Annotated in this window: 51 protein-coding genes, 1 tRNA gene and 5 pseudogenes (2 of these 57 cut by a window edge); 36 read left to right on the top strand and 21 right to left on the bottom strand. The window is 34.4% G+C overall.

What is annotated here, in order from left to right:
• A protein-coding gene (gene typA / locus WP_RS00825) for a translational GTPase TypA (RefSeq protein ID WP_007302691.1) crosses the window boundary here: on the top strand, positions 1-539 show its final stretch. The gene continues 1,291 nt to the left of window position 1, outside the view; only the last 539 of its 1,830 coding nucleotides appear in the window; its start codon lies off the left edge, out of view; it ends in the stop codon at positions 537-539.
• 333 nt (positions 540-872) lie between these two features.
• A complete protein-coding gene (locus WP_RS00820; RefSeq protein WP_007302692.1) occupies positions 873-2,099 on the top strand; it encodes a CCA tRNA nucleotidyltransferase in 1,227 nt (408 codons plus the stop codon).
• On the opposite strand, the gene WP_RS00815 is transcribed toward WP_RS00820, so the two are convergent.
• The 5 genes from WP_RS00815 to WP_RS00800 form a co-directional block, all read right to left on the bottom strand.
• Positions 2,092-4,239, bottom strand: a complete 2,148-nt coding sequence (locus tag WP_RS00815; RefSeq protein WP_231834417.1) for a coiled-coil domain-containing protein — start codon at positions 4,237-4,239, stop codon at positions 2,092-2,094. The genes WP_RS00820 and WP_RS00815 overlap by 8 nt on opposite strands.
• A 207-nt stretch (positions 4,240-4,446) precedes the next feature.
• Complete coding sequence (locus WP_RS00810) at positions 4,447-4,980, bottom strand: HK97 family phage prohead protease (RefSeq protein ID WP_007302694.1); 534 nt, start codon at positions 4,978-4,980, stop codon at positions 4,447-4,449.
• Between the two features lie 175 nt (positions 4,981-5,155).
• Entirely contained in the window at positions 5,156-5,365 is a 210-nt protein-coding gene (locus WP_RS00805) for a hypothetical protein (RefSeq protein WP_012481750.1), read from the bottom strand.
• On the bottom strand, positions 5,340-5,468 hold the full coding sequence (locus tag WP_RS07785) for a hypothetical protein (RefSeq protein WP_019078577.1): 129 nt from the start codon (positions 5,466-5,468) through the stop codon (positions 5,340-5,342). The genes WP_RS00805 and WP_RS07785 overlap by 26 nt, the downstream gene beginning before the upstream one ends.
• Before the next feature lie 264 nt (positions 5,469-5,732).
• A complete protein-coding gene (locus WP_RS00800) occupies positions 5,733-6,593 on the bottom strand; it encodes a hypothetical protein (RefSeq protein WP_007302696.1) in 861 nt (286 codons plus the stop codon).
• Positions 6,594-6,964: 371 nt separating this feature from the next.
• Between WP_RS00800 and WP_RS07035 the strand changes: the two genes are divergently transcribed.
• Positions 6,965-7,824 (top strand): IS630-like element ISWpi11 family transposase gene (locus WP_RS07035; RefSeq protein WP_076611713.1). Its coding sequence is split into 2 segments (ribosomal slippage): positions 6,965-7,289 and positions 7,289-7,824, totalling 861 coding nucleotides; the frame shifts between segments, so codons are not numbered across the junction.
• Between the two features lie 25 nt (positions 7,825-7,849).
• Here the strand turns inward: WP_RS07035 and WP_RS00785 are convergent.
• Positions 7,850-8,113 (bottom strand): hypothetical protein, encoded by a 264-nt coding sequence (locus WP_RS00785; RefSeq protein ID WP_038227462.1) that lies wholly within the window; start codon positions 8,111-8,113, stop codon positions 7,850-7,852.
• A gap of 151 nt (positions 8,114-8,264) precedes the next feature.
• Between WP_RS00785 and gap the strand changes: the two genes are divergently transcribed.
• The 4 genes and pseudogenes from gap to WP_RS07875 form a co-directional block, all read left to right on the top strand.
• Entirely contained in the window at positions 8,265-9,236 is a 972-nt protein-coding gene (gene gap / locus WP_RS00780; RefSeq protein WP_007302698.1) for a type I glyceraldehyde-3-phosphate dehydrogenase, read from the top strand.
• A 3-nt stretch (positions 9,237-9,239) separates the two neighbouring features.
• Positions 9,240-9,998 (top strand): twin-arginine translocase subunit TatC, encoded by a 759-nt coding sequence (gene tatC / locus WP_RS00775; RefSeq protein ID WP_007302699.1) that lies wholly within the window; start codon positions 9,240-9,242, stop codon positions 9,996-9,998.
• Between the two features lie 155 nt (positions 9,999-10,153).
• On the top strand, positions 10,154-11,314 hold the full coding sequence (locus WP_RS00770) for a WD_0033/WD_0034 family tandem repeat-containing protein (protein ID WP_007302700.1): 1,161 nt from the start codon (positions 10,154-10,156) through the stop codon (positions 11,312-11,314).
• Between the two features lie 189 nt (positions 11,315-11,503).
• Positions 11,504-11,656: pseudogene (locus WP_RS07875) on the top strand (IS630-like element ISWpi11 family transposase); the annotation flags it as partial.
• 186 nt (positions 11,657-11,842) lie between these two features.
• Here the strand turns inward: WP_RS07875 and WP_RS07590 are convergent.
• Positions 11,843-11,995 (bottom strand): hypothetical protein, encoded by a 153-nt coding sequence (locus tag WP_RS07590; protein ID WP_019078579.1) that lies wholly within the window; start codon positions 11,993-11,995, stop codon positions 11,843-11,845.
• A 223-nt stretch (positions 11,996-12,218) separates the two neighbouring features.
• On the opposite strand from WP_RS07590, the gene WP_RS00765 reads away from it, so the two are divergent.
• The 4 genes from WP_RS00765 to WP_RS00750 all read left to right on the top strand — a co-directional run bounded on the left by WP_RS00765 (position 12,219) and on the right by WP_RS00750 (position 16,691).
• Positions 12,219-13,403, top strand: a complete 1,185-nt coding sequence (locus tag WP_RS00765) for a hypothetical protein (RefSeq protein ID WP_007302701.1) — start codon at positions 12,219-12,221, stop codon at positions 13,401-13,403.
• Between the two features lie 157 nt (positions 13,404-13,560).
• Complete coding sequence (locus WP_RS00760; protein ID WP_007302702.1) at positions 13,561-14,160, top strand: peroxiredoxin; 600 nt, start codon at positions 13,561-13,563, stop codon at positions 14,158-14,160.
• Positions 14,147-15,094, top strand: coding sequence for a thioredoxin-disulfide reductase (gene trxB, locus WP_RS00755; RefSeq protein WP_012481748.1), 948 nt, complete (start codon positions 14,147-14,149; stop codon positions 15,092-15,094). The genes WP_RS00760 and trxB overlap by 14 nt, the downstream gene beginning before the upstream one ends.
• 91 nt (positions 15,095-15,185) lie before the next feature.
• Complete coding sequence (locus tag WP_RS00750; protein WP_007302704.1) at positions 15,186-16,691, top strand: ankyrin repeat domain-containing protein; 1,506 nt, start codon at positions 15,186-15,188, stop codon at positions 16,689-16,691.
• A gap of 19 nt (positions 16,692-16,710) precedes the next feature.
• On the opposite strand, the pseudogene WP_RS00745 reads toward WP_RS00750, so the two are convergent.
• Positions 16,711-17,941, bottom strand: a pseudogene (locus WP_RS00745) (IS256-like element ISWpi15 family transposase).
• 68 nt (positions 17,942-18,009) lie between these two features.
• On the opposite strand from WP_RS00745, the pseudogene WP_RS07870 reads away from it, so the two are divergent.
• Positions 18,010-18,213: pseudogene (locus WP_RS07870) on the top strand (TomO hydrophobic C-terminal domain-containing protein); the annotation flags it as partial.
• Positions 18,214-18,357: 144 nt separating this feature from the next.
• Here WP_RS07870 and ubiB read toward each other — a convergent pair.
• Both ubiB and WP_RS00730 read right to left on the bottom strand, forming a co-directional pair.
• On the bottom strand, positions 18,358-19,779 hold the full coding sequence (gene ubiB / locus WP_RS00735) for a 2-polyprenylphenol 6-hydroxylase (protein WP_012481747.1): 1,422 nt from the start codon (positions 19,777-19,779) through the stop codon (positions 18,358-18,360).
• Entirely contained in the window at positions 19,776-20,507 is a 732-nt protein-coding gene (locus tag WP_RS00730) for a metal ABC transporter ATP-binding protein (protein ID WP_007302706.1), read from the bottom strand. Before WP_RS00730 ends, ubiB begins: the two co-directional genes overlap by 4 nt.
• Between WP_RS00730 and WP_RS00725 the strand changes: the two genes are divergently transcribed.
• The gene (locus tag WP_RS00725) at positions 20,499-21,374 is read left to right on the top strand and encodes a zinc ABC transporter substrate-binding protein (RefSeq protein ID WP_007302707.1); all 876 of its coding nucleotides are present in this window, start codon (positions 20,499-20,501) and stop codon (positions 21,372-21,374) included. The two genes, WP_RS00730 and WP_RS00725, sit on opposite strands and share 9 nt — an antisense overlap.
• A gap of 359 nt (positions 21,375-21,733) precedes the next feature.
• Here WP_RS00725 and WP_RS00720 read toward each other — a convergent pair whose 3' ends face one another.
• Positions 21,734-22,030 carry a hypothetical protein gene (locus tag WP_RS00720; protein ID WP_007302708.1) on the bottom strand — a complete coding sequence of 99 codons (297 nt, stop codon included), beginning with the start codon at positions 22,028-22,030 and terminating at the stop codon, positions 21,734-21,736.
• A 709-nt stretch (positions 22,031-22,739) separates the two neighbouring features.
• Complete coding sequence (gene rpmG / locus WP_RS00715; RefSeq protein ID WP_012481745.1) at positions 22,740-22,940, bottom strand: 50S ribosomal protein L33; 201 nt, start codon at positions 22,938-22,940, stop codon at positions 22,740-22,742.
• Positions 22,941-23,089: 149 nt separating this feature from the next.
• Here rpmG and WP_RS00710 point away from each other — a divergent pair, with 149 nt between their 5' ends.
• The 5 genes from WP_RS00710 (at position 23,090) to WP_RS00690 (ending at position 29,953) form a co-directional block, all read left to right on the top strand.
• The gene (locus WP_RS00710; RefSeq protein WP_007302710.1) at positions 23,090-24,838 is read left to right on the top strand and encodes an Rne/Rng family ribonuclease; all 1,749 of its coding nucleotides are present in this window, start codon (positions 23,090-23,092) and stop codon (positions 24,836-24,838) included.
• Positions 24,839-24,911: 73 nt separating this feature from the next.
• A complete protein-coding gene (gene dnaK, locus WP_RS00705) occupies positions 24,912-26,825 on the top strand; it encodes a molecular chaperone DnaK (RefSeq protein ID WP_012481744.1) in 1,914 nt (637 codons plus the stop codon).
• Between the two features lie 72 nt (positions 26,826-26,897).
• Positions 26,898-27,182, top strand: a complete 285-nt coding sequence (locus tag WP_RS00700; RefSeq protein ID WP_012481743.1) for a BolA family protein — start codon at positions 26,898-26,900, stop codon at positions 27,180-27,182.
• Between the two features lie 7 nt (positions 27,183-27,189).
• Positions 27,190-28,422, top strand: coding sequence for a cystathionine beta-lyase (gene metC, locus WP_RS00695; RefSeq protein ID WP_012481742.1), 1,233 nt, complete (start codon positions 27,190-27,192; stop codon positions 28,420-28,422).
• Positions 28,391-29,953 (top strand): Mur ligase family protein, encoded by a 1,563-nt coding sequence (locus WP_RS00690; protein WP_007302714.1) that lies wholly within the window; start codon positions 28,391-28,393, stop codon positions 29,951-29,953. The genes metC and WP_RS00690 overlap by 32 nt, the downstream gene beginning before the upstream one ends.
• A gap of 123 nt (positions 29,954-30,076) precedes the next feature.
• Here the strand turns inward: WP_RS00690 and WP_RS00685 are convergent, their stop codons facing one another.
• Together WP_RS00685 and miaA are read right to left on the bottom strand one after the other, a co-directional pair.
• On the bottom strand, positions 30,077-30,949 hold the full coding sequence (locus WP_RS00685) for an IS982-like element ISWpi16 family transposase (protein WP_007301954.1): 873 nt from the start codon (positions 30,947-30,949) through the stop codon (positions 30,077-30,079).
• A gap of 348 nt (positions 30,950-31,297) precedes the next feature.
• Positions 31,298-32,191 (bottom strand): tRNA (adenosine(37)-N6)-dimethylallyltransferase MiaA, encoded by an 894-nt coding sequence (miaA, locus tag WP_RS00680; protein ID WP_007302715.1) that lies wholly within the window; start codon positions 32,189-32,191, stop codon positions 31,298-31,300.
• Between the two features lie 75 nt (positions 32,192-32,266).
• On the opposite strand from miaA, the gene WP_RS00675 reads away from it, so the two are divergent.
• The 5 genes from WP_RS00675 to WP_RS00655 all read left to right on the top strand — a co-directional run bounded on the left by WP_RS00675 (position 32,267) and on the right by WP_RS00655 (position 35,843).
• Positions 32,267-32,737, top strand: coding sequence for a hypothetical protein (locus tag WP_RS00675; RefSeq protein ID WP_007302716.1), 471 nt, complete (start codon positions 32,267-32,269; stop codon positions 32,735-32,737).
• A gap of 138 nt (positions 32,738-32,875) precedes the next feature.
• Positions 32,876-33,463, top strand: coding sequence for an L-threonylcarbamoyladenylate synthase (locus WP_RS00670; protein ID WP_007302717.1), 588 nt, complete (start codon positions 32,876-32,878; stop codon positions 33,461-33,463).
• Positions 33,464-33,480: 17 nt separating this feature from the next.
• Positions 33,481-34,332, top strand: a complete 852-nt coding sequence (locus WP_RS00665; RefSeq protein ID WP_007302718.1) for a DNA polymerase III subunit delta' — start codon at positions 33,481-33,483, stop codon at positions 34,330-34,332.
• Between the two features lie 36 nt (positions 34,333-34,368).
• A complete protein-coding gene (locus tag WP_RS00660) occupies positions 34,369-35,163 on the top strand; it encodes a hypothetical protein (protein ID WP_019078583.1) in 795 nt (264 codons plus the stop codon).
• Between the two features lie 29 nt (positions 35,164-35,192).
• Positions 35,193-35,843, top strand: a complete 651-nt coding sequence (locus WP_RS00655; RefSeq protein WP_007302720.1) for a VirB8/TrbF family protein — start codon at positions 35,193-35,195, stop codon at positions 35,841-35,843.
• 14 nt (positions 35,844-35,857) lie between these two features.
• On the opposite strand, the gene WP_RS00650 is transcribed toward WP_RS00655, so the two are convergent.
• Positions 35,858-37,345, bottom strand: a complete 1,488-nt coding sequence (locus WP_RS00650; RefSeq protein WP_007302721.1) for a proton-conducting transporter transmembrane domain-containing protein — start codon at positions 37,343-37,345, stop codon at positions 35,858-35,860.
• Between the two features lie 347 nt (positions 37,346-37,692).
• Complete coding sequence (locus tag WP_RS00645) at positions 37,693-39,135, bottom strand: replicative DNA helicase (protein WP_007302722.1); 1,443 nt, start codon at positions 39,133-39,135, stop codon at positions 37,693-37,695.
• Between the two features lie 102 nt (positions 39,136-39,237).
• On the opposite strand from WP_RS00645, the gene WP_RS00640 reads away from it, so the two are divergent.
• From WP_RS00640 to WP_RS00610, 7 genes and pseudogenes are all read left to right on the top strand, one after another.
• A tRNA-Leu gene (locus tag WP_RS00640) sits at positions 39,238-39,320 on the top strand.
• 22 nt (positions 39,321-39,342) lie between these two features.
• Complete coding sequence (locus tag WP_RS00635) at positions 39,343-39,945, top strand: RDD family protein (RefSeq protein ID WP_007302723.1); 603 nt, start codon at positions 39,343-39,345, stop codon at positions 39,943-39,945.
• 91 nt (positions 39,946-40,036) lie between these two features.
• Entirely contained in the window at positions 40,037-42,430 is a 2,394-nt protein-coding gene (locus WP_RS06910) for a lipase family protein (RefSeq protein ID WP_007302724.1), read from the top strand.
• A gap of 23 nt (positions 42,431-42,453) precedes the next feature.
• Positions 42,454-43,691: pseudogene (locus WP_RS00625) on the top strand (IS256-like element ISWpi15 family transposase).
• Positions 43,692-43,728: 37 nt separating this feature from the next.
• Positions 43,729-43,890, top strand: a pseudogene (locus WP_RS07500) (TomO hydrophobic C-terminal domain-containing protein); the annotation flags it as partial.
• Positions 43,891-43,994: 104 nt separating this feature from the next.
• A complete protein-coding gene (locus tag WP_RS00615) occupies positions 43,995-45,314 on the top strand; it encodes a dihydroorotase (protein ID WP_007302727.1) in 1,320 nt (439 codons plus the stop codon).
• Between the two features lie 84 nt (positions 45,315-45,398).
• On the top strand, positions 45,399-46,583 hold the full coding sequence (locus WP_RS00610; RefSeq protein ID WP_012481740.1) for a ribonuclease D: 1,185 nt from the start codon (positions 45,399-45,401) through the stop codon (positions 46,581-46,583).
• Here the strand turns inward: WP_RS00610 and coaE are convergent.
• Positions 46,573-47,151, bottom strand: coding sequence for a dephospho-CoA kinase (gene coaE, locus WP_RS00605; protein ID WP_007302729.1), 579 nt, complete (start codon positions 47,149-47,151; stop codon positions 46,573-46,575). The two genes, WP_RS00610 and coaE, sit on opposite strands and share 11 nt — an antisense overlap.
• Positions 47,152-47,286: 135 nt before the next feature.
• Here coaE and WP_RS00600 point away from each other — a divergent pair, with 135 nt between their 5' ends.
• From WP_RS00600 to metG, 3 genes are all read left to right on the top strand, one after another.
• The gene (locus WP_RS00600) at positions 47,287-48,690 is read left to right on the top strand and encodes an NAD(P)H-dependent flavin oxidoreductase (RefSeq protein ID WP_007302730.1); all 1,404 of its coding nucleotides are present in this window, start codon (positions 47,287-47,289) and stop codon (positions 48,688-48,690) included.
• An 81-nt stretch (positions 48,691-48,771) separates the two neighbouring features.
• Positions 48,772-49,686 carry a DUF1129 domain-containing protein gene (locus tag WP_RS00595; RefSeq protein ID WP_007302731.1) on the top strand — a complete coding sequence of 305 codons (915 nt, stop codon included), beginning with the start codon at positions 48,772-48,774 and terminating at the stop codon, positions 49,684-49,686.
• A 126-nt stretch (positions 49,687-49,812) separates the two neighbouring features.
• A complete protein-coding gene (gene metG, locus WP_RS00590) occupies positions 49,813-51,342 on the top strand; it encodes a methionine--tRNA ligase (RefSeq protein ID WP_012481739.1) in 1,530 nt (509 codons plus the stop codon).
• 54 nt (positions 51,343-51,396) lie between these two features.
• On the opposite strand, the gene WP_RS00585 is transcribed toward metG, so the two are convergent.
• Positions 51,397-51,591: a hypothetical protein gene (locus tag WP_RS00585; protein ID WP_007302733.1), complete on the bottom strand. Its 195-nt coding sequence runs from the start codon at positions 51,589-51,591 to the stop codon at positions 51,397-51,399.
• 124 nt (positions 51,592-51,715) lie between these two features.
• Here WP_RS00585 and WP_RS00580 point away from each other — a divergent pair, with 124 nt between their 5' ends.
• Positions 51,716-52,588: an IS982-like element ISWpi16 family transposase gene (locus WP_RS00580; protein WP_007301954.1), complete on the top strand. Its 873-nt coding sequence runs from the start codon at positions 51,716-51,718 to the stop codon at positions 52,586-52,588.
• Here the strand turns inward: WP_RS00580 and WP_RS07615 are convergent.
• Positions 52,578-54,071, bottom strand: a complete 1,494-nt coding sequence (locus tag WP_RS07615) for a WH2 domain-containing protein (protein WP_007302734.1) — start codon at positions 54,069-54,071, stop codon at positions 52,578-52,580. The two genes, WP_RS00580 and WP_RS07615, sit on opposite strands and share 11 nt — an antisense overlap.
• A gap of 313 nt (positions 54,072-54,384) precedes the next feature.
• Between WP_RS07615 and WP_RS00570 the strand changes: the two genes are divergently transcribed.
• Both WP_RS00570 and dxr read left to right on the top strand, forming a co-directional pair.
• Positions 54,385-54,879, top strand: coding sequence for a hypothetical protein (locus tag WP_RS00570; RefSeq protein WP_007302735.1), 495 nt, complete (start codon positions 54,385-54,387; stop codon positions 54,877-54,879).
• Between the two features lie 27 nt (positions 54,880-54,906).
• Entirely contained in the window at positions 54,907-56,082 is a 1,176-nt protein-coding gene (gene dxr / locus WP_RS00565) for a 1-deoxy-D-xylulose-5-phosphate reductoisomerase (RefSeq protein WP_007302736.1), read from the top strand.
• Between the two features lie 150 nt (positions 56,083-56,232).
• On the opposite strand, the gene WP_RS00560 is transcribed toward dxr, so the two are convergent.
• Together WP_RS00560 and WP_RS00555 are read right to left on the bottom strand one after the other, a co-directional pair.
• On the bottom strand, positions 56,233-56,907 hold the full coding sequence (locus WP_RS00560; RefSeq protein WP_007302737.1) for an ankyrin repeat domain-containing protein: 675 nt from the start codon (positions 56,905-56,907) through the stop codon (positions 56,233-56,235).
• Positions 56,908-56,955: 48 nt separating this feature from the next.
• Positions 56,956-57,671, bottom strand: the 3' portion of a protein-coding gene (locus WP_RS00555) for an IS982-like element ISWpi16 family transposase (RefSeq protein ID WP_007301954.1). Its footprint extends 157 nt past the window's final position; 716 of the gene's 873 nt are visible here — the last part of the coding sequence; its start codon lies off the right edge, out of view — the gene reads right to left on this strand; its stop codon occupies positions 56,956-56,958.

Raw genomic sequence — 57,671 nt, 5'->3', positions numbered from 1 at the left:
ACATGAGACCTTCTGGTAGTGGCAGAACTAGGTTGACATTTTTAGTGCCATCAAGGGGATTAATTGGCTATCAAGGAGAATTTTTAACTGATTCTCGCGGCACTGGTATAATCAACCGTTTATTTCACAGTTATGCTCCACATAAAGGTTCAATTTCCGGAAGGCGTAATGGGGTTTTAATTTCAACAGACAAAGGCGAAGCAGTAGCGTATGCAATTTTCAATCTGCAAGATAGGGGAATTATGTTTGTTAAGCCACAAGATAAGGTATATTGTGGTATGATTGTCGGTCAGCATAGTCGTGACAATGATTTAGAAATAAATGTACTTAAAGGTAAGCAATTAACAAACGTAAGAGCTTCAGGTAGCGATGAAGCTATAAAGCTTACTCCACCAAAAATAATGACACTGGAGGATATGATAGCATATATAGACGATGATGAATTGGTAGAAGTAACTCCAAAATCTATACGTTTGCGTAAGAAGTTCCTCGATCCAAATGAACGTAAACGTGCAGGAAGGGCGAAGAATAAAGAGTAATCAACGTTCCTGATAAAAATCTGGATGAGCTACTCGGATAACACCATCATAAAGGGAACCAGTGTCAGTTACTTGAGCAGGTACTGGGATGACAAGAGAAGGCTACAAAGGTGTCATGCAAGTAGCTCATCCAGCTTTTTTATAATCATCGAAAACATTGTATTTTAACATTACTTTTATACTTATAAGTTTCTAGGCACTGGATTTGTTGTAGACTTACTCTATCACTTTACCCTCTTATTTTACCACTCTCCTGCCTATATATTTTTATATGAGGATTTTTGCAAAAGTTTCGCATTTTTTGTAACATGATTTTCAGTATGTGTAACCTAAATGCAAATTGATCACGAAACTAGTGTAATTATTGAGGCCATAGAGAAATTTGGTGGTGAGGCAAGGCTTGTTGGTGGATGTGTTAGAGATTCAATTTTACAGCGTGACATTCACGACATCGATCTTGCTACTAATCTGCTGCCTAATCAAGCAGTTAAAGCGTTAAAACTCCGTAATATAAAAACTATTCCAACTGGCTTAAAACATGGAACTATTACTGCGATTTTAAATAAAAGATCCTTTGAGATTACAACGCTAAGGCATGATGTAAAGTGTGACGGTAGACATGCGAAGGTAGAATTTACTAATGATTGGCAAGCTGATGCTTCAAGGCGCGACTTTACGTTTAATGCTCTTTATGCAGACAAATATGGCCATATATACGACTACTTTGGTGGCATTCAGGACTTAAAAGCACGAAAGTTAAACTTTATAGGTAACGCTGAAGATAGGATTAAGGAAGACTATCTACGTATTTTAAGAGCGTTTCGTTTTCACGCTAAAATATGCATAGGAGATTTAAGTGATGAAATATTGGATGTGTGCAAAAAGCATTCGCACATGATTCAAAACCTCTCTGGAGAGAGAATAAGAGAAGAAATATTTAAACTCTTGGAATGCAATGATCCTGCTCCAACACTTAAGAGCATGCAAAAATCTGATGTTTTACAAAAAATTATTCCAAAAGAAGTAAAATGCGAAATTTTATCTTCACCACTTCTTATCAACACTAAACCTCCTACAAAACCCTCAGCGTATGGCCATACGCCTTTCCTAGATCCCACAATCGATGCACTAACAAAATTAGCGTTGCTTATTAGGACTGCTGAAGATAGAGTTAGTCTTGGAGAAGAAGTGAGCAAGTTTTTACGTCTTTCAAATAAGCAAAAGAAAAAGCTATTATTTTTATTATCAAACGATATCAAAACAGAGCTTTCAGAAAAAGAGCAAAAGAAATACATATCTTTATTTGGTAAGGAATTATATTGTGACTTAATGAAGATTTGTGGTATTGAGTCTGGAACAAATGTTGATGAGTATATTTCATTTGCTCATATATTCAATATTCCAAAATTTCCTTTATCTGGGGATGATCTAATAATTATAGGTCACCAGCCAGGAAAAAATTTAGGTAGAAACTTGGAATTGCTACGACAACACTGGGAAGACAGCTCCTACACTTTAACAAAGGAGGAGCTGTTGCTTTATGCTAAAAGTTTTATCTAGACCTTGCTTCTTGCTTCACACTTACCGGAGTGCTATTAGTGTGACTCATGGAAGAGTTAGGTGTGTATTCTTTTTTAGCTTTATCTGTTAATTCATATTCATTGTTTTCTTTTGAAGTTTGAACGCACATTTTCTGATCTGGAGATAAAAATTTATCTCGTATGCTTGATGCTAGTTGTAACAACTCGATATTACTTGAAAAAAATTCCATTCTACCTTTTATTAACTCCTCCGAAACAATTTCTTGGAGATTGCTATTATCTTTGCTATGAAAGTTGTTCAAGACAGAATCTGTAATTGCATTAGCAGCTTCCTCATCCCAACTTAAATTTTTCATGCATTTTTTAATAGAAAGTAACAGCTTGCCTTTTAACACACCATCACGTAACTCCTTATCTATATTTCCAATATTACAATATTTTTTGACAACTCCTTTAACTTCAGCTTCTATGATCTCACTTGCTAATTTTTTCAAATTATTTTTTAATAATTCAAGTAACTTATTGCTTTCAAATTTACCATCACTTTGATTTGATAGAGATTTTATAGTTTCACCAAGCACGTTATGGCAAAAGTGTTTTCCTTCAAGTTCAGGAAAACCTTTTTTCAACTCTCTATTTTTATGAGATAAAAATTCCTTGAGCTTCTTATTACTGAAAAGATCATAAGAACCATTTGAAAAGCTTGACTTCATAGAATGAAAAAGTGTTTTTTTTGTAGTAGATGCTATACTAATTGCATCTACCTCTTTAGTTTTTTTATCCATATCTTCTAACTTTGTATCAACATTTCTCTTCTCTTTTTTCAATTCCAGTAACTCTTGATTATTTAACTTTAGTTGTTTCTGTAACTGTTCTTGCGCAACTGACAAATTTTCCTTTAAGCTATCTATTTTAACTAACAGACCTCTTTTTTCTTCCTGTGGTTTTGTAATATCAGCTTTCGCTTGATATTCTGCTTGCTTACGTTCCTCTTGTAACTGCTCAATCTGCTTCTCTTTCTTTGCAGAAGTTTGCTTTAAGCTATCATCTATTCCAGCTGATTCCCATTCTTTACCTTTTTCTAATGTCTGTACTTGTTCTTGTAACTTTTTATTCTCTTCTTGTGAAGATTTTAATTTTCCCTCCAAATCTGCCTTTTGTTTCTTTATTTCAACGTTACTTTCTTCTAATTTCTGTGATTTTTCCTGCAATTTGTCAACTTCACTTTCTAATTCTTTTTTCTCTTTTTCAATGGTATTTAGATTAGTCTTTTCTTTCTCTAATTGTTGTTTAAGATTCTCTACTTCAGCATCTTTTTCCTTAGCTTGTTCTAATTCTGCTTGTTTCTCCTCAAGTTGATTTTTTAATTCCTTTATTTTAGTATCAGACTCGTTGTTTAACTTACTAAATTTACTCTTAAGTTCTGTGTTTTGCGCTCGTAGGCTTTTATTCTCTTTCTTCACAGTTTGATTTATATCTTTATTTTCACGAAATGAATTTATCAAATCGTCTTGCTCTTTTATTTTTTGGTCTTTTGTAAATATAGTTTGCTGTTGTGCATTATTTTTATTCTCCATTTCCTTTTTCTCTTGTTCTAATACTTCATTGAATTTCGTAAAACTAACTATTTTCCCATCTTTTTCTTCTATATCTGCTGAGAGCGTTTCTATTTTATTTGCAAATTCTTTGCTGCACTCAATTAATTCTTTCTGCAAATGTAATATCTCCTCAGACTTTTCCTTGAACTGTGCTAAAAATTCTTCTCCTCTTTTTTGTGCAATTTTTACCAATTCACTATAGTTCTTTTTAAGTCCTGCAAGTTTAGACTTTAACTCTTCATTTTCTAATTCTAAGTCTTCAATCTGCTGTGCTTGTGCTGCAAAAAATTTAGCAAATATTTCTTTTTCCTCTCCTAATGATTTTACTTGTTCTTTAAGTTTAGTAATTTCTTTCTCTTTTTTAGTTAATTCCTGATTTAAATTTGACTGATTTTCCTCCTTCTTACTACCTTCTTTCAACTTTTCTTTTAATCTCTCATTTTCATCCTTCAATTCCTTTTCTCTGTTAGAATTTAAAAGATCATCAGTCTGAACCACATTATCTGCAATATTGTAATGTAGGATACTCTTTGCCCATTGATTCCACTTTTCTGGCAACATTCGTCCAATTGTTTTTAGATATAGCCAAGCAAGCACAGTGGATAAGCTATATTTTTTTTTCCTTTTGTTTAGGTTCGTAATTAACCTTATTGTTAGCATTTAGCATAAAATTACCTAATTTTTAAAGTATTGAAGTTATATATATTAATATAATTATTAAATAAATAATAATATAAATGTTAAATTGTGTGAAAATTTTTATAGATTTTAAGTAGAAATACACATGTTCGTAAGCACAGAATTTGCTTTTTCTATTGCTCTTGCTAACATTTCTTGTTCATTGTGCTGATTTTTCACGTTGATTACCTGAGCTGCCAAATTTGCAGGGAAAGTGACCAAACTAACTTCCCATAGCTCCACTTGTTTTAACACTCGAGCTCCGCTTTCATGATCAACATCATACTCTATTGGTATATAGCCAATCGAAAGCCCGTTAATAGTTCCAGTTTTGAGCATTAAATATGCTTCCTCTGCTTTTTGAATACCAAAAAGCAAATGTGCAGTTATATATAGGCCAATATCATTTTCGCAAATATCCGTAATATTACCTATAGGCTCGCTCGGATTGTGCTGCCAAAGAAGTTTTATCTGACTTTTATTTAAGTTATTCTTAAATGCTCCTGGTAATATCAGATCATTTTGCTTATCAACTATATTAAAAACGCTCGCATAGCCAGAAAATACTCCGTTTTCTTCTATGCTTTTTATTGATAATGGTGAATAGAGAAATTTCTTATTCATAAGTCCTCCTTGTAAATTATGGTATTGGGTTTGCCAGCGCTCTGAGCCAGCTTAAAATGTTGTATAGATTGTTTTCCTATATCTCAGGATGAGTATAAGGCACTACAATATAATTCTATTGTATGCAGTGCTTTGAAAATGTGGAAGTACTTTTTTAGTTATAAAATTTGTCATTTTATATACATAAGGGTAGGGTTTGTTGCACATTGGGTTGTTCAACAGCAGCGTTTTCCAGATTTGTAGAAACAGCTTCGTTTGTAGCTTTTCCTAGAAGGAAGCCAAATCCCAATGAAACAGCGGCTATAAAACCATTCATTAATGACTCTGTCCATGTTTCTCCCTCGTATTCTTGATAGATTTTAGAATATATCATTATTGGCTTCATTCGGGTTTAAATTTCTTCCCAACTCTTCTGATGTTTTCTCCCCAGCATCTTGGGATTTTGTTGATGAACTTTTCTGTAAGTTTTCTAATTCTTGTGCGTCCATCAACACCTCACTATTAAAGCTTAAGTACAAATTATACAGCACTATAATTGTTTAGTCAAGGTAAATACTAGTATATTAAGTAAATATTTACTATATTAATATGATTGCTTAAATTCACAACTAATTGTTTGGGGGAATAAAAAGATTGTGTTTTGTAGGTGATTTTCGTAGCGGAAGGTATTACCCCAGTTTTACAACACCCGGGGTAACGATAAAGAAGGAAGTAGGGAAAGTTATTTATAATAGTTTGAAGCTATTACAAGTTTATATGCTCTGTCCTTGAATATTTGTTTGTTCAATAGTAGTACTTTCCAAATTTGTGGAGATAGTAGCAAACATCCTTCTCGCTAAAGCCGTTGACAATGCAGCACCAATTCCAGCTCCAGTTGCAGCTATAAAACCAGGGCCTAATAATTCCATATTTGTTTCAGTGCTGCTGCTAGTTATATTGTTAATTAACATCATCGCGCCTGCTCCTAAAGCTGCTACTAACCCAATCCTTGACGGTTTACTTGTTGCATCAAGAGAATATTGTACTACTTCTCTAAGCTCTGAATTACTGTTTTTTAACGCTACTGCTATTGATGCTGGTAACATGACCATTATTGGCATGGATAATAGTCCTCCAAGTGTTGCACCAATAATTTCACTCGCTTTTGATTTTCCAAGATTAACTCCTAGATTAACTCCTAAGGCTGTTATACCTAATACTCCAATTGAGGTGATAATCCTTACATTTCTCTCTTCCATTTCTCTCACATGCGCCTCATATTGTATTGTAGCTTCTGCTACCGCTAACCCAATACTATTTGGTTGCTGTGGAATCTGATTTACTCGCCCTAACTCTTGTGAAGTTTTCCCTCCAATACTTTTGACGGCATCTTCTAAGTCTAATAACGATCTGTTATTTAACCTTACGTTATCTTGACTATCACAAAAGACAATGTAGTCTAAAATTGTCATTCTCAGATTATTCATTTCTATATCATCATTAATATGATCTTTTAATATACTTATAATCTCTAATGCTCGCTCCTTCATATCTCTTTCTTCTTCTGCACTAGCTGGTGCAAGTATGAGAAAAATTATTCTAAGCAACTCTAGTTGTAAGTTTTTTAAATCCATAATAATTATCATTAATATTGAGTTAAATAATATAGTACTATAATTACTTAATTAAGATTTATATTAATATATTAAGAAATAAGCACTAAAAAATGATATCCTTAGTCGTAAAATACAAAAAGAGCGGAGCACCCAGTGCCACAACACTGGATAACGATAAAGAAGGAAGTAGAGAAAGTTATATGTAATAGTTTAAAACTATTACAAGTTTATATGCTCTGTCCTTGAATATTTGTTTGTTCAATAGTAGTACTTTCCAAATTTTGTAAAGATTCAAATTCTTCTTGCATATCCAGTATGTCTTCTATTATAGCTCTTTTCATAATAGTCCAAACGAGGTAAAATAAGTTTTTATAGTAGTGAAGGTAAGTATGCCAGCAGCATATAGTTATGATTTAAGAAAAAAAGCAATGGAAGTACTAGAAGAAGGGGAAAGGAGAGAAACAGTGGCAGCAAGATTTAAAATTGGAAAAACTACATTATGGGAGTGGCAGCAAAGAAAAAAAGAAACAGGAGATTTTCAGTCAAAAAAACTTGGAAATGTAGGTTATAATCACAAAATTACCGACAGGAATAAATTTACTGAATTTGCCAAAAAACATGGTGGAAAAACTCTATCGGAAATGGCTAAGCTTTGGGGCAATGTTAGTATCACAACGATCCATCGAGCTCTTAAAAAAATTGGACTCACACGCAAAAAAAGACATATGGATACAAAGAAAGGAACGAAGAAAAACGCGCTGAATTTTTGAAAATTATAGCAACAAAAGAACCTCAAAACTTAGTATATATAGATGAGTCTGGCATTGATAACACTGAGGACTACCCTTATGGATATTGCCAGAAGGGACAGCGCTTTTATGCTCTAAAATCTGGTAAAAAAATTCAACGAATCAGTATGATTGCAGCCTTAAACGGCAGAAAAATAGCTGTTCCGTTAACATTTGAAGGCCACTGTAATATGGATATCTTTAATAAATGGTTTGAGCAGTTCCTGACACCGATTTTGGAACCTGGACAAACTGTTATCCTTGATAATGCTACTTTTCATAAGTCTAATAAGATTACTGAACTTGCTAAAGGAGTTGGTGCAGAAATTTTATATCTACCGCCTTATTCTCCCGATTTTAACAAAATTGAGCATCATTGGTTTGCTATAAAAAACAGAGCTAGGAAAAACATCCCTCTATTCACATCTTTTCGTCATGCTGTTGATTCTGCTTTTCTATAAGCTTTTCGGACTATTATGAAAAGAGCTATACTTGCTGATCTTCATCTCTTTCTTCTAATTGAAATGCTGCTGCTTCTTGAGGTGCTTCTAGCAGTTTTTTTAATATTTCTGTGCGCAGTTTCTCTGTTATTGATTTCCACTGTAGCATTACTAGCATTTCATTTTGCAGCACTGACATTTTCTGTAGTGTTTTCACTTTTTCTGACAGTCCTTTATTTTCTTTTTGCAATGCTTCTATTTTTCTTTGCTGATACTGATTATCTGAATTTGTCATTGGTAATCCATGCATAACCTACTCCAAGTTAAAATTTAGACATTATTAATTAAGTGATACAGTTTCTTTAGTCAATCAATATATTATAACATTAGGATTAACAACTAAAAGAATAGAATGAAATATCAGGCAATATTCCGTATAATTAAACTTTTAAGATGGAAAAATGACAATTCGTGTAGGAATTAATGGTCTTGGTAGAATAGGCAGAAGTGTATTGCGTGCTATTTTTGAAGTAGAAAACTATAGCGAGCAAATAGAAGTTGTGGCGGTAAATGGGTCACTCAGTGCTGAGCAGCATGCACATTTGATTAAATATGACTCTGTTCATGGCAAATTTAACGGCGATATTGATTTTAACGAGTCTGAAAATTGGCTATCTATAAATAGCAGGAAATTTTCTTTATATAGAGAACGTAGCCCTGAAAATATTCCTTGGAATGTTGATGTAGTACTTGAATGCACTGGTGCATTCAACAAGCGTGCGGAAGCAGCAAAGCATAATGCAGAGAGAGTAATTGTCTCTGCTCCAGTTTCAGATGCTGATGTAACTGTAGTTTACGGCGTAAATAACGATATGCTAAAAAAGGAGCATAAAGTGATCTCAGCAGGTTCTTGTACTACAAACTGTCTGGCTCCGATTGTACACATTTTACACTCCAATTTAGGTATAAAAAGCGGTTTTATGACCACTATACATGCCTATACGAATGATCAAAATATTCTTGATGGCAACCATAGAGACTTACGTAGGGCAAGAGCTTGTGGCCTTTCTATGGTGCCAACTACAACTGGAGCAGCAAAAACAATTGGTTCTGTTATTCCTGAGTTAAAGGGTAAGCTAGATGGTACTGCTATTAGAGTTCCGGTTAGCAACGTTTCTATGGTTGATTTTAAATTTTTAGCTGATAAGAGAGCAACAACTAAGGAAATAAACGAAATATTTAAGAATTCAGCAAATCATGTGCTTTCCGTATGTAACGAGCCTTTAGTTTCAATAGACTTTGTCCATAACCCTTATAGTGCAATTGTGGATTTAGCTGGTACATATGTCACAGGTGATATCTGTAGAGTTGCAGCGTGGTACGATAATGAATGGGCTTTTTCACTGAGAATGTTAGATATAGCTTTATTGTAAAGTATGAACGAAAACTCACAAAAATATGCTTCATTTTATGAGCACTTTGCGGAACTTAGAAAAAGGGTTATTTTTTGCTTTCTATTTTTTTGTGTTACCTTCGGGTTTTGTTACTACTTTAAAGAAAATATATACCGCTTTTTACTTGCACCTTTAATAGAAGTTACAAAAGATAGCAATGATTTTTCTCTAATCTATACAGACTTAACAGAAGCGTTTTTTGTATATCTCAGGGTTGCAATAATGAGTGCACTGTTGTTTTCTTTTCCTGTGTTTGCATGGCAATTCTATATGTTTCTAGCACCTGGCTTATATAAAAGAGAAAGGGCAGTGTTATTGCCATACTTAATTGCAACACCGGTTTTGTTTGTAACGGGAGCCGCTGTAGTTTACTACTACATATTTCCCCTAGCCTGGAAATTTTTTATTGCTTTTGAACATAGCGGTAAATCTTTCGGTATACCAATAGAGTTTATGCCATCAGTTAGTGAATATTTAGACCTTGTTCTTCAATTCGCGTTCGCTTTTGGTACTGCATTTCAAATTCCAGTCATACTAACCTTAATGGTGAGAGTAGGGCTAATCACTGCACAAAGTTTGTCAAATAAACGTAGAATTGCGATAGTAGTAATTTTCATTATTGCTGCAATCTTAACTCCACCTGATGTACTAAGCCAAGTAGGGCTTGCAATTCCAATGTTAGTATTATATGAGCTGTCTATTCTGATATGCAGATATATTGAGAAGAAAGCAAAGGATTGAATTAAGAATATTATTTATAAACAAAGAATGAGCACCGGAGCACTTTTTCTTGTTTGAGTGTTTTTGGCACCACAGCATTTTATTAATTTATTGACTTGTTTGCTTAAATATATAATAATTAAAGTATATTATTATTTTTAATAGGAGAGTTTTATATGCCAAAATATGAAGAGTTAAACGGAAGACAACAAAGATTATATGATCAGTTACAGACTGCGATGAAAGAAGGTAAGAATATTATTGATCTTCTTACAGGATTTTCAGAAGAGGATTTGGTGAAAATTCTTACTACTGTGAAATGTATAGAGTTGAAAGATGGTGAAGAACATACTCTAACACCGCTTGCCTACGCTATAAATCTTGAGAACTCGTTAAATAGTCGGGGAGATATTAAAAATATTCCAAGTGTAGTTAAAGAGAAAGATATATTAGAAGAAGTTCTTACTACTGCGAATATAAAGATCAAGTTTTTAGATGGTCAAGAAATTACTTTAACACCACTTGTCTATGCTATGATTCTTAATAATCAGATAGGCATTGACACTATTCTAGATATAGCCAAAAAAGATAAAGAGTTATTAGAAAAAGTTCTTACTGCTGCGAATATAAAGATCGGGAGTTTAGGTGATCAAGAACATACTCTAACACCGCTTAGCTGTGCTATAAATTTTAATAATCAGGAAGTTAGTCAGAAAAGTATTAAAGCTATTATAGATGTAGCTCAAGATAATTATATGTTAGAAGCAGTTTTCGCTAGTATAAAAAAAGATTATCGTGAAAAAACTAAGAATATTTTAGAAATACTAAAAAATCAAGAGCAAGATGAAGAGCAAAAAGCTAAAATTGATGGTTGGCTAGAAATACTTGCAAAGAGTATATCTAGTTGTGAAAGTAATGAACAGTCTTCAATGGCTGAAAGCATCGTTCCTAAAACTGAAGGAAATATAACTGATGAAAGTAGTACATCTGAAATAAGTATTATGTCCGATTGTGAAAGTAATGAACAGTCTTCAATGGCTGAAAGCATCGTTCCTAAAACTGAAGGAAATATAACTAAAGATACAGTAAAAACTACTAATAAACCAATAATCATTGGTAGTGTTTGTGGTGCCATAGCTGCATTGGCAGTTGGGTTAGGATTGTATTTTGGTGCTGCATTACCGATATTGACTATGATTGGCATAGCTATGGCTGCTGCTGTACTCACTGGACTTGTTGCTGGTGGTATTACATATGTAATGTCAAATTCTAGTAAGAATCTAGATGGAGCTAATGTAGAGCAAGGAGTTAGTATAGGGTCAAGTATAACAGCGTAATTAAGTGAAAGGAAGAAGTCTATTCTTCCTTTTCTCAAAGTTTTTTTTGTTGATCATATATTCACAGCATTAAGTTCTATAGGTTGCTGCGTAAAAGATTAGGAAGTAGTTTTGTTAGTGTTGAAAATTATAGCTCTTTTCCTAATAGTGTGAACATGATGGAATAGGTAAAGTAGCGAGGAGATATAAATGCCAGCAGCATATAGTTATGATTTAAGGAAAAAAGCATTGGATGTAGGGGAAAGTAGAGCATTTGTAGCCAAGAGGTTTAAAGTTAACATTCTATGAATGGCAAAAAGGTGCAAGAAAATAGGCGATTTTAAATCAAAATGTAGATCCAATAGAGCGTGATTGATATCTTGCTAGTAATAGTGTAACAGCTTTTATTAAGATATTTTTTTGCCATACGGCAGCAATAACAAAATTAGAAAATTGATGGCTGAATATGTTGGCATTGATAAACAGTATATTATGCTTCAATCAATATTTACTTTAGTAGCTTCTACAACTTTTTTTAGTATATTGGTGCTATGTACCAACAGCAGTATTTGCACTTGCTACGTGTTTCTTTGTTAAAAATGCTGTACATGCTGCATTTTCTGCAAAAGAACTTTCTCCTGAGTTTGCCGAAATTATTACTGAAAAAGTAGTAAATAATGTTGAGCTCAATGCAGAAGACAACTCTCAATCGAGAAGCTACTTGTATGAGACTGTGTTATATAGCGAAACTAGATTTCACTTTTACACACCTAGATAAGGGGTAAAAGCAGATACTAGAATGACGAAATCGTTATTCTGCTACGCATTATCGCCGTATAACTATAGCTATATATGAACTAAAAAAGTAATATTCACTAGATCTTAATATTTTAGATCTATATTTCAATAAAATATTACAATTAGTATGAATGATCCATTTAAAAGTGAGGATTATAAAAAAAATCTCGATTCTCTGATCAAAGCTATAAAGCTAGGGAATTCAGAGAAACAATATGGTAAAACAGTAACAGATTTATCTCATGCTTTAGAGGGTTTTACAGATAAGGCAGAAGATGTAGCTAAACTTGTTATACGTGATGACTTGAATAATTGTGTAAAGAAGGCAAATAAAAAGCCATTAATTCTTAGGATATTCAATAGAATATTAGGAAGAGATGTTTCGATTAGGAATATAAGTAATTTTATAAAAGATAAATTGCCTCCTTCAACTGCTAGAACAGCAATCGAATATACAGATGTTATTCAAAAAATTTCAGATTTAGAGCGAATAGAAAGAAGTCAAGATAAATATAGGTCATATGGAATAAATTTAGAAAATAGACAGCAAAAGAAAAATCTCTTATATGAGCGAGAAGATTCAGGTTATGGAGGTTCATTAAACGAAGATCCTGAGTATGAAGAAATATCAAATTATCAAGAGGAAAAGAGCAAATCTTTAACAAAAGATTTGCGTAATCTACAATCAATTAAAGAGGAGCCGATTTATGCAACAATTCCTAAAGAACATATAGAAGCAAAAAGAGAAAATAGGAAGAAACAACAACTTCAATCTCTTGCACCACCAAAACCACCAAGAGTACCACCAGTACCAGAGAAAATGTTTACTATCAATCAAAAAATTAGACAAGAACCGAAAAAAGATAAACCTGCAGTACCACCAAAGCCTAAAGATTTAGGCGAAAAAGTAAGCACAGAGCAAAAAATAGTAGTGGAAAAATCAGCTGAGAGTAACCCTACACTACCACTAAAATCTGAAAATCAAGATGGTAAAGAATCAGCAAAAAAAGCTGATGGACCAAAAGTACTAGTAGTTGCTATGAAAAAAGAAGTGACTCGCGAGAGTAGTAAAGTAAAGGCATTAAAAGAAAGATTTGAGCGAAATCAAGTAAAGAACGTGTTGCCTGCTGAAAACAAAACTGCTTCAGTAACACAAACGGATATCAGTGTGAAGAGAAAACAATCTCGTTCATTTCCAGTAGGGAATAAAAAATCTTCGATCAACCATCTTGCCAGCAAAAATTTACCTTCCACGAATGTAAGTGTAAAAGAAATGGTTAAAAAATTTGAAGGGAGAAAAGGTGAAAGATAGTAATATTTGGGTATTTCCCTACTCATGAAAATTAGCTCTTATCATAACATTTTCACAGCCATAAGAGGAAGTTTTTATAAGATTGGGGCTAAAGAAAACTTGCATGTAAATGTATCAAGGTATAAAATTATAAATATTAAGAATGAATAGGTTAGTTATGAATCTTGTAACAAAATCCGCTATCGATTTTACTGCTTCGGCTGTTCTTGCTAGTGGAAAAATAGTTGATGATTTCTGTTTAAGTAAACATATAAAGGATAAGTATGCTGTCCTTTTTTTCTATCCACTTGATTTTACTTTTGTCTGTCCAACTGAGTTGATATCATTTAGCAACAAAATAGAAGATTTTTCAAAACGTGATGTTGAAGTGATAGGAATAAGTATAGATTCAAAATTTTCACACTATAAATGGCGAAACACTCCAGTTAATGATGGTGGTATTGGAGAGGTTAGCTACAATTTAGTGTCTGATATCAAAAAGTCTATATCAAGAGACTATGGGGTCTTATATGATGACTCAATTGCACTAAGAGCAACTTTTGTTATTGATGATAAATTTGTTGTACGTCATCAATCGATAAATGATTTTCCTTTAGGGCGTAATATCGATGAATTCATTAGAATCATTGATGCAATAAAACATAATGAAGAGCATGGTGAAGTATGTCCAGCAGGGTGGAAAAAAGGCAAGCCTGCGATGCAGGCAAGCGATGAAGGAGTGGCTGATTATCTAAACTCACACAGTGCAGAATTATAAATTGAGTACAAAAGTTCTTATTATTGGATCTGGAGCAGCGGGTTATGCTGCTGCTATATATGCAGCACGTGCAAATTTAGAGCCAATTGTAGTAACAGGAATGCAACCTGGTGGTCAGCTTACAATTACTACGGATGTTGAAAACTATCCAGGTTTTATTTCTATACAAGGTCCAGAACTCATGGAACAAAAGAGGTTGCATGCAGAGAAGGCGGGAGCAAGAATAATAGACGATGAGATAAAAAGTGTAGAACAACTTGAGGATTCTAATGAGTATAGATTTAGATCTTGTGGTAATGCTAGTGACTACTATTCGAATGCAATTATAATCGCAGCTGGTGCGCAAGCGAAGTGGCTTGGCCTGGAGAGTGAAAAGAAATTTCAAGGTTACGGAGTTTCGGCATGCGCAACTTGTGATGGTGCATTTTTTAGAAATAAAGTTGTAGCTGTGGTTGGTGGTGGAAATACTGCTGTTGAAGAAGCAATATTTTTAACTCGATTTGCTAAGGAAGTTATACTGATACACAGGCGTGATAACTTAAGAGCAGAGAAAGTAATGCAAGACAGGCTCTTTAAAAATGATAAGATAAAGGTAATATGGAATCATACCGTAGAACAGGTTCTTGGAGAAGAAAATCCAAAAAAAGTTACTGGCATTACAATTAAATCGACAGACATCAATAAAACCCAGGAATTGAAAGTAGATGGAGTGTTTATTGCAATTGGGCATGCACCAAATACAGGTATTTTTAAGGGCTTTGTTGAAATGGATCAGCAAGGTTATATAATTACGAAACCTGGAACAACTCTAACCAGTAGGGCAGGGGTGTTTGCTGCTGGTGATGTTCAAGATAAGGTATATCGCCAGGCAGTAGTTGCAGCAGGTACAGGGTGCATGGCTGCACTTGATGCAGAAAAATTTTTGGAATCATAATTAGTTCTAAAATTTTTAACTAAATTACTTGCAATTTTCTTTGTTTTTTTTATAATTATGTCAATAAATTATAGGTTAGGGAGAATTTAGTATGCTTTCGAGAAGTAATGTAGGTTTTAGAAGAAGTGTTGTTAATGATACAGGATTACGAGCTCAAAATCAAACAACTTCAGGACAATCAACAAAAAAATTATTTAAAGCTATTGATGATGAAAATCTAGGAGATTTTGAGCGAGCTCTAGCAGAAGGTGCGAATGTTAATGCGTTTGATAAGGGATATACACCATTAATGACTATTATCATGAATGGTGATGATAGTCCTACACACTTGAAAATGATGACGTTGCTTTTGCAACATCAAAGTTTAAAGATTAATGCTCAAGAAACTAAAGAAAACAATACAGCTCTACATCTAGCCTTGCGCATGGAAAATAGAAATTTTGTACAGATTTTACTTAGAGATACTGGTTTGAATGTGAATATTAAAAATATTCATCGTATAGATTTTCAAGGTAATTTCTCTCATACTCCTGAAGAATATATTAGAAAAATTGGACAAGTACAGGATAAAAATTTTTCGCACCTTACGATAGAAATACAAAAAGCACAAACAGGAAAAGAATTATTAGATGTTCTTTCTAACAGAAATATTGACCGAGCAAAAAGACTATTAAATCAAGAACTCAACCCTAATTGTTGGAAAAGAAATTCAAATGAAGAAATAGAAACACCACTTAGCCTGATTATCAAATCATGTTTACAAGGAATAACAGAAGATAACGAGGAAGTATTGACTAAACTTTTAAAACATAAAGAGCTAGATTTTAGTCAAATAAAACCAATACCAGCTATAGAGCAAAATTCAAGATTGAAGCAAATCATTGAACAAGCTATGAAAGAGCGATTAACTGATGCTATTAATAGAAAAGATTTGGGTGATGTAAAAGAATTAGTAGAAGATCACTGCTTCATAAATCGTGCAATTGTCAACGCTGTGTTGGGGAATGTTAATAATCCAAGTGAATCTATTAAAAATTATCTCAATGAGAAATTTCCTGCAAGTGCAGAGCAACCTGTAGCAAATACACATAATGTTCAATCAGAAATAAACGATGAGTTTATTGCTCAAGAATTGCAGCGACTTGAAAACCTGGAAGGTGAACTTGAAAGAACAAAGGCTCAACTTGCAGAAAAAGAGCAAGAGTTGAATAGGACCGTAGATGAAAGAACAAGAGACACTGACAAAATTTCACAGTTAGAAAAGGAGTTGAGACAAGTAAGGCAGGGTAATCAGGAAAGAATTCACACTCTCACTGATCAAGTAGCTCGACTTACTAGAGAAAAAAGTCAACTTAAAAACCTTAGAGATGAGCTTGAAAGAACAAAAACTCAACTTAGAAAAAAAGAGCAAGAGTTGGATAGGGTTGTAAGTGAAAGAGACACTAACAAAATTTCACAGTTAAAAAGGGATTTTAGTCAACAGAGATCAGAACTTCAAACTCAAAATCAAGACTTAAATAACAAAAACAGAAAACTTTCAGAAGCAAGCATTTATAATAGAAGGCAAAGTAACTATGCCTCTGGGAGTGTTAAATAAACTGTGTCAAACCGCATTTTTAGTTCAACTCAATTTTCAATCTGCCAGGAAAGAAAACATCAAGTTGAGAGATAGTTAATGCCCAATCATGTACAGGCATCGTCGACTTTTCCTCTACCTTCTTTATAGCACAATATACCTGCTTATACAAGGCATTTATGCTGGTAAATGAGCCTTTGGTCTTAGTGAATTTCCTAATTTGCCTATGTAGCCCCTCTATGGGATTGGTGGTGTAGATTATCCTCCTAACTGGACCAGAATACTTAAAATAACCAGACAAGTTTTCCCAATTATTCTGCCAAGATTTTATAACCATAGGGTACTTTGTGCCCCATTTTTCATCCAATTCCAACAGATAATTCTCGGCAATTTCCTTGCTTGAAGCTTGATATACCTTCTTTAAATCGCTCAAAAAACTCTTCGCATCTTTACTGGCCACATACTTCAGTGAGTTGCGTATCTGATGCACTATACACATCTGCACTTCCGCATTAGGAAAGACACTGTTTATAGCTGCAGGAAAGCTTTTCAGCCCATCAACGCAGGCAATAAGGATATCTTCTACTCCTCTTTCTTTGAGGTCATTTAGCACTCCCAACCAGAACTTCACTTTCAGCCAAATAAAAACCTAATACTTCTTTTTTGCCATTTTGATCTATGCCTAATATGTTATACATGCATTTACTTACGCAATGCCCGTCCTCTTTGACTTTAAAAAACATGCCATCCATGAAAACTATCGGATATACAGACTGCAGCGGGCGACTACGCCATTCGTTGATTACTGGTAGCAATTTGTCAGTAATACTTGATATCTCTGCCGCCGATATTTTGTGATCATAAATTTCCTCAACATGTGACACTATATCTCTATAGCCCATACCACTGGCAAATGTGCTCAAAATCTTCGTTTCAAGCTCTGGATGTAAGTTTGTTTGCCTTTTTTTGACTATTTGTGGTTCGAAACTTCCTTCCCTATCTCTTGGCGTCAAAAGCTCAAATGACCCTGCGCTTGTACGTAAAGTCTTTGCATTCCTCCCATTTCTTCGATTATTCTCTTCGCTTTCGGCCGACAAGTGGTTTTCTATTTCACCTTCCAGGCTTACCTCCAGCAACTTTTTTATAAACGGTGTTAATGCTCCATCTCTTCCTGTCAACGGTCTTCCTTCTCGTATAGACGACAGGATATTTGTTTCTAATTCTTTATAATCTACCAAACCGGTAGTTCTGTTTACTACTTTCTGACTCATTGTCAAACCTCCATTTTTTTATATCAATTTATTACTTTTTTTTCGGTTTGACACAGTTTATTTAACACTCCCATGCCTCTGCCTCTTTTGTGTTATCTGGAGCGTTTGCTATTGGTGCATGTTTAACAATATCGAATTTAGAAATATGTATTTCACTTGCTGTAGCTGCATTTGTCTTCCTTACAATTGGATGCTACTGTTCATATAAAGCAAGTACAGTACTGAGTGATGTGATAAGCACTGAATTTGGTAATGTTATCAGTTTAAGATAGAGTTAAGGTTTTTACTTCTTGTCTAAACTCTTCTGAAAATTTTTGTACATCCTGAAAATACCTTGATAATTCGAGTGAATGTAAACCTGAGTGGTTTCAAGACTTAAATAGTTGATTGTAAACTTGCTTCTATTATCTTTTAGTTCAAGAAATTAAAAGTTTAACGATGAGAATTATAATTACAGACCAAAGTAAAAAGTAGGCTTTTCCATTTGATTTATTTTTCACCTGTAATTTTTTGTCAGCTATTAGGTTTAATTTTTCTATAAGGCTAAATATTCCCTGAATTGCTTTTATGGGATAAGAGCTTTTAATTTTTTCCCTATACCCTATTTTACTTTCATGTTGATTGTTTATCCATGTTTCAACTACTTTCCACATATTGATTTCTGGATAGACTTTCCTACATGTTCCTTCTAATAAAATCATAGTTTTCTGCAGCAATAACAATTGTGTTTGAACTTTCATATCAAAATCACCAGTTATTTTTAGTAGCTGAGTAAGTAATCGAGCAAATGAAATCTTCTGTATAGGCTGTCCAACAATGGGCTCACCTATTGCTCTGCAAGCTGTAACAAAATTTCTATGCTGTGATGGAACATAACCGGCTCTAAAGTGCATTTTTGCAACGTGATCATAATCCCTATTTAAAAAGCCTTTGAGTATCTCTATAACGTAATAGCATGTCTCACGATCTATTCTACCCATGATTCCACAATCCAGGGCAATAATATTGTTATTACTATCGATCATTAAATTTCCAGGATGCATATCAGCATGAAAAAAACAATCCCTATATACCTGATTACAAAAAGATTCTATAAGATTGATAGCTATTTGCTTTCGGTTATTCAGCTTTTCAACTTCGTATATTGGTATAGCTTCCATCCATTCTAATGTTAAAACCTTTTTTGAAGTTCTACTCCAATCTATTTCAGGTACGTAGAAACCTCTGTCATGTTTAGTATTTTCCTTCAGTTCCGAAGAGTGGGCAGCCTCAAAGCGTAGATCTAACTCTAATCGGCAAATTTCAGCAAAAGTTTTGACTAATTCAACTGGCTTCAGCCTTTTTGATTGTTCACTAAATTTTTCTGCAATTTCTGCAAGCCAAGAAAGCATTTTTATATCCCTTGAGAATGTTTTCTCAATATTTGGCCTCAAAACCTTTACAGCAACTTCCTTACCCTCAATTGTAACTGCTCTATGCACCTGAGAAATTGATGCTGCTGCAATTGGCTTTTCAGAAAAACTTGAAAAAATATCGCTTAATTTACAATTAAACTCACTTTCTATAGTTTTAACTGCTATTTTATACGAAAATGATGGCAATCTATCACATATCAATAGCAAGTTATTTGTTATGTCCTCATTTAAAATATCAGTGCGTGATGAAATGGATTGCCCAAATTTAATGAACACCGGACCTAATCTTTCAAGAGCACGCTTTAGTTTATGACCTTGTATTTTATTTATTGATTTTTTTGATGGTGGAAGTAAATAAGGTAACACATTGTAGCGTGTTAGCACTGTAGTTATTTGCAGAAGACGTAGAATATTTTGAATCATTTCGCTGCGTAACTGCCAAATATTTCATTTATCTCCATAATTTCATCAGGTTTACCTTGATAATAGATAGTATTATTTATGCAAATTATGTAATCTGAGGATGGTAGAGCAGAGTTAAGGTCATGAGAAGTCATGAGAATCGACACTGATCGTTCTTTTGCGATTTTATTTATAATATCATAAAATTTAGATCGTGCGTTAATATCCATTGCACTGACTGGCTCATCTAAAATGATCAAATCAGATTCTGAAATTAAACAGCGTGCAAGCAGCAGTAATTGTGTTTGTCCTGCAGAGATTTCTAATACTTGATTTTTTAGGATGTTACCGATACCAACCAATTCTATTGCTTCTGTAACAATGGGTTGATTTTTCTTCAATTTCTTCGAGGAGCTATTGAAAAGGAAAGACTCAACTGTTATTGGCATCAAATTACCAATACTAAAATTTTGTGGCATATAGCTAATTTTTATATTGTCAGCGAATACAATACTGCCAATAAAACCTTTATTTATACCAGCAACTGCTTTCACTAAAGAGGTTTTACCTCCGCCATTTGGACCAAGTATTGTAACTATATCTCCTCTTTGTACTGATATGTTGATATTATCAAGAACTTTTTTGTTACCGTATGAAAGAGTAAGGTTTTCTATTTTTAGAATGCAGTTATTGACACTACTTAATTTTTTGGCAAAAATTGACTTCTTCTCAACATTTATATGAGACATTTACTGTTTTTTTTTCTATTACTTTCATTTACATTATACTACAATAGTGCCTTTTCATCCAATTTAAAAATTGTAGCTACAATCAAACCTATACACTCACTTGTAGCTTCTGTTACAGATGGAATTTCAAAGCCAGAACTACTAATGTACGAAGTAGTGTCTGAACATAACTACATGCTCAGGCCTTCAGACGCAAGTAAATTAGAATCTAGCAATATTATATTTTATATCGATGATTCTTTGGAAACATTCATTAAAACTTTCGCTAAAGAAAATAAGAAGTTAATACCGCTATCAAGTGCAATCGATCTACTTCCTGCTCGAACACATTCATTTTCTAGTCACATTCAAGATGAAAAAGATTTGCATATTTGGCTGAGTCCTGAAAATGCAAAAAGTATGATACTTTCTATCAGTGCAACATTATCTAATATAGATAAAGAAAATGCCTATCGATACAATACTAACGCAGAGGAGGCTATAAGAAAGATAGACCAAGAAGTAGAAAAAATTACGAAAGAATTGGATGAGTTAAAAAATCAAAAATACATAGTTACTCACGATGCTTATCAATATTTCGAAAAATATTTTGATTTAAGTTACCCAAGCGCCATTCTTTCTATAGAAGAAGATTCTTACATAGGTATGAAGAGTTTAATGAAATTAAAAAAGGTAATGAAAGAGGAAAACGTTAAATGTATTGTTTCTCATTCACGAGAGGATAGCATAAAGCCTAATGTCTTTTCTAGTGACGTAAAAATGGTGATTCTTGATCCTATTGGATCAGATGTAGAGCCTGGAAAGGATGCATATCTAGATATAATCAGCAGCATTGCACAAAATTTCAAGTCTTGTTTCACTGAGTAATGAGTTCTTTTATCTATTCAGATAGCATTGCAAACTTAGTGCTTTCTATTCCAATCACAACTATACCGACATTATCTACCAGAAGTATATCATCCCAGTCTGGGATTCAGTTAAGTTGGTAAGCATAAAAATATTATGTTAAAGCACAATGTTCTTGATGAGATTAGGGCAAGCCAATGTCAGCTACTTGAATGACACCATTTGCTATGCCCTCAAAAATGAATGCTCGTACAGCTGTGTGCCAGCTACTTGCATCTGCTATTTTTACTCATAATTATCTTGCCTGAACGAACTTAAATTCAAGTAGTTAATCATAGAAACAAAAAAAAGAAGATAACCAATATCTTCTTTTACTCTAATTAAAAAGACATTGAATTGTAATTGTCTATTTCATCTGATATAAGCGATAATTTTATGCTCTCAAAACGGAGATTACTTGCAATATCTGTTAACTGTTCACTAAGTGTTACTTTTTCTGGTGAATGGTGTTCAGGAGCTTTAATATTTCTATTACAGTCAGCCTTACACCAAGATCTATTAATTTTTGTCAATAAATCATTACCCTCGTATTTATTTTCACACTGTCTGTGGCACAAATTAAGTAAATCAACACCATGCAATGTCAATGAAGCAGAATCTTGTGTAAATTTTACCATAATATAATCCTTAATCTTATTATATCTATATTAACATATAAATGTGAATATTATACTAATATAGTTACTTTTTATGGCAAGTGGTTTTTGGTTATTTTCTAAACTTTCTTTATAAAAACCATAGGCGCCTATTGGTTTTTAGCTAAAGTAAAGATCAAGTATCTGGAATTCTGGACATAAAATCCTCCTGTGTAAAAAAGATTAGAAAAAAAGTGCGGCGCACATACGACAGAGATTAAGTATGTGTGTGCACCTACGTACGCTGAAGAAGATACGCCACATTTTTTAATGAATTTAATGAAAAAAGTCTGCAGATAAAGATAAATTTTGAGCTCTTAAAATATCTTTTACTATGATTATAGTCAGATTTAAAATATGCGCAAGCAATTTTTTTCTGTAAAAGTTTAACAAAAGAATTCAAAAGTTTGTGAACAACCTCTAAGTGTATGGTCCCAGAGTGTGATGGTATATAGACTATCTGGATCATTTAAAGTGTCAGATCAAGTCCCATTTAAGCAATAAAAAGACCAGATCAGGACAAAAACGCTACCATTTTCAGCCCTTATTCAGGTGGCTCAATTTCCCGTAACTTATATAAGTTACCGTAATCTTTCAAAACCTCAAACAGACTTTCTCTAATGCAAAACAGTATAACTAGTGAGCAATAAGCTACACTCCTTTTAGCTGTAAGCTTTGCATGATAATATACTTACTTTAATTTTTCTTCTTTAAATAATACGTGTCTTCTGACCACTGGGTCATACTTCCTAAACTCGAGCTTCTTGGGAAGGTTCTTAGGATTACGTTTTTTTACACAAAAATAGCCTGTTAGTTTCTCTTCTCCAGTTTTTGTTGTTTTAGTTGCAGTGCTAACTAGCTTGACAAGCAAAGAAGCATTTTTTTTCGCCATAATTGTTAGTGACATAATAAACTCTATGCAAGTTTATTACGCAAAACACTGAAAGTCAACCCAATAATGCAGATCGCAAAATTCTTGACAATCAATAATATATTAAGTAGTATAAGAACATTTTAGAATGAAAAGTAGACGGTAAATAAGTGGTGAGTGATGGCAAAAGGTTATTGTTGATAGAAAGTACTACCTGTTCTAACGAGGTAAGGGTTGCCCTACTAGTTAATGGTAGGGTTGTAGAGTTTGAACAAGAATTCAAGGAAAAAAAACAATTAAGAGGTAATATATACGTTGCTTATGTAAAGCGTATAGAGCCTGCTTTGCAGGCCGTGTTCATTGAGTATGGAAAAAATAAGCAAGGTTTTTTGTCTTTTTCTGAGATATCTCTAAATTACTTTAATATTCCAGAAAAAGAGAAGGAAATTTTCCCTGATGAAGACTATTCGAGCGGTGTGGACTGTTCAAATGATAATTGCACAGAAGAAGGCCTAGATTCTACAGCTAGTAATGAATCCAGCAGTGGTTTTGTGAGGGGGGTACCTTTACATAGAAAATATAAGTTACAAGATGTGATTTCAGTAAATCAAAAGTTATTAGTTCAATTAACTAAGGAAGAACGAGGAAATAAAGGAGCTTCATTTACAACATACGTAACTTTGGTCGGTAGATACTGTGTTTTCATGCCCAATTCCATAAGTAGGGGTGGAGTATCTCGCAGAATTGAAGATACCAACGTTAGAAAACAGTTAAAGGATATATTAAATTCAATAAATTTACCAAAAGGCTCAGGTTTAATAGTAAGAACTGTTGGTGCAGGAAAAAGTAAGAAAGAAATTGAGCAAGATTACAATAATTTGACCTTATTATGGCAAAATATTCAGCAAAACTTCTCTTCTTTAAATGTTCCATCATTAATTTACAACGAAGCAGATGTAGTTATGAGATCTGTACGTGACTTTTGTAGTAATGATACAGAAATTATAGTATCTGATAGAGAAGTTTGTGAAGCGGTAAGAAAATACACTAAAAATGTGTTACAAGGAAAATTGCGTCCTAGATTATATAGAGGTTCTGTTCCAATCTTTACTTACTATCGAGTCGAAGATCAAATTTCTGAATTATATAGCAATAGAGTAGAATTGCCATCTGGTGGGTCTTTGGTGATAACCTTAACTGAGGCATTTGTTTCAATAGACGTAAATTCAGGGAAAATGACAGGAGAAGATAACATAGAAGAAACAGCTTATAGAACTAATATGGAGGCATTATCTGAAATATCAAGGCAAGCGAATCTCAGGGGCTTATCAGGGTTAATAGTTGTTGATTTTATTGACATGTTGAAACTTGAGTATTGCAAAAATGTTGAATTTGCTATCAAGCAGGCGTTTAAAGATGATAAAGCTAAAGTTCAATTTAGCTTTATCAATGACTTTGGTTTAATGGTCTTTTCAAGACAAAGAATTAAACCAAATATACAGGAAATTAATACTACAGAGTGCTTACACTGTAAAGGTATTGGAAGAGTGAAATCAAACGAAGTGGTTGTTGCATCGATACTAAGGGATTTGCAACATATTGCTAATAAAAATCAAAATAAGTCCTTTGATTTAATAGCACGCAGTGCAGTTATAGCGCACATTTTTAATAATAAGCGTGATATGGTTTCTACAATCGAAAAAGAGTTCAATATTACATTAAATGTTAGTATTGATAATAGTTTAGATGCAGATACATTTATTTTAAAGCAAGGAGACCATATTAATTTTAATGATTATAAGCCATTGCAGAATTCTGGATGTCAAATTGTGAATAGCAGGGATAAAGAAGCTGGTAAACTACCGGGCAACTTTTGGTTAACTAAATGGCTTTCGCGCCTTTTGGGCTCTAACAACTAAACGGGACTTGTAATTAACGAGTTTTATACTTATATATTTTACATCAGATAATATTTAAAAGGGAGTATTCATTATGGGAAGAGCAATAGGTATAGATCTTGGAACAACAAATTCTTGTGTTGCAATAATGCAAGGCAAGGATGCAAAAGTAATCGAGAATAAAGAAGGAGCAAGAACTACTCCATCTATAGTTGCATTTACTTCATCTGGAGAAAGGTTGATTGGCGCTCCAGCAAAAAGGCAAGCAACTACCAATGCAAATAATACTTTTTTTGCAACTAAGAGATTGATAGGTCGCCAATATAGCGATCCTGAAATGAAGAATCTAGGTGTACCGTATAAGGTATTTGCAGCAAAAAATGGTGATGCATGGGTTAAAACAACTGATGGTAAAGAATACTCTCCTAGTCAAATTGGTGCATTTATACTACAAAACCTGAAAGAAGCAGCTGAGGCTTATCTTGGGGAAGAAGTAAAGGATGCTGTGATAACAGTGCCGGCGTACTTCAATGATTCTCAACGTCAAGCAACAAAAGATGCAGGAAAAATTGCTGGATTAAATGTCCTCAGAATAATTAACGAACCAACTGCTGCAGCACTTGCTTATGGTCTTGATAAAAAGCACGGACACACAATAGTAGTGTATGATCTTGGTGGTGGTACATTTGATGTTTCAGTTCTTGAAATAGGTGACGGAGTTTTTGAAGTAAAGGCTACAAATGGTGATACTCACCTTGGAGGGGAAGACTTCGATAATGCAGTAGTAAATTATTTACTGGGTGAATTCAAGAAAAGTAATGGCATTGATTTGAAAAACGATCCAATGGCTATGCAAAGAATCAAAGAAGCTGCAGAAAAAGCAAAGGTAGAATTGTCAAGTGCAATGGAAACAGAAGTAAATCTACCGTTTGTTACAGTTGATGCAAGTGGCCCAAAACACTTAAATATCAAGCTAACAAGAGCAAAGCTTGAAAGTTTAGTGAATGATTTAATTGAAAGGACTATAATTCCTTGCAAAAAAGCTCTTGAAGATGCTGGTTTGTCTGCTAGTCAAATTGGTGAAGTAGTTCTTGTTGGTGGCATGACTCGTATGCCAAAAGTCATAGAGAAAGTTAAAGAATTCTTTGGCAAAGATCCACACAGAGGGGTTAACCCTGATGAAGTTGTAGCAATTGGAGCTGCAATACAGGCGGGAATCATTCAAGGTGATGTAAGAGATGTATTACTACTTGACGTAACTCCACTTTCTCTTGGTATTGAAACTCTAGGGGGAGTGTTCACTCCACTTATTGAACGTAATACTACTATTCCCACAAAAAAATCTCAGGTGTTTTCAACTGCAGAAGATAACCAAACAGCCGTTACAATTAAGGTACATCAAGGTGAAAGAAAATTGGCGATTGATAATAAACTGCTTGGTCAGTTTAGTTTAGAAGGAATACCACCTGCTCCTCGTGGGGTTCCTCAAATTGAGGTGACATTTGATATAGATGCAAATGGAATAGCGCATGTTTCTGCAAAGGATAAAGCTACTGGAAAAGAGCAAAAAATACGTATTCAGTCTTCAGGTGGTTTATCGGAGGATGAAATAAATCGGATGGTGAGAGAAGCTGAGGAAAAAGCACAAGAAGATGAAAAGCGTAAGAAATTTATTGAAGTGAAGAATCAAGCGGATAGTTTAGTTCATTCTACAGAAAAATCTCTGACAGAATATGGTGATAAAATTTCTCCAGAAGATAAATCTGCTATTGAAAATGCAGTTAATGAGTTAAAGGAAGTGAGTAAATCTGACAACATTGATGATGCTGATTCAATACAACAGAAAGTTACTAACCTCTCTCAGTTATCTATGAAACTTGGAGAAGCTATGTATAAGGAATCTCAACAACAACAAGGTGGAGAAAGCTCATCCACAACAAATAATGAGGAAGAAAAAGTAGTAGATTCTGATTATCAAGACATGGATAATAAAGAAGAGAATAAGTAATTCGATTGTCATCCCAGTGCCCAGATACTGTGGGATGACAAGAGGAGCGTATTGTTGCTTAAAGGAACTATTGTGGATATTATTAAGACAATAGAAGAAAAATTACGCGATTCAATAGGTGTAATTGATATTAATATTATCGATGAATCAGCAAAGCATGTAGATCATTATTTTGTTTCTTCTTCGACACTACCTTCACATATCAAATTAGTATTAATATCTAACGACTTTTCTGGAATGAGCTCTTTAAAGAGGCATAAATTGATCTATGAATTATTAAAGAGTGAAATAGAGCGATTACATGCGATTTCTCTTCACTTGTATACGCAAAGCGAATACAATCTAAAAAATAAATAGTAGAAACGTGAGAGAAGAGTCTTTATTAGTTAAAGCAGGAAGAAAATTTAATGATTATAAAGGATCGATGAACCCACCAGTTTATCATTCTTCTACCATATTATTTCCTACTTACAAGGATTACTTAAATGCAGCAAATGGAGAAAGTATATACGATGTAATCAATGATGGTGTTGCAAGGGATTACAGTTACAGTAATGTTGGTACGCCTACTGTTCATTATTTTTCAAATGCACTGGCTGAAATTGAGGGTAGGGGACAAGCACTCATCTACCCTTCTGGATTATTTGCACTTACTTTTGCTATTTTGACTTTCACTAAAGCAGGTTCACATGTCCTGATACAAGATAATAGTTATTATAGGCTAAAGAGATTTGCCGAAAATGAGCTACCAAAAAGAGGAGTAGAAGTAACTTTTTATAATCCGACACAGGATATAACTGATTTAGTTCAGAGTAATACTTCACTCATCATGATTGAGACTCCTGGTTCTATAACGTTTGAGATTTCAAATATAGAGCATATAGTAAAAGTTGCTAAAGCACGTGGAATCGTAACCGTTTGTGACAATTCATGGGCCACTCCTTTGTTGTTTAAGCCGCTTGATTATGGAATTGATGTTGCACTATACGCGGTGACAAAGTATCTAGCCGGTCACTCAGATTTAGTGATGGGAGCTATGGTTGCTGAAGGTAAAATTTTTAAATTGCTTTATGAGAGCTATAAAAATTATGGAGTCACCATTCAATCGCATGACTGTTACCTTGCACACAGGGGACTTAGAACACTGCAAACACGCATGAGGAAGCATCAAAGTACAGCAATGCAAGTAGCAAAGTGGCTGGAAAAACATCCAAAAATCAAAAAAGTCTTATACCCCGCACTTTTTTCCTATTCTCAGCATGATTTATGGAAAAGTTATTTCAAAGGGGCAAGTAGCGTATTTAGTATAGTACTCGATAGAGAATATTCATGTGAGGAACTAAGCTGCATGGTTGATCACATGAAAATTTTTGGCATCGGTGCTTCTTGGGGAGGATGTGACAGTTTGATATTACCAATAGAACATAGATCTATGTCAAGATCTGTAATGAATTCAGATTATGGTGGAAGTTTTGTGCGAATATTTTGCGGACTAGAAGATCCTGAAGATTTGATTTTTGACTTGAATACTGCATTAATAAGACTGCCATGTTCAAGTGTTAAAGATGATTGTGAGACTGAAAGAGCTACTGCATAACATTGTAAATGCTGACTTTGATATTGAAATCAAAGGCGTCACATGTAATCCTAAGAGAGTTAAAGAAGGTTACCTTTTTGTTTGTGTGTCAGAAAGGAGTAAAGAACACGTAACATGTCTTCCTAATGGATGTGTACACAACTGTGTAGACGTTGTAATACAAGGGGCCAAGAAAGATGTCATCCCAGTGCTCAGACACTGGGATCCAGAAAATTTAATTGTAAACAAGCATACTAGACAATTGTATAATGAAAACTGGATTCCAGTGTCCGCTACTCGAATGACAAGTACTCCAAGTTTTGCAGTGCTTTACCACTCGGACCCTCAAGGAATATACAGTGAAATAGTCAGCAGGTTTTATCAATTCAAACAACCTAAATATGTTGCTGCTGTAACTGGTACGAATGGTAAAACTTCAGTGGTGGAATTTTGTCGCCAGATTTGGCAAGATAATGTAGCGTCTATAGGAACACTGGGAACATGTGTCAATAATAATAGAAAAGATAATAGCCTTACAACGCCAAGTGCAGATGATCTTTATTCCACATTGCGTGACATAAATAATAAGAACGTAGAACACTTAGCATTAGAAGCTTCAAGCCATGGAATCGATCAATACAGAATCCATGGACTCAGGCTCAATGCTGCAGCTTTTACTAATTTCTCTCAAGATCATTTGGACTATCACAAAAGTATCGATGAGTATTTTGAGGCCAAGAAAAGGTTGTTTGATGAGGTATTGCCAAAAGAAAAAACAGCGATTTTAAATGCAGATATAGGCGAATATGGAGAGTTGCTCAACATAGCTGAAAAGCGTGGCAACAAAGTTATAACCTATGGAAAAAAAAACTCTGACATTACTTTATTAAAGCAGATACCCACTGCCAATGGTCAATACCTGACAATTCAAATCGGTGATGAAATTTATAACGCATTTTTTCCGATTTTTGGGCAATTTCAAGCATATAATTTGTTGTGTGCAATCGGTATAGTTATTTCATCTGGTATGGACTATCAAAGAATGTGTATAGATAAACTCGCTTCTCCATCTGGAAGAATGGAAAAAGTGAACACTTTTGCATTTGTCGATTACGCTCATACTCCAAGTGCACTCAAACAAGCTCTGTTGTCTTTAAAATGGCACTTCAATAAAAAGATAGTTCTAGTGTTCGGTTGTGGCGGGAATCGTGATCAAACAAAACGTGCAGAGATGGGTAAAATAGCACAAATGCTTGCAGGTAAAGTTATAGTCACAGATGACAATCCGCGCGATGAAGATCCGGGGAAAATTCGTCACGATATTTTGTTACATTGCCCTGATGCACTGGAGATAGGAGATAGAAAAAAAGCTATAGAGAAAGGTATAAATATAGCACATGATGAAAATATGATTCTGCTAGTTGCAGGAAAAGGACATGAAAGATTCCAAATAATAGAAGGCCAATCCCTTGAATTTAGTGATGTTGAAGTTATTAGAGAGGGCCAAAAATTTGCTACTGCTGTTTTGCTCTCTCCTTCATCCAACGCCTGAATGGCTTTTTTCCTTAAGTCATAACTGTACGCTGCTGGCATTTTTACCTTCTTGTTACACTAAATCACTATCTTATCTTGTTCCTACTATTATGAGAAGAGCTATACAAACCTCAGTTATGGATTAGCCGATAAAGAAAGGCATAGAAATAGAAGGCTTTTTGGACTGCATGGAGTAGGAAATCAGAACAGAAAAAACATGAATTAGGAAATTTGTTGGCGATCTATGTCTTGTATGCTCAATCTCAAATTTGTTTTTCAAGGAATCAAAAACAGTCTCAATAATCGACCTTTTCCTTAATAAAATCTTCTCTTTAAGTGAAATTAGTGCGTTTTTCATACCTTTTTTTACTTTAGTGACTAACTTTAGGCCTCTATCGAAGAGTTTCTCAAAAAGCTCTTTCTTTATATAGCCCTTATCTCCAAACAAAAGTCCGGTCAGTCTTTTAGTGAGAGTTGGTAAAGGTTTTCTGTCATCAACGTTACCTTTGGTTAGGGTAAGTGCTTGAATTTCACCAATTTCGTTAATCACTAAGTGCAACTTGAAGCCAAAAAACCAACCATACGTACTCTTACTAATTTCTGCTAGATGATTAAAAACTTTATTCCTAGAGATCCTTTTTTTGTGGCAAACGGCAATCGTAGAGGTGTCGATGTAGGAAGTGCCGGTCATTTTCGCTTGTTCACAGAACCATTGCAAAAGTAATGCTAAATACCACAAAACTCGCGGCTTTAAGGCAATAAATCTGTGATATGAAGGCAGCTTTGAAAACTCTGATCTATAGAATAACTGAAGATAACAAAGATAAAAAGCCTTGAAGTTTTTACATGGTGATTTATGGTATAACAGGATTATGGTTAGAATTTCTGAGTGCGCTATTTCTGGTACTCTGGTTGGTTTTTTGCCGTTTGATAAGAACCTATTTGCAAAATTATCATCTACCGCACGACAAAAATCCTCGACGCAACAGTACAGTTCTGTAATATCTTTCTTCATGGGTAACCTCTTATTATTACTAAAATACTCGAGTTTACCCTGTTTCCCTCTTCTTAGTTATACTTTTATCTATTTTCTAATCCATAACTGAGGTTACAAGGATATGAAAGTGGAGATTGTGGTTACAAGATTAGTGAGAGAATATAGAAAAATTTAGGATGAAATATTGCGTGATATAGTTCATTTAGTGATAAAGGCTCTTACAGGTATAGTAGCGCTTCATAAGTAAGAATATTTTTACAAAGAATTTAATAATCACAATTTAGGCAATGATGAAAGTTCTTTAAGAAAAAAGTTTAATACTATCAAGAAAAGTTTGCATAGGCATAGCAATATAATACATAATAATCAAAATATTCCAAATTCTGTCAATTTATTTGCACAGTCAATCACTTGAGAATTCGGAAATTGATTTTTAAACCAAGTGTACTGGCGTTTTGCATAATGCCTTGTGTTTGTTTGAGCAATCTGTATTGCTTCGTCTAAAGTAATCTCCCCTTTTAAGTATCTTATAATTTCTGGTACTCCATGTGCTTTCATAGCTGGCAAATGTGGAGATGGGTTCATGCTAAGTAGGTTTTTTACTTCATCAATTGCTCCATTTTCAACCATTTCAATAAAACGAGAATTTATTTTTCGGTATATATCTTCACGTTTAGGTAGAATTGTATATACCTTAAAATTATTGAACAAAGGAGGCTGTCTATTTTCTTGCCATACAAAGATTGTCTTGCCAGTTTCAGTGATAACTTCAAGTGCTCTTGAGAGGCGATGTGAGTCATTAATAAATATTTTACCTTGAATCCTTGGATCTTTGCTTAGCACTAATTTGTAGAATTCCTCTTTACTTAAATTTTTCCTAAGTTCATTTACGTTTTCTCTCACTTCCTGGCTTATTTGTGGAATCGATGATAATCCCTTGATTAAGCTGCTAATGTAAAGCCCACTTCCTCCAGTGATGATCGGTATTCGTGAATTTTTCAGCGCGTTGTTAACTTCCCTCTTTAAATCCTCTAGCCATAAACCTACGGAATAATTTTCTCTTGCTGAAACATAACCGTATAGCCTATAAAATTCTTTCTGCTTTGGTGGTTGAGCAGTAATTACGGGAATCTCTTTGTATACCTGCTTTGAGTCACAGTTTATTATGCTAATGTTTTTATGCTTTTTTATCAAGTTATCGCATAATTCTGATTTACCTGAGGCTGTAATTCCTGTAATAATTACTATATTATCTTTCATTTATATTAATTTAACTAACCTATGATAGGGTGTAGTAAAAATTTGGATTCTACAATCTAAAATTTGGAGACTTTTATGGCAGAAAATGATAACGATAACTCGTTTACTAAGCGTTTTACAAATAGGACTTCTAATGAGACAAGAGGAGGTTTTTCCAGTAAGTATTCATCTCAAAATACCAAAGAACATGCACTAGGAGCAAAAGGAAAAATTTCTGAATTGGCAAACAAAAAAGCTGAAGCCAAGGAAGCTTTTTCTGAAAGTGGCGGCATAAAGAGTAAAAGCAGAACTATCAATGAAAGATCCTTTGCTGATGCAACAAGAAGAAGTAGATCAGATCTCATATATCTAGTTCGTGGTAAAGATCGAGGAAGATCAGCTTGGCACTATGTATTAGTTGATAAAGATAAAAGAGAAATGTTTCTGGCAAAAAGTAGAACTGGCTCTATAGATGTTGCAGATTATGGAGAGATTTTATATTCAGGATGGGGAGATGATCCACCACAGATGATAGTCGATAAAATCAATGAGGAGTTCGGATTGTAGTAAATCTGTTGTAAAAACGAGCAGTTGCTAATAAAATTTCTGTAAGTATACAACAGTAGCCATTTCGGTATCTTAATTGCTACCATATAGCGAGATAACTGTAAACCCAGAGCTATTGTAGACATAAGTTTTAGCTATATGGTATTTGAAGTAATAAATGCAATAAAAAATAATTTGTTAGCATGCTTTCCAACAGAGACAGTATATGCTCTTGCTTGTAATGCGCTAGGTAAAGAATCTATAGAAAAAATATACCGGATAAAGAAGCGTTCTCAAAACAAGCCACTCTCTATATTTGTTAGTGATGTTGATAGTTTGACAAATATAGCAAAGGTAAAAGAAGAATATATCAATTTAATAAACTACTTTTCTCCTGGACCAATGACCTATATTTTACCACTTCAAGATAACAGTATATTACCAAATGAGTTCTTTAAAGATAGTATAGGCATAAGAATTCCTGATCATCCTATTGCGATTTCAATATTAAATGAACTGAAAACTCCAGTAGTTGCAACTAGTATTAACATTTCAGGAGAAAAAAGTATATGCAAAGCAAGAGATATACCTCAGTCTATTAAGCAACACTTATCTGCAGTAATTGAAGATGATGAATTAGTTTCTGGTATAGAATCTACTATTATTGACTTAACTGGAGACAAGATTAAGGTTTTAAGAAAAGGTAAAATTTCATTACAAACAATAAATAACGAATTTTCAAACTAAGATCTATAGGAGAAAGAATGAAAAAGGTGATAGGCCACAACCAAGCAAAAAAAAAGATAATGAACAACTTGTCTGTTCAATCTTGGCTGATCTGTGGTAAAAAAGGCATAGGAAAAGCAACACTTGCACAATCCTTTTCTAATTGGTTTCTTATCAAAAATTACGATGAAGTAGCATTAGACTTACACATTGTTGAAGGTGATACAATAGGAGTGGAAAAGGTGAGAGAAATGAAAAATTTTCTGTACCTAAGCCCCATTCAATCAGAATATAAGATAGCTATAATAGATAGCTTGGAGGCAATGACTAGCAATGCTAAAAATGCAATATTAAAGATATTAGAGGAGCCGCCACAAAATTCTAAAATACTTATAATTAGCCATAAACTATATGATATACAAACCACCATCCGGTGTAGGTGCTTTCAGCTGAATTTACTTCCGTTAACTTACGATGAAACAAAGCAGGTTGTTTCATCTCAGTGTAAATTCGACGATAAAATATTTAGTGAGATCATTACTTTGTTTCCTGGAACTCCGGGAGTAATAATAAATGCAATAAACAGTGGTGCTTATGAGTCACATAAGCATTTTTATACATTTTTCCGTAATCTAAATAATTCTGATATAGTTAATAAAATAATTAATAGTGAAATTGAGCTAGAACTAGCATCACATATCATTCAAACCTCCATTTTAGAAAGTATAAAGAAAGAAGTAAATAATGTTGAAATTTTGCTAAGTCAATGGAAAGAAATAGATGAACTTTTCGTTGCTGCAAAGCAATTTCGCTTAGATAAAAAGCATGTTTTAGCTAATGTAGTTAACATCATGACACAAAAATATAATACTTTTAACATAAATTCATGATAAAATCCTGATAATTTAATACTTAAAGTATATAGTTTGACTGATAATAAATTAACTTTATGGCAATCAATAGAAGTTTTAACAAAAACCATATTGAACATGCAGAAAGAATTGAGTTTACTCAAGAATACAGCTTTAGACCAAGACGTCACTTTAGAAAAAGGGAAGGAGCTGTCAAGTGGTATCTATGAAGCAAATTTTAAGCTCAATAAGGCAATCAATATAGCTACTTTGCCAAAAATTGGCCATCGCATGCTCAGTGGCGAGTTAGTCATACTTAATCATATTACGAAAGAAGAAGTAAAGATTCCTAGAGATTTTCATTATCTTAAAGTTATTAAACTCAATCATGATGACTATAAACTAACGTTTTGTAATTTTTTAGGTAATGAGTTTTTTGAATATAAAAAGTATGATCCACAATATTCTGATCTTTCAGATGAATATAAATTCGTGGATTTTGGTAGTGTAAAAAAGACTAATAATCTAAAATTCAAGGAGTATGTTGGTCATGCACCTAAATTTTTTGCTGTAGAAGGTCTTATTGAGCCTGGATCTGAAAACCATGTAATTGATCTATTTGAGCTAGTCAGAGAAGGTAAAGGCAGAAAAGTGGGAACCCTTGCTGATGAATTTGGTTATTTTGATGATCAAAATAAATTACACTACTATAATTATCACAAAAGTGCAGAAAGTAATACTTATGATCCTGAAAGCTTCAGTGTAAAAATGATAAATTTAGATGTGAAGAAAATTGATAAATTTCATCTTATTGCAGAACAAGGTGATATAATCATTCATACTATTTTGGAAAATTTAGACATATTTTAAAGTTTTTTTAGAGTTATTATAATTAGGTTATGGAAGTTGAATCAGTAAAAAACAAAAGTTATTTCAGGAAAGCAGTAGAATGGTATTGCCACAGATACCTGTTCTGCGTTGTAGAAAGATCTTGGATGGCGTTAATAACGTTACTTCTCTTAGTATGTTTATTTTTATCATTACTAAACATATACCTATTACTTCCTGTTAAAAAAGATTTAAATTTTGTGAAGTACACGAACCACACAGAAGATGAGTTTTCTACAATACATAAACTTAGTTTTAGTAAAAAAGAAGATGAATACACTTCCATAGCAAGGTACTTGGTAAGTCAATACGTCGAAGCATACGAGTCCTCTCAGATCGTTGAATCAAAGTATCAAGAAAATTTTATAAAAAACAATTCTATATATAAAATCTATCAAGACTTTCAGGAAAAAGTAAACAATGAAGCTGTTTCATCCACAAAAAAAATTACCAACATAAACGTAACAACACTATCTATTGACCGATCGATCAAGGACTTAGTTAAATTTGCTGGAAATGCCACTGTACTTTTTGCAGCTGAGCAAAATAAGAAAATGAAAGACTATGCTGTGGAGGTTAGCTTTACTTTATCAAACATGAAAGCAACTCTAACTGGTATAATACCATTTAAATTTATTGTTAACGGCTATAAATACAGCTGATTACATTTAAAAAATTACTTGGTAGCTAAAAAAATAACTAAAGTGCATACAGCAGTAACAACTGGAGGTAAAATTAGAAGCATTGGTGTCTTTTTAATAAAATAATTTCTAGAAGGTTTTAAGAAAAAGGCATTGTAAATTATCGGTAAGAAGTATAGAGCGTTGAGTATAGTACTGACAATTAACACCAGAGCTACAAATACAGAAAGTGTTACATTACTAGAGTTAAAAACAGCTTGAAAAATGAAAAATTTGCTCCAAAAAGTCGGAGCAGGTGGTACCCCTATCATGGACAATGCACCTATAGTAAATGCTATCATACTAATTGGCATACTACGTCCTATACCGTGAATTCTATCTATGTATTTCTCACCTGTTTTCGTTATTATTGCTCCAGCAGTGAAAAATAAAGTGATTTTTGCAAATGCGTGGCAAACTAATTGAAAAATTGCAATCCTCATGCTAAATTCACTAAAAATTGAAGCGAACAATATAATATATGACAACTGAGAGATAGTAGAATAAGCAAGCAATTTCTTTAATTCCTTTTGCTTTAATGCAATTAACGATGCAGTAATAATAGTAAATCCAGCAGCGTACGGAAGCCATCCTCCAGCAAACCAACTTTGCTGTGCAAAACGTTGCATATTATCGATGCCAAAAGTGTATAATATAACTTTGATGATGATGAACACTCCTGATTTCACAACAGCAACAGCATGTAGTAGTGCGCTTACAGGAGTTGGTGCAACCATTGCTTTTGGCAACCAAAAATGCATTGGCATTAATGCAGCTTTTCCTATTCCATAAATCAGCATAGCAAAACACACTGCAATAAAAGTTATGAACGAAGTATCAAACTTGAATATTCCACCTCTTACAAAGTCTAAAGTATGGAATTCATTATATAAGAGACCTATTGCAGGAAAAAATAACACTAAAGAAGAGAAAAATAGTAAACCAAAGTAATAGCGTCCTGCAATTACTGATTCATTTGTTGAGTTGTGAGTAATCAGAGGGTATGTACTAATAGTTAGAAGCTCGTAAAAGACAAATGTAGTGAGCAAATCTCCAGAAAAAGCAATAAACATTGCACAGCTAATCGCTATTGAAAAAAAGCATAGAAAACTCGAGTAGTTACTATCAGCATAGTTATTTCGCATATAACATATTGCATATATACTGGTTAGTACCCACAAAAATGATATTAATAAACTGAATATTGCTCCACTAGACTCTAACTTTAAACTAATATGCAAATTATTACCAAAGTCCATGAGAATAAATTGAGAATGATCACCATACACCAAATATAAAGTGCATAGAGATGTATACGCAAATAGAAGCATAGAAGAAACAACAGTAATGCTATTGTTCACTCTGGGCCATTTACTAGTAAAAGAAATAGCTAATGCACTTAAAAGTGGGATCAACGCAGTAATTAACAAATAATTCTCAGTAATAAAAAGTGGCAAGGAAAGAGATATTAAAACAAAATCCATTAAGTAATTCATCTTTCTGTTTAGGTAAAGCTAAAATTATATTCAAGTTATAGAGAATTTGCTATTTTTTAGTTGTATATCGGAAATGTTAAATAAACCATACGCATCAAGTTAAGAAAAAGTGGCGTAAGGAAGAAAGGAAATAAGAAAAAACTATTTTATATATTAAGTAATAAGGTTAGTAATTTATAGATCTTTCTAAAAAATCATCTTATCCTAGATAAGAATTTCCTAAAAAAATAAATGTAACAAATAAAATGCCAATCTTAAATATTGCTATGTTTCACGATAGCTTCTTAATTTGGCACGTATGGTTTGTTAAACACTTCCAGAATTACTCAAAACCGCTACAGACTATATCTTTCTGTATAATCTTTAAATGCACCTCTATTGGAGTCAAAATGTAGCTTCACACTGCCAATTGGCCCGTTTCTTTGTTTTGCAATGATCAGCTCTGCAATATTTCTAATTTTCTCCATTTTCTCTTGCCACTCTCGATGTTTATTACTTCCTTCATTTGGTTGCTTTCTTAATTCATAATATTCTTCTCTATAGAGGAACATTACTATATCTGCATCCTGCTCTATGCTTCCTGAATCACGTAAATCAGAAAGTTGTGGTTTTTTATCATCCCTTTGCTCAACAGAACGAGAGAGCTGTGATAGTGCAACAATGGGAATATTTAGTTCCTTTGCAATTGCTTTTAAACCCTGCGTCACTTCTGAGATTTCTTGCACTCTATTTTCACTACTCCTTTTTGTTGTTCCTCGAATTAATTGCAGATAATCTATAAATACCACCTCTACATTGTATAGTTGATATAGCAGTCGTATTCTGGTACGAAGGGCACTAATTGATAGAGCAGGAGTATCGTCTATTATGAAAGGTAATTCTGATAGATCTGTACTAGCATTAATGAATTCATGTAATTCAAAATCACTAATTCTCCCAGTCAGTGCCTTATAATAACCAATGCCTGAATCTATAGTAATCAATCTTGCGGTTAATTGCTCTGCTGACATTTCAAGTGAGAAAAAAGCTACGTAATGTTGTTTATCTGTTCTTTTTTGCAAAATCTTACAAGCGTTAAGTGCGATGTTCAGTGCCAATGCTGTCTTTCCCATTGAGGGCCTTGCAGCTATAATTAACAGATCAGATTTCTGCAAACCACCAAGAAGCTGGTTTAGATCTTGAAGTCCGGTTGTAATACCTAGAGCCTCTGGGTTATTCTTCAGCTTGCTAATCTTCTCAACCACATCTTTAATTGAACTTGCAAGCTTTATGTATGTTTTCTCACCTTGCTTTTTTACTGCTAAATTGAACAATTTTGTCATTGCTTGCTCAATTTGTACCTGTGCAGGATTTTCGATGTCATAGTTATAACTATCGTCAATTGTCTCTTGTCCGAGCTTGATTAAGCATCTTCTTAAATAAGTATCACGGATTATTCTGGTCAAGCTATAGATGTCAAGCGCAATGCTTGCCTTTGCTGCAAGTTTTGCTAGGTACTCAACTCCACCACATTCGGCAAATGCTTTATCATTTTCAAAAAACATCTTAAGGCTTAGTTCATTGGCAACTATGCCGTGTTTTCTGGTTTTAGATATCTGGGTAAAAATGCTTTGATGTAGTGGATCGTAGAAATTGTCTGCTGCAATTATATCTTCAACTGCATCACAAATTCTATTATCACGAATCATTGCACCAATGAGCATTTGCTCTGCTTCTAAATTATGTGGCAATTTACATATTTCTTCTCTTGAATTAATAAGGTTAACTAATTCATTCATTTTAAGTTTTTAGAGTAATGATTGATTATTGTAGAATATTCAATCTCGACTTAAAAGAGAAAAAATTTGACTAATCCTGTGTTGCTTATAGCATTAAAATAGGCCCCTGTGGTGGAATGGTAGACACGGCAGACTCAAAATCTGTTGCTTGCAAGAGCATGCTGGTTCAAGTCCGGCCAGGGGCACTCAAACATTGGAAAGTGCTTTATGTTACACAAGTTTTTTAATCGTTCATTTGCCATTCTTTCTTCTATAAATGCTATTCAAAGGATAAAGAAAGATGAAAATGGAATATGTTACGTAACGGGACTTAGACGCTATTTGTCAGTGCTGCTTGATTTAATCATCATCGTTTTATTTTTACAGTTTTGCGGTCAGGCCTTAAATCAACTCTTTATGAGCTCGGAGAGCAGTAAAATATTAGGCCAAATTGCTGCAAAATATCAAATGCAGGTGCCACTATCTGCAGAGGAAACAGCAATGCAGAGTAAACTAATAAAGTTACTAGTTCTAAATCAGATAGTTCAATTTATTATGCTTTTTAGTTATGTAGCATATATGTGGATAAGATTTGGCGCTACACCTGGAAAATTCTTACTTGGACTTAGAGTTGTGAATGCACAAACTTTTGAAAAATTGACTCTGAAACAAGCAACAAAGAGGTTTTTTTCCTTCATATTGTCAACTGCACCATTATTCTTGGGTTTCATATGGGCAAGTTTCGATAAACGCTGCCAAACTTGGCACGATAAGATTGCAAATACAGCAGTTGTCACAAACAAAAGTCTTAAGTGTGATAAAATGAACTAAATTCGTTTAAAATAAGAAAATTTTAATAGTTTTATTGATAAATTTGATCAAATGCTTAATTAATGATATACTAAAATAGTAGGTAAAAAATATGCCAAGTATTACTCATGATCAAAGTATGGATTCTATTAGCGATAGTATTGTACATATTGATGATAATGAAATAAAAGAATGCGTAATTGAGGCACTAGAACCATTTAAGAACGAATTAGAAGCTCAAAGTTTTGACCTTAATGGGCTAGGAACTTCTGACCTAGTTAAAGCATGGAAGAAGATAGAAGATTTTAAAGGTGCTGAGTTAAAGGATGCTTCTGACCTTGCTGATCTGATAAAAGGGCAAATTGCAGAATTTGATGAAGAAAAATTATGGAAAATGTGTACCTTTAGCAAAATTTCCTATGGTGATGTGGATAGAAAATTAGAGAAAGGTAAATACAAAACTAAAAGGAAGTTTGAAGAAGAAGGTTATCAGATTATAAGATTTTACGATAATGAACTTATTGAAGATAAATATTGCTCAGATGTTGATTATAAATTAGAGCAACACGATGTTGGCTATGCTTTAACTGGTAAAAATTCATATAATCGAGATGCTGGTTATATTTTTATTAAAGATAACGAAGTAGATATAGCTTACCATGGTACTCGTGATTTAAATGATGTAAAGGAAGATCTGCGTGCTTCTTTAACTAAGTTGCCATTTTTGTCTGGAGATAATTATGTTCACTCTGGTTTTTACTCTCTATTCAAACGTTCTTGGCCCAGCGTACATAAAATATTACAAGGGCATGCTAATGATAAAGGATTAGCAATCAAAGATTTAAAAATCAATGTTACAGGCCATAGCATGGGAGGTGCTCTTGCTAGTATAACTGCTTTATGTCTTAATAAAACAGAAGGTGCTGAAGATGTTCATGTTGCAACTTTTGGCTCTCCAAGAGTGTTCTACAATGGTGCTGCTGAAGTTTACAATGAGTGTCTTGGACATAATACTATTAGAGTAGCTTGTCAATCAGATCCGGTACCATGTTTGCCACATGGTAATGCTGGTATGCACTATAAACATGTAGGTAAACCATTAAAATTAGAAACAGGTAAAACTCTGGAGTATTTAGAACTACACTATCATAAAATCGATACCTATTATAACCTTATTGAGAAAATAGAGCAGGAAAAATTTAAATCGGATAGCGAAGCATCTAAGTATCGTCATATTGCTTATATTTGTGGCCTATTTTACCATGCAGTTTTGTCATATGTTGATGTGGATGATAAGGAATTCTTTGAAGAAGTCAGAGAAGAAAATGAAGGCATTAAGCTTTCTGAGATACCAATTCAACGTGCTCCAAATTTAGAAGAGGAATTTAGACAAGGAAAACAAAAAGTAGCTCAGCTTACTAATGAAAAAATTCAACTAGAGGGAAGGTTAAATAGTATACAACAAAGTTTGGTTGGAAAAACTAAAGAGTTAGATGATGAAAAAGGAAAATTAACACAAGAACAACAGAAGACTAATCAACTCAATGATCAAGTAGATAAACTTACTGCAGAATTTAAAGGGACAAAAGATCAGCTTGCAGAAAACAAAGCAGAGTTGGATGAGCAAATTAGCAAAGTAACTAGGCTTAACGGTACTGTAGAAAAACTTGAAGAAACAAATGCTGGATTAGAAAGAAAGAATAGTAATCTGACTAATCAACTGAAGAAGCTTGAGAAAGCAAAAACTAAGCTAGAAGAAAAGGTAGAATGTGCAGAAAAAGAGCTAAAGGATGCTAGAGCTCAATTCAGAGAGAGTGAGGGAGGGCTAAGGGAAGTAAAAGCTCAACTTGAACAGGAAAATAGTAATTTGTCTAGTCAAGCAAGGGAGCTTGAAAGGAAATGTGAGCAAACAGAAGTTCAACTTGTAGCATCAAAGCAAAAATTAGCTGAAGAAACTAGTAAAGTCATGCAACTTAGCAAAGAATCTAATGAAGCAAGAGCTCAGCTTGAAAAGAAGAAAAAAGAGATTGGAAGGCTAAAAGATCAAGTAGATCAAATGACTATACAAAACAATCAATTGGAAGGGCGGCTGGATGATGCAAAGCAAGGTCTAATTGATAAAACTGATGAAGTAACCCGATTAACACAGGTTGCTGATACGCTAAATGGTCGGGTAGCTCAATTGACTACACAAAATGATCAGTTGGAAGGGCAGCTGAATGATGCAAGACAATCGTTCGCTGATCAAATAATGCAACGCGAAAATGAAAATAACGACTTAAAGACAAAGCTGCAAGAAATTGAAAACAAAAGTGAAGTACTAGAGAAGAGTCTACAGAAGCAATTTGAAAGCAAGAATGAAGAGCTAAGTGAAAAATTCTTGAAAGCAAGAACTTACAGTAAAAGGCAAGGTAATTATGCTTCTGTTTCTTTTGTATTATCTGGAGCACTTGCTGTGGGAGTGTTAAATAAACTGTGTCAAACCGAAAAAAAAGTAATAAATTGATATAAAAAAATGGAGGTTTGACAATGAGTCAGAAAGTAGTAAACAGAACTACCGGTTTGGTAGATTATAAAGAATTAGAAACAAATATCCTGTCGTCTATACGAGAAGGAAGACCGTTGACAGGAAGAGATGGAGCATTAACACCGTTTATAAAAAAGTTGCTGGAGGTAAGCCTGGAAGGTGAAATAGAAAACCACTTGTCGGCCGAAAGCGAAGAGAATAATCGAAGAAATGGGAGGAATGCAAAGACTTTACGTACAAGCGCAGGGTCATTTGAGCTTTTGACGCCAAGAGATAGGGAAGGAAGTTTCGAACCACAAATAGTCAAAAAAAGGCAAACAAACTTACATCCAGAGCTTGAAACGAAGATTTTGAGCACATTTGCCAGTGGTATGGGCTATAGAGATATAGTGTCACATGTTGAGGAAATTTATGATCACAAAATATCGGCGGCAGAGATATCAAGTATTACTGACAAATTGCTACCAGTAATCAACGAATGGCGTAGTCGCCCGCTGCAGTCTGTATATCCGATAGTTTTCATGGATGGCATGTTTTTTAAAGTCAAAGAGGACGGGCATTGCGTAAGTAAATGCATGTATAACATATTAGGCATAGATCAAAATGGCAAAAAAGAAGTATTAGGTTTTTATTTGGCTGAAAGTGAAGGAGCTAACTTCTGGTTGGGAGTGCTAAATGACCTCAAAGAAAGAGGAGTAGAAGATATCCTTATTGCCTGCGTTGATGGGCTGAAAAGCTTTCCTGCAGCTATAAACAGTGTCTTTCCTAATGCGGAAGTGCAGATGTGTATAGTGCATCAGATACGCAACTCACTGAAGTATGTGGCCAGTAAAGATGCGAAGAGTTTTTTGAGCGATTTAAAGAAGGTATATCAAGCTTCAAGCAAGGAAATTGCCGAGAATTATCTGTTGGAATTGGATGAAAAATGGGGCACAAAGTACCCTATGGTTATAAAATCTTGGCAGAATAATTGGGAAAACTTGTCTGGTTATTTTAAGTATTCTGGTCCAGTTAGGAGGATAATCTACACCACCAATCCCATAGAGGGGCTACATAGGCAAATTAGGAAATTCACTAAGACCAAAGGCTCATTACCAGCATAAATGCCTTGTATAAGCAGGTATATTGTGCTATAAAGAAGGTAGAGGAAAAGTCGACGATGCCTGTACATGATTGGGCATTAACTATCTCTCAACTTGATGTTTTCTTTCCTGGCAGATTGAAAATTGAGTTGAACTAAAAATGCGGTTTGACACAGTTTATTTAACACTCCCCTTGCTGTTGGTACAAGTCTAACAATGGTTCATTTAGCAATGTGTGTTTCGCTTGCTGTAGCTGCATTAACTTTTCTTGCAGTAGGATGTTACTGTTCTTATAACGCAAATACCGCACTTAATAACGTTGAAATCGAAAATGGTAGTTATAGAATAGCTGCTTGAGTATTAATTTAAATATTCTTTATTGCTAGTTTTATATCATCACTTTAATTTGGTTGTATTTTACTAAAAAAACTTTAGATTTATTTTATAATCGATACTCAAATATGATTTGGAATTTATTGCAGACAGGGCAAAAGGAAGGCTATAAAATTGCGTATACCAATGCTCGTATTATTGACCCGGAAACTAAACTTGATATAAAAGGTTCATTATTGACTGAAGGGGGTAAAATTGTTGATTTTGGCGAATCATTATTTTCAACAAGTGGAGTTGATGAAATAATAGACTGTAAAGGGCTTGTTCTAATGCCAGGCCTTATTGACATTCACGTACATTTTCGTGAACCAGGTCAAGAGCATAAAGAAACTATACATACAGGCAGCAAATCTGCAGCTGCAGGGGGCGCTACAACTGTAGTTTGTCAGCCAAACACTGTTCCAGCGATTGATAGTGTTGTCTTGGCTCAGTATTTGAAATATAGAGCATTTGAAACTTCGCATGTGAATGTGGAATTTTACGCTAAAATCACCACTTCGGAAGAAAAATTAACTGAAATGGCACTCTTAAAGGAAGCAGGTGCAGTTGGTTTCACCGATGATGGTATGCCAGTTATGAATCCAATGATTATGAGACAGGCACTGCTTTATTCAAGTATGCTTGGTGTTCCTATTGCTCAACACGCAGAGGATTTAAATCTATCTGCTGGTGGCGCAATCAATGCAGGTAAAATTTCTGAAGAATTGGGAATAAAGGGAATCTTGAGTGCGTCAGAGTCGGTTATGGTAAATCGTGATATACTGCTAATGAAGGACATAGAAAATGTACACTACCATATTTTACATGTCTCTTCAAAAGATTCACTTGATGCTATTAAACGTGCAAAAGATTTGGGATTAAATGTTACATGTGAAGTAACTCCTCATCACTTTACTTTAACTGAAGATATAGTAAAACAACACGGAGCAATCGCAAAAATGAACCCGCCGCTTCGCACTGAAGAGGATCGTTTAGCTATGATTGAAGGTTTAAAGACAGGTGTGATTGATTGCATTGCAACCGATCATGCTCCGCATGATCTTAGTTCTAAAGATTTGCCACTTGAAAATGCTGCATTTGGTATTGTTGGCCTTGAAACAATGCTGCCCATTTCACTTGAACTATATCACAGTGGACAAATGGGTCTACTTGATGTGCTTGCAAAATTGACATATAAGCCTGCAGATATCATACATGTGCCACGTGGCCGCATACAGAAAAACCTTGCAGCGGACTTAATTTTAGTTGATTTGGATCATGAATGGAAAATTAAAGTTGACAACTTTGCTAGTAAATCAAAAAATTCCCCTTTCGATGGACGCAAAGTGAAAGGGCGCGTAATACGTACCGTTGTGTCTGGCAAAACTGTATATTTACAGAAGGATTAGTTATCATACAGTTGCGTTCTCAATTTCAATCAATTGTAAATATTCAATATAAGTGGTAAAATATAGCCACTGAATAAAAAATATATGCTAATTAGTACGACATCGGAGCTGGAGAATGCATGTGAAGAATTGATGGCAAAAGATCCAAAATTTATAGCAGTGGACACAGAGTTTATTAGAAACAATTTAACCTACTATCCTAGATTATCACTAATTCAAATTTCTTACGGAGAGAAGAGTTTTATTGTAGATGTGTTAGTACCGGGAATTGACTTATCGCTTATTAAGAAAATAATGCTGAATCGAGAAATAACCAAAGTTTTTCATAGTTGTCGGCAAGACATAGAATCCTTACTCACCGTGCTTAAATGTGTTCCTACTCCCATTTTTGATACCCAAGTTGCTGCTATGTTTTGTCATTATTATCACGACTTTATTGGTTATTCAAAAGTAGTAGAGCAATATCAGGGGGTAGCGCTGGATAAAATTAAAGCTAAAAATTCAGATTGGTTAAAACGGCCATTATCTGAGGATCAATTAGATTATGCAGTAAATGACGTGATACACCTATATGACCTACACCAAATATTGTGCAATAAACTTGAAGAAAATAATAGGATGGGCTGGTTTCAAGAAGAGATGGAATCAATAGTTGATGTCAATAAGTATTTGCATAATCCAAAAGATGCATGGAAGAGGATTAAATTTAATTATGAAGCAAATCCAAGGTTGATGTTAACTGTTAAAGCAGTTAGTGAGTGGCAAGAGACCTTAGCACAGCGTTACAATATAAATCGTAATAAGGTAGTCAATAATGCCGTAATAACTGGTTTAATTGAAAAAAACGTGGAACATATTGATGACATTTTAGATGACCTTAAGAGAAACACAAAAAATATAAAAGAGGAAGATTTATTAGAATTTATAGATATTTTCAATGAGAATGAGAAGGAATTTGTGCAGCAAAATTATACTCTGTCGGATAATTATGATAAATCTGTCTTTGATATACTCTCGATTATTTTAGAGAGCAAATGTAAGGAAAATAACATATCGAGAAAGTTAGTTTCGTCAAAAGATGAGTTAGCTGGATCAATATCTGGGAAGATAGATAAATTGTTCAAGGGATGGAGATATGATTTTTTCGGCAGATCAGTAGAATCGTTTTTGAATGCAGGCTCAAGGTTTGAAATTTTAATGGTAAAATCTGCTGATAGTACAGCTAAAATTCGGAGTAATCTTGTGGAGAATAACCGTATCACGTGTTGAGGTCTAACGAGTTTATTATATCTTTCACTTGAGAAAGAACATTTGCGCTGGTATCGATGATAAAGTCGCTCATTTGCTTTTTTTCTTCAATAGGGAGCTGAATACTAGACATTAGATCCAGCTTTTTTTTATCCATATTACGCTCACTAATCCTTTGAGCTTGCACAACGCTATCTGCATGGATAAAAACAATAAAATCGCAATACAAATGGAATCTCGTTTCCAGCAGGAGTGGAATGTCTAGAACTAGAAGTTTTCTGTTGTTTTCTTTCTCATGAGCAATAAAAAATTCTAATTCATTTTGCACAGCGGAATGTACTAAAGACTGGAATTGCTTCCAATTTTCATCATGTGCTAAAAAATATTTAGACAATACTGTTCTATCAATTTTTCCATTTACTACTACCCCAGGAAATTTTTCTTCTGCATAACTTATTATGTTTTTGTCCACTTTATAAAGCTGGTGTACGACAGAGTCAGCATCAAACAAAGCGGCACCAAATTCTTTAAAGCAATTGGCTACAAAGCTCTTTCCGACTGCAATTCCACCTGTTAGACCTATTATCATATATCAAAGACTTCTTAAAAAGAATATGTGTCGTAGCTGTTATGTCTACTTAAAACTGAATTTGTGTGCATTAAAAGAAAAGCTATTATTTTTTTAGCAATCAAGTAAAATAGAGTGAAAGATTAAGAGGAAATTTTGAAAAATAAGATAAAAAAGATAGCAATTTCAGGGAAGGAAGTATGGCCAATCATCGAGGGCGGCAAAGGCATTGCAGTCAGTGATGGAAGGTCAAGTGGAGCATTCGCTGCAGCAGATGCTGTTGGTACGTTTTCTGGTGCAAATGCTAAACTTATCGATGACAATGGCGAGCTGGTACCACTAATTTATAAAGGTAAAACAAGAAATGAAAAGCACGAAGAGTTAATTAAGTATAGTATTGAGGCTGGAGTTAGTCAAGCAAAAATAGCGAATGAAATATCAAAGGGTCGTGGAAGAATACATATGAACGTGCTTTGGGAAATGGGAGCAGCAGAACAAGTCCTTCATGGCATATTAGAAAAAGCAAAAGGCTTAGTTCATGGCATCACTTGCGGTGCTGGTATGCCTTACAGGCTTGGAGAAATTGCAGCTAAATATCAAGTTTATTACTACCCTATTATCTCATCGGCGCGCGCTTTTAAAGCGTTGTGGAAACGTGCTTACCAAAAAATATCTTCTTTTTTACTTGGTGGAGTAGTATATGAGGATCCGTGGCTTGCTGGTGGTCACAATGGCTTGAGTAATAGTGAAGATCCGGAATTACTACAGGCTCCATTTGAAAGAGTTGCAGAGCTTAGGTCTTTCATGAACGAAATTGGTCTTGCTGAAACGCCAATTGTTATGGCAGGGGGAGTGTGGCATTTAAAGGATTGGGAACATTGGTTTGAAAATTCACAAATCGGACCAATAGCTTTTCAATTTGGTACTCGTCCGCTTTTGACGAAAGAAAGCCCGATTTCTACAGAGTGGAAAAAGAAATTACTCACTTTAGAAGAAGGTGACGTATTTTTAAACAAATTTAGTCCGACAGGATTTTACTCATCTGCAGTAAGAAATAGCTTCATATATGAGCTACAGGAACGAAATTCACGTCAAATGAAATTTTCAGAAAATGTGAGTGGAGAGTTTAATAATGAATTTGCAATGGGTAGCAGAGGTAGAAAGATTTACCTCACTGCAAAAGACAAAGAGCTAGCAAATGCATGGATTAAAGCAGGGTATACAGAGGTAATGAAAACTCCAGATACAACTGTTATTTTTGTGACACCAGGCAAATTTGCGGAAATAAGACAAGATCAAATTAATTGCATGGGATGTTTAAGCCATTGTCTGTTTAGCAATTGGAAAGATCATGGTGACCATTCAACAGGGCGAAAGCCAGACCCACGGAGTTTCTGTATACAAAAGACACTGCAAAACATTGTACATGACGGCAATGTTGAAAATGAACTCATGTTTTCTGGACACAATGTGTACAGATTTAAGCAAGACCCATTTTATGAGAATGGCTACGTACCGACAGTAAAAGAATTGGTGGAAAGGATATTAACTGGGTATTAGGGTATGGTTGAATTGACAAGAAAACGTTACTCTGTTATAATAATTCTTTATTAATTTAATCTTAATTCTGGGGGAATTTTTATGCGTGATAGTGTTTTAAAAAGGTATGCACTTGCCTATATAAAAGAAAATGGCAGTGACAATGGTGTTCAAGAATTTTTATGTTTTTGTGCTATGCAAAATATTGAGAACTGGAGTGATAAAATTTTTGAAGATACGTATAAGGGATTTAAGCGCAGTAATCCAACTAATGATCAGCACAGTACAGAATATGATAGAAGCAATAGGCAACAAACTACAGGCCCTCAAGTCACGCACGTACATATAAACGATAATAGAGGTTTAGATTTTTGGGATTATTTACTACTTAGCAACCTGTTTGGTGGTCGTACTACAGTTATAAATAACCCTGGTTTTGATACTGTTAGCTACCAAAGCAGAGAAGATAAGAAAAAAGACTCAGAAGACAGCAGGAAATTATTAGCTTTAGGGATAGTAGCTGTAGTTGCGTGTGTTGCTTTCCATGCTTTAATGTGTGTTTGGTACAACAGCAGCGAAAAAACGGCTAGAAAGTCAGAAAAAATAGATTATCTAGATAGTCAACTTAAAATGTTCAAAAATATAGAATTTGCAGTTGGTGCAATTTCTTTAGCAGCTTTGATAGGTTGCGCTATTAACCCAGTCTTACCAGTTTGGGGTTTAGTCATTCTTGGCATTAATTCTCTTGTGTGTCTTGCTGGTGGTGTGGCTTTTCATATGAAACATAAGAAAGAGTCAGAAAATATTAAGAAGGCTGAAGAAGCGGTAATTAACTATCATAAATCAGAACCTGGATATGATTTGGGAGATTCTTCTAATCTTGAACCACCACCTCCTTACTCTCCTCAAGATCCTAATACTGCTCCAAGTGCTCCTTCTTATGATGGCACACCTGGGTATGCATTTGGTGATCCTAATGCGACACAACAGTTTGGAGGTTGTGCTGCTAAACCATAAGTTACTAATCGAGGATACCGCTGCAACGCGCAGCGGTATAATGGATTTTCAGATTGCTTGTCTGGTAGGATATGTATTGATTTTTATTACTAGTGCAGATACGATAAAGCTTTAAACTAGTACAAAATGGAGCAATTTGAGAGCTTTTACATCACTACGCCAATATATTACGTAAACGACAAGCCACATATCGGCCACGCATATACTTCCCTTATCTGTGATGTTGCAGCTAGATTTATGAAATTAGCTGGAAAGAACGTCAAATTTACTACTGGTACAGATGAACATGGACAAAAAATTGAAAAAGCAGCTAAAACAAAGGGAATAGAGCCAAAAGAATTTACAGATGAAATAAGTGTTACGTTCAGAAAATTAGCTGAGCTAATGAACTTTGATTATGATGATTTTATTCGCACCACAGAAGAACGTCATGAAAAAGCAGTTATAGCTCTGTGGAATAGGCTTGAAGAGAGAGGGCAAATATATCTGGATTCTTACTCAGGTTGGTATTCAGTTCGTGATGAAGCGTTTTATCAGGAATCAGAGTTGATATATGGCAGAGCGCCAACAGGTGCTGAAGTTCAGTGGATAAAAGAAGAGAGCTACTTTTTTCGTTTATCAAGTTGGCAAAATAAATTACTAGAGTTATACGAAAATCAGCCGAATTTCATCTTTCCTGAGAGCAGAAAAAACGAGGTGGTATCGTTTGTAAAATCAGGACTTACTGACCTTTCGATTTCTCGTACTAGTTTTAATTGGGGAATAAAAGTACCAGAGAATGACAAGCACGTAATTTATGTTTGGATAGATGCGCTCACTAACTATCTCACATCAATAGGCTTTCCTAATATAGAAGATGAGGAATATAAGAAGTTTTGGACAAACTCCTTCAACGTTCATGTGATCGGTAAAGACATATTGCGTTTTCACGCTGTATACTGGCCAGCTATTCTTCTTGCAGCAGATTTACCACTGCCAAAGCAAATTGCAGTTCATGGTTGGTGGCTAAACGAGGGGGAAAAAATATCCAAATCCCTTGGTAACGTTATAGATCCAATTAATCTTGCAGAAGAGTTTGGTGTTGATCAACTACGCTATTTTCTCCTTCGGGAAGCAAGTTTCGGTCAAGATGGTAATTTCAGTAAGAAGAACATGATCAGCCGCATAAACTCAGAGCTGGCAAACAATATAGGCAATTTAGTGCAAAGAACAATTTCATTTCTGCACAAGCAATGCTTTGGAGTTGTACCAGTGGTCGACCGCAATTTGCTTAAAGATGATGAGAGTTTACCAAATTGCAAAGCCATAATTGATCAAGTAATGGATCATCTATCAAAGTATGAATTTAACCAGATTATACTCCTGATTATCAATATCTCTTCCAAGGCCAATGCTTACATAGATAAAAGTGCACCCTGGACACTCAGTAAAACCGATAGAGAGCGCATGGATTTAGTAATCTACAAGTTACTTGAATACATTAGAATGATTGGCATTTTGCTGCAGCCAATTGTTCCAAAGTCAGCAAAAATGATACTCGATCAGTTGCAAATTCCAAAAGAACAACGTGATTTAAAATCTCTGTGCAACGCATGTGTAAGCTTAGGCATTACACTGCCTAAACCTACGCCGATTTTTTTGAGGTTTGATATTTAAAGAACCCTTAGTAAACCAGGCTGAATTGGTCGTTGTGTAGTTAATTTGCTTAGTTCAACAGAATCTAACAAAGGTACCTTGCTGTTTTGATGTGTTTATACCGTTGTCTACTTTGGAAGAAATGACTTTATTTTTGTTTTGATCAAGCTGCTTTATGATCTCGGCTACAGGAGGATTTGATGAATCTTCTACCTCACCTGGTTTTGTTGAAGAAGAAGCTGAATATGGATAATTATCCCTATTCTTCATTTTCTCTTGTTTTATATTATCACACTAAAAACCTCAGTTATGGATTAGAAAATAGATAAAAGTATAACTAAGAAGAGGGAAACAGGGTAAACTCGAGTATTTTAGTAATAATAAGAGGTTACCCATGAAGAAAGATATTACAGAACTGTACTGTTGCGTCGAGGATTTTTGTCGTGCGGTAGATGATAATTTTGCAAATAGGTTCTTATCAAACGGCAAAAAACCAACCAGAGTACCAGAAATAGCGCACTCAGAAATTCTAACCATAATCCTGTTATACCATAAATCACCATGTAAAAACTTCAAGGCTTTTTATCTTTGTTATCTTCAGTTATTCTATAGATCAGAGTTTTCAAAGCTGCCTTCATATCACAGATTTATTGCCTTAAAGCCGCGAGTTTTGTGGTATTTAGCATTACTTTTGCAATGGTTCTGTGAACAAGCGAAAATGACCGGCACTTCCTACATCGACACCTCTACGATTGCCGTTTGCCACAAAAAAAGGATCTCTAGGAATAAAGTTTTTAATCATCTAGCAGAAATTAGTAAGAGTACGTATGGTTGGTTTTTTGGCTTCAAGTTGCACTTAGTGATTAACGAAATTGGTGAAATTCAAGCACTTACCCTAACCAAAGGTAACGTTGATGACAGAAAACCTTTACCAACTCTCACTAAAAGACTGACCGGACTTTTGTTTGGAGATAAGGGCTATATAAAGAAAGAGCTTTTTGAGAAACTCTTCGATAGAGGCCTAAAGTTAGTCACTAAAGTAAAAAAAGGTATGAAAAACGCACTAATTTCACTTAAAGAGAAGATTTTATTAAGGAAAAGGTCGATTATTGAGACTGTTTTTGATTCCTTGAAAAACAAATTTGAGATTGAGCATACAAGACATAGATCGCCAACAAATTTCCTAATTCATGTTTTTTCTGTTCTGATTTCCTACTCCATGCAGTCCAAAAAGCCTTCTATTTCTATGCCTTTCTTTATCGGCTAATCCATAACTGAGGTTGAAAAGACATAGAATCTTGGGATGTATCCCACTCTTCATCATCAGATACATTACTACTATTGCTCAATAAATTATTACTAGGGCTATTTAGTAATGGATTTTCACTGGACATTATATTCTTTAATACTATTGATAAGTTTAGCGGTTGTACGGGTTTCTTTAGCTCTTTATTGGACGTGTTATTTGGTTCTATAAGTGATTCTTCCAAACTACAAAGAGAATCATCTTGTTTGTCTAAGGAATCTAGCTCTTCATCTTGAAAACCACTTTTATTTCTTTGCTTTAGAACTTTGCTTTTCAAACCCTCATTCATATAATTTCCTTGTTGAATACTCTCACTATTGTTTTGCTCTTTGTCAGTTTTTTGATTTTCAACTTTCCTTATTTGATGTACTTCTTTGTTTCGCGATTGTACGTCGCTCTCTTGCTTTTCAGCAACACTTTCCTCCTCTTGTTTTTGAGGTATTTTTAAACCATCCTTTGGAACTGGCTTCAAAATAACACCTTCTCTTATCTGCGCAAACAGAGCAGAACGATCATGCTCAGATTCATTAGCATTTTTTGGTGCACAATTCTTAGGTTTCTCCGTATACTTGGAAGCTGTAGGAGGAGATGGTAGTGGTGCAGCATTTTGTGGCAATGGAGGAGGTGGTGGTGGCGGTGCACTGGATGTTCCAAGCGTTACTGAAAGTGATGATGTATGAGTATTGCTGTGTTCAAGTCCTTTTGCTTTCTGTAAATCTTGTGATTGTTTTCTACCAGGATCAACTCCTTTCTCGCTGTTTATTGCAGAAAGGTGTGAATTGATAAGATATGCAGCTAAGCTCAACATAACCGATGCAGAAACAAAAGCAATAACTGCAGAAGACACTGGCACTGCAGCACTACTTAATACCTCTAAAATGATGAAACACGTGTATACTCCAGCTACAGTACTGGATGTACATAATAATAAAATAGCAATTGAATATTTTAAGCCAGTTGCCTTTTTTTGTTCTGCTACAGATGACTTTTGATTTTCACTATCAGAGTGTACACCATTATGTTGTTCAGTCATAGGTTTTTTCGGCATAACCTGTTTAGTATTGCTTCTATCATTTTTAGTTTTGTCACTCGCATTATCTTCTTCTTTATGATTGAGCGCTATTTCTGGATTCTTAACATGAATACTATTCTTGCTTCCTTCATCTGCAGTTTCGCTATTTACATTATGTTCTTCTTGTTTTTTCTTAAATAGTGGATTTTCTGCAAAATTAAGAGATGATTGTTGAACAGGACTCTTAGATTGATCTCTTCTTGGCTTATTGCCACTGCTGCTTTTTTCTGCAGTAACACTAGGAGATTTTCCATCTTTATCGTTATTTTTCGCTGGCTTCCGATTTTTTTCCCAATTTGCAGGTGGTGGAGGTGGGGGTGGTGGCGGAGCTGATGATGGTGTGTTACTATTAGATAAATCATTAGTAAGCATTTTTCTTCCTTATTATTAATATTATATTAATGATAATTAAATTATTAGTACTTGTCAATAATTTATGAGTAAGTTAATACTAAGATAATATATAATAAAAAGAAAAGAGAGAGGAGCAGTCTTCTAAGAAGAAATAGAAGCTGTTTTAAACCTCAAGTCATCACTTTGTTACTACAGCACATTATCGATGTTTTGGTATTCAGAATCATAAAAATAGCTTAGTGTTAGCTATTTTTAGATAACCTCTCTTAAACAATTGATATTTTACAGTGTTTTTGGTAAAATAATAGCTTAAGGCTTAGAATAAAAGTTTATGAGTGAAGCACAAGGTCCAAATATTGCAGAATGGCAGGCACAGCAGCAACACCAGGAAGCCGCTAGTGAGAAAAGTGGTTTCGGTCTTGGTCATAGTGACTCTGTTGCAACAATTGTGGATGGAATGAAGTGGATGTTCAACTTTCATGAAGGAGCAATTGCTGCTTATAATAATGTGTTTGAAGGTTTGGTAAGTGGTAGCAGTCTAGTAACGTTATTTGGGAAATCAGGTAATATGTTTGGCATAAAATTTCTTGAAAGTCTTGCTGAATATTTTTCAGGTGGTGGTGGAGAAGATATGCCATCAGAAGGAATGGGTATGGACTACGGTGATGAGGGGCATCATCCGGATGATTATCCCCACGCTAGCAATGAAATGGCTCATAGTGCTGATGGTTTGCATGATATGCATGATGCAGGTGATCATCATGGCCAATCTTTTTCACCTGGTCCTTCACCATCTGTTGGTGATGATCATGAGCTTGGTTACTAAATAACTAAGAAGATTTTATTGTAATTAGTGAAAAAAGTTTCAGTTTTAGGATCAACAGGAAGCATTGGAAAAAAGACTGTAGATTTGCTCTTAAAGAGAAAGGAAGAATATCAGGTGGAAGCACTAAGTGCCAATTCTAACTTTGCTCTGCTAGCACAACAGGCAAATCTACTTAATGCAAAATATGCTGCCATTTCTGATGAAAGGTTCTACAAAGATTTAAAAGAAGATCTACTTGGTACAAACGTCAAAGTAGAAGTTGGTGCTCCAGGTCTAGCAAATGTTGCTTCTCTACCCGTTGATCTCTCAGTTATTGCAATAGTTGGCATCGCAGGCCTTGAGCCAGTTATAAAGGTTATAGAAAGCGGTACTAAAGTTATTGCTCTAGCAAACAAAGAGAGTATTGTTTGCGGTGGTAAGTTACTACTTAAAAAAGCTAAAGAAAGGAGCGTACAAATAATTCCCATCGACTCTGAACACAACGCAATTTTTCAAGTTTTGCAAAATGATGATAAATGTGTAGAAAAGATTATACTCACTGCCTCTGGTGGACCATTTTTAAATTATAGCCTTGAACAATTAAGAAATATCACAGTAAATCAGGCACTAAGTCACCCTACTTGGAAAATGGGAAAGAAAATATCAGTTGATAGTGCAACAATGATGAATAAAGCACTAGAAATAATAGAAGCACATCATTTGTTTAAAATTAGCCCAAATAGAATTGAAGCAGTAGTGCATCCTGAATCGATAGTACATGGAGTTGTAGTTTACCAGGATGGGTTTAGCTTTGCTGTGCTTGCAGAAACTGATATGGAAATTCCCATTGCATATGCTTTGTCTTGGCCAGAAAGATCAACTTTGAACTACAAGTTAGACTTAACAAAACAAAAAAAATTGACCTTTCAAGAACCAGACCACAAATGTTTTTCTTCACTAAAGCTAAGCATGGAAGTGTTAAATTCTTCTTCTCCACATACAAATAGTATTGTTTTGAACGCTGCAAATGAGATAGCTGTTAACGAATTTTTGAAGTCACGAATCGGCTTTTTAGAAGTAGTAGAGGTAGTAAAATCAACAATAGAAAACTTTGACAAGTACTCTGATATTAACTCACTATCCGACATAATAAGTGTCGATTTTGAAAGCCGTATTCTTGCCAATGAAATCATAAAAAGTAAAGGTATCTGTTCAGTAGAGTGATAAAATAAGGTAGACGAGAAAAGACAACTAAATGGTCAAGTAGCCCCATTTCATACTCCTGTCATCCTAGTAGCTGACACTGGGATCCAGAAAAATTTACAAGTAAACTGAGCTTATGCTAAATTCAATGAGATTAAATGAAAACCAGCATCAAGTGCTGGAATGACACCTTACCTGAACAGATAAATCACTAGCACGTTCGTTCACAATAACTTGAGAGAAGCTTACATCATTAATAACTGTATTTGCTCTATACAGAAAACCACATCCTATTGCAAAAAAAAGCAACGAAGTTGCAGCAAGTGGAACTGGGTTGTCAACTACGAAACATAGACCAACAGCAAATACTCCAGATAACAAAAAAGCACAAGCATAATTAGTTTGTTTCCTTTTTTGAGCGACTGCTTCTATCTTTAGGAATTCTGGTTCTATTGCTTTCTTGACATGTCCTGCAATACAATTTCTTGGACTTTTGTTTTCATAGTTTTTAATATTAGGTTTGATATTTGGATGTGTAAGTAATATTTCTATCATGTTTACATTTCCCAACTTGCAAGCAATGTGTAGAGCTGTATTTTTTTCCTTCTTGCCGGTCTTAATTTCCTCCTCTGCACGAGCATAATTTTGAGGTATAAATCCTTCATTAACAGGTTGTGAATTGTCAAGGTATATGCAGCGAAGATATGGACTCCTATCTACTACTTCTCTCTCCTCAAATTCGTAAACTGGATAACCATCATGTTCCTTTGGTCTTCTCTCCATAACAGCTTGCTTGCTTTTAATATTTACATCAATTTTTTTATGCTGTACAAGCAACTTAGCCATAAGCTCTAAATATTGATGTTCCTCGTTATTACTAACCTCAGTTATGGATTAGCCGATAAAGAAAGGCATAGAAATAGAAGGCTTTTTGGACTGCATGGAGTAGGAAATCAGAACAGAAAAAACATGAATTAGGAAATTTGTTGGCGATCTATGTCTTGTATGCTCAATCTCAAATTTGTTTTTCAAGGAATCAAAAACAGTCTCAATAATCGACCTTTTCCTTAATAAAATCTTCTCTTTAAGTGAAATTAGTGCGTTTTTCATACCTTTTTTTACTTTAGTGACTAACTTTAGGCCTCTATCGAAGAGTTTCTCAAAAAGCTCTTTCTTTATATAGCCCTTATCTCCAAACAAAAGTCCGGTCAGTCTTTTAGTGAGAGTTGGTAAAGGTTTTCTGTCATCAACGTTACCTTTGGTTAGGGTAAGTGCTTGAATTTCACCAATTTCGTTAATCACTAAGTGCAACTTGAAGCCAAAAAACCAACCATACGTACTCTTACTAATTTCTGCTAGATGATTAAAAACTTTATTCCTAGAGATCCTTTTTTTGTGGCAAACGGCAATCGTAGAGGTGTCGATGTAGGAAGTGCCGGTCATTTTCGCTTGTTCACAGAACCATTGCAAAAGTAATGCTAAATACCACAAAACTCGCGGCTTTAAGGCAATAAATCTGTGATATGAAGGCAGCTTTGAAAACTCTGATCTATAGAATAACTGAAGATAACAAAGATAAAAAGCCTTGAAGTTTTTACATGGTGATTTAT

This window comes from Wolbachia endosymbiont of Culex quinquefasciatus Pel, assembly GCF_000073005.1.
Taxonomy (GTDB): domain Bacteria; phylum Pseudomonadota; class Alphaproteobacteria; order Rickettsiales; family Anaplasmataceae; genus Wolbachia.
The sequence above is the reverse complement of the archived record's forward strand: the minus strand, read 5'-3'. Positions and strand labels throughout refer to the sequence as shown.

Coding starts and splice junctions, on each gene's coding strand:
- WP_RS00570 (WP_007302735.1), top strand. CDS start 54,385: ATGAGTGAAGCACAAGGTCCAAATATTGCAGAATGGCAGGCACAGCAG.
- WP_RS06910 (WP_007302724.1), top strand. CDS start 40,037: ATGCCAAGTATTACTCATGATCAAAGTATGGATTCTATTAGCGATAGT.
- WP_RS00750 (WP_007302704.1), top strand. CDS start 15,186: ATGCTTTCGAGAAGTAATGTAGGTTTTAGAAGAAGTGTTGTTAATGAT.
- WP_RS00770 (WP_007302700.1), top strand. CDS start 10,154: ATGCCAAAATATGAAGAGTTAAACGGAAGACAACAAAGATTATATGAT.
- WP_RS00800 (WP_007302696.1), bottom strand. CDS start 6,593: ATGGATTTAAAAAACTTACAACTAGAGTTGCTTAGAATAATTTTTCTC.
- WP_RS00760 (WP_007302702.1), top strand. CDS start 13,561: ATGAATCTTGTAACAAAATCCGCTATCGATTTTACTGCTTCGGCTGTT.
- WP_RS00610 (WP_012481740.1), top strand. CDS start 45,399: ATGCTAATTAGTACGACATCGGAGCTGGAGAATGCATGTGAAGAATTG.
- WP_RS00650 (WP_007302721.1), bottom strand. CDS start 37,345: ATGGATTTTGTTTTAATATCTCTTTCCTTGCCACTTTTTATTACTGAG.
- WP_RS00765 (WP_007302701.1), top strand. CDS start 12,219: ATGAATGATCCATTTAAAAGTGAGGATTATAAAAAAAATCTCGATTCT.
- WP_RS00785 (WP_038227462.1), bottom strand. CDS start 8,113: ATGCATGGATTACCAATGACAAATTCAGATAATCAGTATCAGCAAAGA.
- WP_RS07785 (WP_019078577.1), bottom strand. CDS start 5,468: ATGGACGCACAAGAATTAGAAAACTTACAGAAAAGTTCATCAACAAAA.
- WP_RS00720 (WP_007302708.1), bottom strand. CDS start 22,030: ATGGTAAAATTTACACAAGATTCTGCTTCATTGACATTGCATGGTGTT.
- WP_RS00815 (WP_231834417.1), bottom strand. CDS start 4,239: ATGTTGCCAGAAAAGTGGAATCAATGGGCAAAGAGTATCCTACATTAC.
- WP_RS00670 (WP_007302717.1), top strand. CDS start 32,876: ATGGTATTTGAAGTAATAAATGCAATAAAAAATAATTTGTTAGCATGC.
- WP_RS00595 (WP_007302731.1), top strand. CDS start 48,772: ATGCGTGATAGTGTTTTAAAAAGGTATGCACTTGCCTATATAAAAGAA.
- WP_RS00725 (WP_007302707.1), top strand. CDS start 20,499: ATGAGACATTTACTGTTTTTTTTTCTATTACTTTCATTTACATTATAC.
- WP_RS00685 (WP_007301954.1), bottom strand. CDS start 30,949: ATGAAGAAAGATATTACAGAACTGTACTGTTGCGTCGAGGATTTTTGT.
- WP_RS00645 (WP_007302722.1), bottom strand. CDS start 39,135: ATGAATGAATTAGTTAACCTTATTAATTCAAGAGAAGAAATATGTAAA.
- WP_RS00690 (WP_007302714.1), top strand. CDS start 28,391: ATGATTGTGAGACTGAAAGAGCTACTGCATAACATTGTAAATGCTGAC.
- WP_RS00675 (WP_007302716.1), top strand. CDS start 32,267: ATGGCAGAAAATGATAACGATAACTCGTTTACTAAGCGTTTTACAAAT.
- dnaK (WP_012481744.1), top strand. CDS start 24,912: ATGGGAAGAGCAATAGGTATAGATCTTGGAACAACAAATTCTTGTGTT.
- WP_RS00805 (WP_012481750.1), bottom strand. CDS start 5,365: ATGAAGCCAATAATGATATATTCTAAAATCTATCAAGAATACGAGGGA.
- WP_RS00585 (WP_007302733.1), bottom strand. CDS start 51,591: ATGAAGAATAGGGATAATTATCCATATTCAGCTTCTTCTTCAACAAAA.
- tatC (WP_007302699.1), top strand. CDS start 9,240: ATGAACGAAAACTCACAAAAATATGCTTCATTTTATGAGCACTTTGCG.
- WP_RS00615 (WP_007302727.1), top strand. CDS start 43,995: ATGATTTGGAATTTATTGCAGACAGGGCAAAAGGAAGGCTATAAAATT.
- metG (WP_012481739.1), top strand. CDS start 49,813: ATGGAGCAATTTGAGAGCTTTTACATCACTACGCCAATATATTACGTA.
- ubiB (WP_012481747.1), bottom strand. CDS start 19,779: ATGATTCAAAATATTCTACGTCTTCTGCAAATAACTACAGTGCTAACA.
- WP_RS00730 (WP_007302706.1), bottom strand. CDS start 20,507: ATGTCTCATATAAATGTTGAGAAGAAGTCAATTTTTGCCAAAAAATTA.
- gap (WP_007302698.1), top strand. CDS start 8,265: ATGACAATTCGTGTAGGAATTAATGGTCTTGGTAGAATAGGCAGAAGT.
- miaA (WP_007302715.1), bottom strand. CDS start 32,191: ATGAAAGATAATATAGTAATTATTACAGGAATTACAGCCTCAGGTAAA.
- WP_RS00580 (WP_007301954.1), top strand. CDS start 51,716: ATGAAGAAAGATATTACAGAACTGTACTGTTGCGTCGAGGATTTTTGT.
- WP_RS07615 (WP_007302734.1), bottom strand. CDS start 54,071: ATGCTTACTAATGATTTATCTAATAGTAACACACCATCATCAGCTCCG.
- rpmG (WP_012481745.1), bottom strand. CDS start 22,940: ATGGCGAAAAAAAATGCTTCTTTGCTTGTCAAGCTAGTTAGCACTGCA.
- WP_RS00820 (WP_007302692.1), top strand. CDS start 873: ATGCAAATTGATCACGAAACTAGTGTAATTATTGAGGCCATAGAGAAA.
- WP_RS00560 (WP_007302737.1), bottom strand. CDS start 56,907: ATGGCTAAGTTGCTTGTACAGCATAAAAAAATTGATGTAAATATTAAA.
- WP_RS00635 (WP_007302723.1), top strand. CDS start 39,343: ATGTTACACAAGTTTTTTAATCGTTCATTTGCCATTCTTTCTTCTATA.
- coaE (WP_007302729.1), bottom strand. CDS start 47,151: ATGATAATAGGTCTAACAGGTGGAATTGCAGTCGGAAAGAGCTTTGTA.
- WP_RS00665 (WP_007302718.1), top strand. CDS start 33,481: ATGAAAAAGGTGATAGGCCACAACCAAGCAAAAAAAAAGATAATGAAC.
- WP_RS00810 (WP_007302694.1), bottom strand. CDS start 4,980: ATGAATAAGAAATTTCTCTATTCACCATTATCAATAAAAAGCATAGAA.
- WP_RS00655 (WP_007302720.1), top strand. CDS start 35,193: ATGGAAGTTGAATCAGTAAAAAACAAAAGTTATTTCAGGAAAGCAGTA.